The sequence below is a fragment of the Imhoffiella purpurea genome (assembly GCF_000585215.1).
GTDB lineage: Bacteria > Pseudomonadota > Gammaproteobacteria > Chromatiales > Chromatiaceae > Imhoffiella > Imhoffiella purpurea.
Map to the genome: position 1 here is coordinate 57,672 of NZ_AONC01000012.1, position 47,683 is coordinate 105,354.

The following is a 47,683-nucleotide window of genomic DNA, read 5'->3' on the forward strand; positions in this document are numbered from 1 at the left end:
ATGGCATAGGCCACCAGGATCAGCAGCAGCAGGAAGAGTGCCGGCATCAGAAAGGTGACGGCCTTCTCCAGTCCGCCCTGTACGCCGCGTGCCACCACGACCATGGTCATGACCATGAAGATGGTGTGCCAGGCCAAGACCGACTCGGGGGCGCCGACGAAATCCTTGAAGAGCGTGCCGACCTGGTCGGCGCTCGCGCCCGAGAAAAAGCCCGCGGCGGTATGGAAGACGTAGGCGAGCGCCCAACCGCCGATGACGCTGTAATAGGACAGGATAAAAAAGCCGGTGATGACCCCGCCCCATCCGAGCAGCGACCAGGCGGGATGAGCGGCCTCGTCCTTGACGAGCGCGCGCATGGTGTTGATCGGACTTTGCCGCCCGCGCCGGCCGATGAGGACCTCGGCCATCATGATGGGGATACCGATCAGAGCGATGCAGCACAGATAGATGAGGACGAAGGCGCCACCGCCGTTCTCCCCGGTGATATAGGGGAACTTCCAGATATTGCCCAGCCCCACTGCGGAACCGACGGCCGCCAGGATGAAGATGAGGCGGGACGACCATTGGCCGTGGATGGAGCTTCGCTGTTCCGACATAGAGGCTCGTCCGTCGCTGAATCTGTTGCAAACGGCGCTCATTGTCGGCGAAGCCGTTCGTCGCCACAAGCCGGCCGGACACTGAAACGCAAAACGCGACCCGGAGGTCGCGTTCGATCTCGGCGAGACCGGGGACGCGCCCCGGTCGGGTCCGACTAGATCACAGCAGGGGCACCAGGAGCAGCGCCACGATGTTGATGATCTTGATCAGCGGGTTGATGGCGGGGCCAGCGGTGTCCTTGTAGGGGTCGCCGACGGTATCGCCGGTCACGGCCGCCTTGTGGGTCTCGGAGCCCTTGCCGCCGAAGTTGCCTTCCTCGACGTACTTCTTGGCGTTGTCCCAGGCACCGCCGCCGGTGCACATGGAGATGGCCACGAAGAGACCGGTGACGATGGTGCCGATCAGCATGCCGCCCAGTGCGCGGATGCCGGCGCCGTCGCCCATGAGGATGTTCATGCCCATGGCGACCGCGACCGGAACCAGGATCGGCAGCAGCGAGGGGATGACCATCTCCTTGATGGCGGCCTTGGTCAGGAGGTCGACGGCACGGGAGTAGTCCGGCTTGGCGGAGCCGTCCATGATGCCCTTGATCTCCTTGAACTGACGGCGCACCTCCATGACGACCGCGCTGGCGGCGCGGCCGACGGCCTCCATCGCCATGGCGCCGAACAGATAGGGCACCATACCGCCGATGAAGAGACCGATGATGACGGCCGGGTCGGACAGCATGAAGTCCTGCATCTTGCCGGCCGCTTCCAGGTTGTGGGTGTAGTCGGCGAAGAGCACCAGCGCAGCCAGACCGGCGGAGCCGATGGCGTAGCCCTTGGTCACGGCCTTGGTGGTATTGCCCACGGCGTCGAGGGCGTCGGTGGTCTTGCGCACGTCCTCGGGCAGACCGGACATCTCGGCGATGCCGCCGGCGTTGTCGGTGATGGGACCGTAGGCGTCGAGCGCCACGATCATGCCGGCCATGGAGAGCATGGCGGTGGCGGCGATGGCGATACCGTAGAGATCGGCGACCCCGTAGGCGGCCCAGATGGCGACGCAGACCGCAAGGACGGGCAGCGCGGTCGACTTCATGGAGATGGCCAGACCCGCGATGACGTTGGTCGCGTGACCGGTCTGGGATGCCTCGGCGACATATTGAACCGGACGGAACTCGGTCGCGGTGTAGTACTCGGTGATGAACATGAGCGCTGCGGTCAGACCCAGACCGATGAGCGCGCAGAAGAGCATCGAGAAGAAGTGATCGCCCATGAGCAGGCCGGTCACGACCGCGAACATGATGAAGGCGAGACCGCCCGCGACCGCCGTGCCCTTGTAGAGCGCGGTCATGATGCGACCGCCATCGGTGGCCTTGACGAAGTAGGCGCCGACGATGGAGGCGATGATGGAGACTGCGCCCAGCGCGAGCGGGTAGATGACGTAGTCGATGTCGAAGCCGCCGGCGGCCTTGGACAGCAGACCGCCCAGAACCATGGTGGCGATGATGGTGACCGCGTAGGTCTCGAAGAGGTCGGCCGCCATGCCGGCGCAGTCACCGACGTTGTCGCCCACGTTGTCGGCGATGACCGCCGGGTTGCGCGGATCGTCCTCGGGGATGCCGGCCTCGACCTTGCCCACCAGGTCCGCACCGACGTCGGCGCCCTTGGTGAAGATACCGCCACCCAGTCGGGCGAAGATGGAGATCAGCGAGCCGCCGAAGGCGAGACCGATCAGGGCGTGCAGGGCCGGCTCGTCGGCGCCGAGGAAGAGGAAGTAGCCCGCCACCCCGATGATGCCCAGACCGACCACCAGCATGCCGGTGACGGCACCGCCGCGGAAGGCGATGGCCAGTGCGGCCTCGAGGCTCACGGTCGCGGCCTGAGCGGTGCGCACGTTCGAGCGAACCGATACGTTCATGCCGATATAGCCGGCGAGGCCGGAGAGGATGGCGCCGATGGCGAAACCACCGGCCGTGGCCAGGTCGAGCATCAGCCACAGCACGACGAAGAGCGCCGCACCCACCATGGCGATGGTGCTGTACTGGCGGTTGAGGTAGGCCCTGGCACCGGTCTGAATCGCTGCCGCGATTTCCTGCATGCGTTCGGAGCCGGCGGACTGGGAGTTGATCCAGGCCACGACGACGAGGCCGAAGATTACAGCCAGTGCTCCGGCGCTGATCGCGAACCAAAGGACGAAATCTGTTGACATTGAGATCCCCCCGTTACGGGTTTTCGTTGGTTTGAGCCGAGCGAAATGGGCGACCAATCGCAACGTCGGGATACAGCGGTGGACGGACCGATCAGCCGCCAAAACGGCACGGAACTTTACCATAAAGGTCTCGGCCTTTTGGCGCTCCGGCCAGGCATATTCGCCTCTGCAAGTGGATGCCGCCGAATCGAAATCCGCGATCGAAGCGGCGCCCCATCCGCCCCGCCCCGGCATCGGCTCCCAACCCCGCTCTGCAATCCTTGTTAATCATCGACTTGGATCGAATGCCGGATGCGATGAAGGGAGAGAGGATCGTCGCGCCCAAGCACATCATACGATGTTCCCAATGGACGCATTAAATTAATCAATGCTCTTTATTGGGATCGAGACCAAACACGAATTGCACTGACTCCGCACGATCACGCCAGTGTAACGGAATGAAATGACTGAAAAGGGACGATTCGGCGACCGAACGCCCGCACACGTCACAACGAGGATGCCCACATTCGACTCACTCGCTGCACGCTCGGCCAGCGCAGGCCGATCAGAGGGTCAACGAGGAACGGCCGGGCTAGAGCCCGGCCGTTCCATGCCGGCGATGGATCGAGCGTCGCCGGTACAGTCTCGCGCCTTATGCGGCCTTGGCCGTTTCCTCCGAGCCCGATTCATGGGTGATCGACGGCCCGCCATCCGTGCCGCGGATCTCGATGCGGCGCGGCTTCATGGCCTCGGGGACCTCGCGCACCAGCTCGATGTTGAGCAGGCCGTTCTCCAGGCGGGCCTCGGCGACCCGGACATAGTCGGCCAGCTGGAACTTGCGCTCGAAGCCGCGGTTGGCGATGCCGCGATAGAGGAAATTGCCCTCCGCCTCGGCCGTCTTGCGCTGACCGGTCACGGTGAGCAAATTCTCCTTCGCCTCGATATCCAGCTCGGACTCGGTGAAACCCGCCACGGCGAGCGTGATGCGGTAGCTGTTCTCGTCCATGACCTCGACGTTGTAGGGCGGATAGCCGCCCGGCTCGGTCCGGTAGGCGGTCTCAAGCGAATTGGCCAGACGATCGAAGCCGATCATGGAGCGGAACAGGGGTGAGAAGTCGAGCGTTGTCATGACATATCCTCCGATGAGCAATATGTGCCACAAGGCAATATGAACGATGAGATGGCGTTCTTGCGAACCGCCGGTTTCGCAGTCCCCGACCGGGCGACTGCTTACGTTATGTAAAGTAGACCCGGATTAGCACTCTGTCAAGATGAGTGCTAACAAATTCTCGCGAAGCCATCGGCATCCACTTTCTCGCGCCTCTCGCGCTCGGGTAGACTGGGGCATCCTGCGACAGCCTTCGCGACCCGGCCATCGGAGAAGCCCATGGCGCAACCCCTCTATCTCATCACCAAACGTGCCCATGCGATCTGGACTCCCGCGCTCGAGCCGCTGGAGCTCGAAGGCGAGGACGGGGTATCGCTGCCCCTGCTCGGATACGTGAGCGCCGGAAGGCCGGTCGACCTCTCCGAGGACCAGGAGAGCGTCACGGTTCCGCGCAACATGGTGCGCAAGAACAGCTATGCGCTGCGGGTGCGCGGACACTCGATGATGGACGACCAGATCCAGGACGGGGACATCATCATCGTCGAGCAGCGCCAGACGGCCGAGAACGGAGAGACGGTGGTCGCCCTGATCAAGGGCGAGCAGGTCACGCTCAAGCGTTTCTACGTCGAGCCGGACGGCATCCGGCTGCAGCCGGCCAATCCGAACATGGAGCCCATCCATCTGAAGCACGACGAGATCCAGATCCTGGGGATCGTCTCGGGCGTGGTGCGGATGTCCTGACTCCCTGTTTGCCCTGCAGCGCCATTCGCGCCAGCTAGAATCCGTTCTTCGGAGAAGATCGAGAGGACGCAGCCCCATATGTCCGAGACAACATCCATGACCGGTTCGCCGTTCGATCCCATCAACGAAACGTCCTATCGAGTCTGGCGCGAACGCAAGCTGTCGCAGGCCCCGACGAGGCTCGATGCCCTGATCGTCGAGGTCGGCGACCCTCGCCGGTTGAGCCAGGCCGAGCATGCCGCGATCCTAGAGCGCTGCCGAGCGGCCAACATGGCGATCTATGCAGGCACGACGGGAGAGAATCCGGACAAATCCATCCCCCGCGAACTCGGAACCAGGTTCGGTCTGAACCGCCTGGACCACAACCCGGGGGCCGACGAGGACGCCATCACCTCCCTGACGGTCCAGACGGACCGGCGCCATCGGGACTTCATCCCCTACTCCGACCAGCCGATCTCCTGGCACACCGACGGCTACTACAACCGCCCGGACCGCCAGATCCACGGTATGCTGCTGCACTGCGTCCAGCCCGCCGACGCGGGCGGCGCGAACGCCCTGCTCGATCACGAGATCGCCTACATGCTGCTGCGAGACCGGGATCCAGAGCACGTCCGCGCACTCATGCACCCGGAAACCATGGCCATCCCGGCCAGTCATGTCGATGGAAAAGAGACGCGCCCGGACTGCTCGGGCCCCGTGTTCTCGGTGCGCGCGGATGGACGTCTGCACATGCGCTTCACCAACCGCAAGCGCAACATCCGCTGGCGCAACGACCCGGCGACCGGCGCCGCCGTCGCCGCGCTCAGAGAGATCCTGGAGGAAGAGTCGCCCTGGCACTTCAGCGCGCGACTCGAATCGGGCTGGGGACTCATCTGCAACAACGTGCTCCACACCCGCACCGGATTCAGCGACGGCGAGAACCGGCGTCTCATCTATCGCGCGCGCTATTACGACCGGATCGAGGGATGTTGAACCTGAAGGTATCCCCGATGAACGTCGGGGGCACCCCCAGGCAGCAGAGAGAGGGTCGGGTACGCCCCCGCAACCCTATGCCATCACCGCCTTCAGCGCCTCGACCATGGCCGCATTCTCCTCGGGCGAGCCGACCGTCAGACGCAGGCAGTCGGCGAGCAGGGGATGGGCCCCGTCGAGGTTCTTGATCAGGATCTTGCGTTCCTTGAGCCCATCGAAAATGGCGCCCGCCCGCCCGGCCGGGGTGCGGACGAGGATGAAGTTGGCCTCGCTCGGATAGAGCTGCAGCCCCTCGATCCCGCCCAGCGCCTCGAACAGATGGCCGCGCTCGGTGCGGATGCTCTGGGTCTGGGCGTCGAAGACGTCCTTGTGCTCGAGCGCGAAGGTGGCCGAGACCTGAGTGAGGACGTTCACGTTGTAGGGCAGACGCACCTTGTCGATCTCGGCCAGCCAGGGCGTCGGACCGACCAGATAGCCGAGCCGCAGACCCGCCAGCCCCATCTTGGAGACGGTGCGCATGACCAGCAGGTTGTCCCAGTCGCCGAGCAGGCCCATGAAGCTGTAGTCGGTGAAGGGGGCATAGGCCTCGTCGACGATGACCAGACCGGGAGCGGCCTCGATGATGCGGACCATGTCGTCGACGTCGAAGCGGTTGCCCGTCGGGTTGTTCGGATAGGCCAGATAGACCAGCGCCGGCTGCTCGCGCTCGATCGCCTCCAGCATCGCCGGCAGATCCAGCGAGAAGTCCTCGGCCTGGAGCGGCACGCCGACGTACTCCATCCCGGAAAAGAGCCCGACCATGCGGTAGATGACGAAGCCGGGCTCCACCGAGAGCACCTTGCGCCCCGGCTGGGCGACCGTCAGGGCCAGCATCTGGATCAGCTCGTCCGAACCGTTGCCGAGCAGCAGACCCATGTCGGACGGGATGCCCATGGCCTTGCGCAGCGCCGCCTGCAGCGCCTCGCCCTGAGGATCCGGATAGCGGTTCGGCTCGACCCCGCGCAGCGTCTCCAGCCATTCGGAGAGCAGCGACTCGGGCCAGCCATAGGGATTCTCCATGGCGTCCAGCTTGATCAGGCCGGCGGCCGGCGGGACATGATAGGCGCGCAGCGCGAGGATCTCGGGCCGCACCAGTGATTCGATCCGCGATTTCATGACGCATCCTCGCCGCGATATTCGGCCGAGCGGGCGTGGGCGGTGAACCCCTCGCCACGCGCCAGCACGGATGCGGTGCGCGAGAGCACCGCCGAGCCGGCGCTCGAGCACAGGATGAGGCTCGATCGCTTCTGGAAATCGTAGACCCCCAGAGGCGACGAGAAACGGGCGGTCCGCGAGGTCGGCAGCACGTGGTTGGGACCAGCGCAGTAGTCCCCCAGGGCCTCGGCCGTGTAGCGTCCCATGAAGATGGCGCCGGCGTGCCGGATGCGCCCGACGATGGACTCCGGATCCTCGACCGACAGCTCCAGGTGCTCGGGCGCGATCTCGTTGGCGACGGCGATGGCGTCGTCCAGATCGCGGGCGAGGACGAGGGCGCCGCGCGCCTTCAGGGCGGCGTCGATGATCTCCCGGCGCTCCATGGTCGGCAACAGCCTGTCGATGCTGGCGGCGACGCGGTCGAGGAACTCGGCGTCCCAGCTCACCAGGATGGACTGGGCGTCCTCGTCGTGCTCGGCCTGGGAGAAGAGGTCCATGGCGATCCAGTCCGGATCCGTCCCGCCGTCGCAGACGACCAGGATCTCGGAGGGGCCGGCGACCATATCGATGCCGACCTGGCCGAAGACGGCACGCTTGGCGGTGGCGACATAGATGTTGCCGGGGCCCACGATCTTGTCCACGCCCGGAATCGTCTCGGTGCCGTAGGCGAGCGCGGCGACGGCCTGGGCGCCGCCGATGGCGAAGGCGCGGTCGACCCCGGCGATGTGCGCCGCGGCCAGGACCAGCTCGTTGAGCTCGCCGTCCGGGGTCGGCACCGCCATGATCAGCTCGGAGACGCCCGCCACCTTGGCCGGGATGGCGTTCATCAGCACCGAGGAGGGATAGGCCGCCTTGCCGCCCGGCACATAGAGCCCGACGCGGTCGAGCGGCGTGACCTGCTGGCCCAGCAATGTGCCGTCGTCCTCGCGATAGCTCCAGCCGGACATCTTCTGATGCTCGGCATAGGCGCGGATGCGCTCGGCGGCCGTCTCCAGCGCCTGGCGCTGATCGGCGGGGATGGCCGCCCAGGCCCGGGCCAGACGCGAGCGCGGAAGCTCCAGATCGGCCGCGGAGGCCGGCGCCCAGCGGTCGAAGCGCGCGGTGTAGTCCATCAGGGCGGCGTCGCCGCGCGCGCGGACCTCCTTGATGATCTCGGCGACGGTGCCTTGCACCCGGTCGTCGGAGACCGAATCCCAGGCCAGCAGGGCGGAGAGCCGCGCCTGGAAATCGGCGTCCTGGGTGGAGAGACATTTGATATCGGTCACGGTTGTCTCGCTCATGTTTGGTTGGTAGCTGTCAGCTTCCAGCCACCAGCTGATGTATGTCTTTATGGGCGACCCCTTTCCTCATCCAGCCAAGCATCGGCCAAGGGATCGAGATTGGAAAGCGGCTCCAGCCAAGCTGGCAGCTGGTCGCTGGAAGCTGGCCGCTTCAATCATTCGCCGCCGACGGCCTCGCGCAGTAATTCCAGCAGCCCGGTCACCGCCTCGTGCTTCATCTTCCAGGAGGCCTTGTTCACCACCAGGCGCGAGCTGATGTCGGCGATGTGCTCGAGCGGCACCAGACCGTTGGCCTTGAGCGTGTTGCCGCTCTCGACCAGGTCGACGATCTGGTCGGCCAGGCCGACCAGGGGCGCCAGCTCCATGGAGCCGTAGAGCTTGATGATCTCGACCTGCTGTCCCTTGGCGGCGAAATAGCGCTCGGCGCAATGGACGTATTTGGTGGCGATCCGCAGCCGGCGGGAAGACGGCGGCCGGGAATCCGGCAATCCCGCCACCATGAGGCGACAGCGCGCGATCTCGAGATCCAATGGCTCGTAGAGCCCCTCGCCGCCGTGTTCGAGCAGCACGTCCTTGCCCGCCACGCCCAGATCGGCCGCGCCGTACTGAACGTAGGTGGGCACGTCGCTGGCCCGGATGATGACGAACTTGACCCTGGGATTGGTGGTCTCCAGGATCAGCTTGCGGCTGGTCTCCGGATCCTCCAGCGGCTCGACGCCGGCATGCGCCAGGAGCGGCAGCGTCTGTTCGAAGATCCGCCCCTTCGAGAGGGCGATGGTCAGAGAGGCGTTCAGATTCATGCTGCGTTCATCCGGCTCGTCCCGGCGATGCGCTGGATGCTCGCACCCAAGGCCAGGAGCTTGTCTTCGATGTTCTCATACCCGCGATCCAGGTGATAGATGCGGTCGATCAGCGTCTCGCCCCGGGCCACCAGGCCAGCCAGCACCAGACTGGCCGAGGCGCGCAGGTCGGTCGCCATCACCGGGGCCGCGGTCAGGCGCTCGACGCCGTGACAGATGGCGACATTGCCCTCGATACGGATGTCGGCACCCATGCGCTGCAGCTCGGGGACATGCATGTAGCGGTTCTCGAAGATGGTCTCGGCCACCGCGCCAACGCCCTCGGCGATGCTGTTGAGGGCGCAGAACTGGGCCTGCATGTCGGTCGGGAAGGCCGGATGGGGCGCGGTATGGATGTCGACCGACCTGGGGCGCCGGCCGCGCATGTCCAGCTCGATCCAGTCCTCGCCCACCATAACCTCGGCCCCGGCCTCCTGCAGTTTCTGCAGCACCGCATCGAGACAGTCCGGGCGGGTCTCGGTGACCCGCACCCGGCCGCCGGTCATGGCCGCTCCGACCAGGAAGGTTCCGGTCTCGATCCGGTCCGGCATGACCCGATAGCGCGCCCCGGAGAGCCGCTCGACGCCCTGGATCTGGATCAGGTCCGTTCCCGCCCCTTCGATGCGCGCCCCCATGGCGTTGAGGAAGTCGGCCAGGTCGACGACCTCGGGCTCGCGGGCGGCGTTTTCGATCAGGGTCTCGCCATCGGCAAGCGCGGCGGCCATCATGAGGTTCTCGGTCCCGGTGACCGAAACCACCTCCATCACCAGCCGCGCGCCGTGCAGACGCTCGGCACGCGCGCGGATATAGCCGCCCTCGACGCCGATGTCGGCGCCCATGGCGCGCAGGCCCTCGATGTGCAGGTTCACCGGACGGGCGCCGATGGCGCAGCCTCCCGGCAGCGACACGTCCGCCCGCCCGTAGCGCGCCACCAAGGGTCCCAGCACCAGAATCGAGGCGCGCATGGTCTTCACCAGCTCGTAGGGCGCCACGAAACTGGTGAGGGTCCGGGGCTCCACCGTCACCACGCCCGAGCCGTTTGGCGTCAGACGGGCGCCCATCCGACCCAAAAGCTCGAAGGTGGTCGAGATGTCGCGCAGTCGAGGCACGTTTTCGAGCGCGACCGGCCCATCCGCGAGCAGGGTCGCCGCCAGAATCGGGAGCGCGGCATTTTTGGCACCGGAGGCGCGCACCTGGCCATGCAATGGATTGCCGCCGGTGATGAGAAGCTTGTCCATGATCGAATCGATGAAACCGGGAAGGATTGGGTGGAATCAAGGGCAGGCCGATATCGCCGAGACGAATGGCGAACGCATCGTCAGACGGCGATCGGCAGCACATCCTGCAGGTTGGAGAAGGCGGCGATCCGCCGCAGCGAGTCCGGGACGTTGGCGTAGGATAGATGAATGTCGCGGGCTCGCGCCACGTCGAGCCACTCGAGGAGCAGCGCGAGCCCCGCGCTGTTGGCCGAATCCACCTCGGCGAGGTCGATGACCAGGGTATCCGCGTCAGGCCGGCCGGCGTCCCTCAACAGCCGTTTCCCGGCTAGAGCCAAAGAGGTCACCGTCCCGAAGTCCAAGCCCCCTTGCAGTCGCCAGCGACCGGAATCGACCTGCGTCAGGCGCACCTCGGCGCTCACTCCCGCCCATCCCTGTTCATCTCGTCCAGCTTGGCGATCAGGCCGTCGATGCCGCTCTGGCGCACCTCGTTGGCGAAACTGTTGCGGTAGTTTCCGACCAGGCTGGCATTGTTGATGACGACGTCGTAGACCTTCCAGCCGCTGCCGTTGTCGTACATGCGATAGTCGACCGGGATCGGGGTGGAACCGGCCTCTCGCACCTCGGTGGGCACCACGACCATGTTCGGACGGCTACCCGGCTTGACCGACAGATAACGGATCTCCTGACCCGAATAGCTGAGCAGCGAGCGGGCATAGGTGCGCACCAGCACCTGTTTGAAGCCATCGACCAGGGCGCGCTGCTGCTGCGCGCTGGCCTGGCGCCAGTACTGTCCGACCGCGCCCTGAGTGATGCGCTGGAAATCGAAATGCGGGGCCACGACGTTCTCGATCATGCCGTAGATGAGCGAGGGATTGCGGTCGATCTCGGTCTTGCGGGCCTCGAGCGTGCTCAGCATGCGCTCGGAGGTACGCTTCACCAGCGCCGAGGCGTCGTCCTGAGAGGCCAGAAGGGCGCCGCTCCAAGCGAGCGGCAAAAGGAACAGCATCGACAGAAGGAACCGACGTTGAGGAAACATTAGCCGCTTTCACCTGCTTTCTTGAAGAGAAACTGCCCGATCATCTGTTCGAGGAGCAGTGCCGATTGCGTGTTGGCGATCGCGTCGCCATCGCGCAGGAATTCCGGGCTTCCGCCGGGCTCCAGTCCGATGAACTGCTCGCCCAGCAGACCCGAGGTAAAGATGTTGGCGAAGGTGTCGTCCGGGATCGAATCGACGGCCGCGTCGATCCGCATGCCGACCACGGCCTCGTAGGTCGTCTTGTCGAAGCTCACCGACTCGACCCGGCCGATGCGCACCCCCGCCATGGTGACCGGGGCGCGAACCTTGAGACTGCCGATGTTCGAGAAACGAGCCGTCAGCTGATAGCCGTCCTCGCCGGAGATCATACTGAGATTGCTGACCTTCATCGCCAGGAAGAAGAGCGCCACGACGCCCAGTGCCACGAAGGCACCGACCATGGCCTCGATAGTATGCCGCTTGCCCATTGCCATCAGTCTCCAAACATCAAGGCCGTCAGAACGAAATCGAGCCCCAGGACCAGCAGGGCCGCGTGCACCACCGAGCGGGTGGTCGAACGGCTCACGCCCAGCGAGGTGGGCACCGTATCGTAGCCCTGGAAGAGCGCGATCCAGGTAACGGCGATACCGAAGACCAAACTCTTGATGACGCCGTTGAGAATATCCTCCTGGAAGTCGACCTTGGCCTGCATCTGACTCCAGAAGGCCCCCTCGTCGACGCCGAGCAGACCCACGCCGACGAAATAGCCCCCGAGCACCCCGACCGCGCTGAAGATGGCGGCCAGCAGGGGCATGGCGATAACACCGCCATAGAAACGCGGAGCCAGGATGCGACGGACCGGATCGACCGCCATCATCTCGAGACCCGAGAGCTGCTCGGTCGCCTTCATCAGACCGATCTCGGCGGTCAGGGACGATCCGGCGCGCCCCGCCACCAGGAGGGCCGCGACCACGGGGCCGAGCTCGCGCACCAGCGAGGCGGCGACCATGATACCAAGGCTCTCCTCGGCGCCGAACTGCTGAAGCACGTAATAGCCCTGCAGCCCCAGCACCATGCCGACGAAGAGCCCGGAGACCCCGACGATGAGCAGCGAGAGCACGCCCAGGTTGTAGATCTGATCGAACAGCAGACGCGGACGCCGCAGAACCTCGCCGGTGCCGCCGAGAATCGCCAGCAGCAGCAGGTGCGCGCGACCCAGTCGTTCCAGCGCGCCGATCACGCCACGGCCGAGCCGGGCCAGTCCCTCGAATCTCATCGACGCCTCCCAGGTGAACGCAGATCCTCGTCCAGTGGAGACGCCGGATAGTGGAAATGCACGGGCCCGTCGGGCAGGCCGTCCATAAACTGCCGGACCGGCTCGGAATCGTCGCCCTCGATCTGTTCACGCGTTCCCTGGGCGATGATACGCCCCTGGGACAGGATATAGAGATAGTCGGCGATGCTCGCCGTCTCCTGGACGTCGTGCGACACCAGGATGCTGGTCATGCCGGCCGCATCGTTGAGCTGTCGGACCAGACTCACCAGCATGCCCAGGGAAATGGGATCCTGACCGGTGAAGGGCTCGTCGTAGAGGATCATCATGGGGTCGAGCGCGATGGCCCGGGCCAGCGCCACGCGACGCGCCATGCCGCCGGACAGCTGGCTGGGCATCAGGTCGCGCGCGCCCCGCAGCCCCACGGCCTCGAGCTTCAGCAGCACCAGCTTGCGCAGCATGGACTCATTGAGGTCGGTGTGCTCGCGCAGCGGATAGGCGACGTTCTCGAAGACGTCGAGATCGGTGAGCAGCGCACCGCTCTGGAACAGCATCCCCATGCGCCGGCGCAGCCGGTAGAGACCGGCCTTGTCCAGGCGCAGCACATCCTCGCCGTCGACCTCGATCGAGCCGGCGTCGGGGCGCAGCTGACCGGTGATCAGCTTGAGCAGGGTCGTCTTTCCCGTTCCGCTCGGCCCCATCACGGCCGTCACCGAGCCGCGCAGGATGTCCAGGCTCAGGTCGTCGAAGATGACGCGCGGCCCGCGCCTGAAATGCAATCCGCGGATCCGCACCAGCACATCGCGATCAGACTCGACGGACATGACTCTTCCTCGTGGCGAAGACCGTTGGCGCCGATTCGTCGATGCGCTCGGACGATGCACGGACATCGCCCGAGCCCCAAGCCAGCCGCACAGCCATCGCGCCCCACCTATGCATGGTCGTGATTCCGCGTAAGAGGCATCATTGGCCAAAAGCCGTAAATTCTCGCGACCGCGGCCAGTAACGTCAAGTTGCGTGACGACCCCGAGGCGGAATCCACAATGCTTCCCAGATTGCCGGACTCATCCGCACGCCCCGCGCGACACCCGCCGCATACCCGGGACATGCAAGCCGCCCATGGTGTATTTTTGTCACGCCTTCCGCGATCCGTGATGGGCAGGCGCCCCGAGATCCATCGAAACGACCCGAAAACCGACAGGACCCAGGCGAGCATGACTGAACGCAGAGAACTCGGCGCACGCGAGGCCATGCTGGCCGAAGGCCAGGCGGACAAGATCCTGGAGCTCGGGCGCGCCGTGATCGACACCGAGGCCGGCGCGGTCGCCGCGCTCGCCGCGCGCATCGACGCCGCCTTCCTCCAGGCATGCCGCTACATGCTCGTCTGCGAGGGCCGCATCGTGGTGCTCGGCATGGGCAAGTCCGGACACATCGGGGGCAAGATCGCGGCGACCCTCGCCAGCACCGGCAGTCCGGCCTTCTTCGTCCACCCGGGCGAGGCGAGCCACGGGGATCTGGGCATGATCACGCCGCGCGACGTGGTGCTCGCCATCTCCAATTCGGGCGAGACCGAGGAACTGCTGGTCATTCTGCCGCTCATCAAGCGGCTCGCCGTGCCCCTGATCACCATGACCGGCCGACGCGGCTCGACCCTGGCGCGCGAGGCCGACGTGAATCTCGATATCAGCGTCGCCAGCGAGGCCTGTCCGCTCGGTCTCGCCCCGACCTCGAGCACCACGGCCGCGCTCGCGATGGGAGACGCACTGGCGATCGCCCTGCTCGAAAGCCGCGGCTTCACGGCCGAGGATTTCGCCCGCTCGCACCCGGCCGGGTCGCTCGGACGCCGCCTGCTGCTGCACGTCTCGGACATCATGCACCGCGACGCGCGCCTGCCGGCGGTCCCGCTTGGCACCAGTCTCATGGACACGCTCGAGGAGATGTCGCGCGGCGGACTGGGCATGAGCGCCATTCTGGCCCCAGACGGCACCCTGGCCGGCATCTTCACCGACGGCGACTTGCGCCGTGCGCTCGACCGCGGCGTCGACGTGCACCGAACGCGCATCGATTCGGTCATGACCCCCGACTGCGTCACCATCTCCCAGGACGCGCTCGCCGTCGAGGCGGTGCGCCTGATGGAATCCAGATCCATCAACGGTCTGCTGGTGCTCGACCCCGGGAGACGGCCGATCGGGGCCCTCAACATGCACGATCTGCTCCGAGCGGGCGTGGTGTAACAGCCGGCCGGTACCCAACAAGCGCCACGCCGCCTCATGCGCCCAGCATTCATCCGTTCAATCGCCAACGAGGTCAGCCAGCCATGCAGGACATTCGAGAACGCGCATCCCGGATCCGACTGGTCATTTTCGACGTCGACGGAGTGCTGACGGACGGCAGCCTCTATCTCGGCGACGACGGACTCGAATACAAGGCGTTCCACTCGCGCGACGGTCACGGCATGGTGATGCTCCAGGAGACCGGCGTGCGGCTGGCGGTGATCACCGGACGCAGCTCCCAGGTGGTCCAGATGCGCATGGCCAGCCTGGGCATCTCGGAGGTCTACCAGGGCCATCGCGACAAGCGCCCCCCCTACGAAGAACTCAAGCAGCGGCTCGATCTCCAGGACGAGGCCATCGCCTATGTCGGCGACGATCTGGTCGACCTGCCCGTCATGCGCCATGTCGGACTCGCGGTCGCCGTGGCGGACGCCCACCCGAGGGTTCGCGAGCAGGCCCACTGGACCACCGATGCGTCAGGCGGACGCGGTGCGGCCCGCGAGGTCTGCGAGCTGATCCTCGAGGCCCAGGGCAACCTCGAGCGCGTCATGGAGCGCTATCGATGACCGCCTATCGGGGCTATCTCGAGCGGTCTTTCTGGAACGCGAGACAGTTTCTGCTCGCGGCCTGCCTCGCCGCCCTGGGGATCGCGGCCTGGTGGTCGCTCAAACCCACCGGGGACGATGAAGGAACCCCGGCGGCGCGGCCCAGACTGCCGGACTATGTCGTGCAGCAATTCTCCGCGGTCGAGACGGACGACACCGGACGCCCGACGCGTCACCTGACCGCGACCGAGCTGCGGCACTATGCGCAAGAGGACGTCTCCGAGCTCGACCGGCCGCGTCTCGATCTCCTCCAGACCGAAGGGCCGCCCTGGCATGCCGAGTCGGAGCGAGGAACGGTCTTCGCCGGCGGCGACCAGATCCGCCTCGAGGGCCGGGTCCAGATGGACCGCCCGGGCGACGGCGAGAATCGTCCGGCCCATCTGGAGACCGAGCGTCTGGATATCTGGCGCAAACAGGGCCTCGCCGAAACCGACCTGGAGGTGCGCGTCCGCAGCGACGACGACGCACTGACCGCCAATGGCATGCGTCTCTGGTACAACGAACCGACCCGAACCACCTTCCACGGACGCGCGCGCATCCGGCTCGCGCCCGAGCAGGATCCTCAGCCATGACCCATTCCCATGCCCATCGGCCCCGTTCGGCCGGCCAGATGGCCGCCTGGCTCCTGATCGCGCTCGCCGGCCTAACCACCACCCAGGCATGGGCCCTGGAGGAGGACGCCAGCAAGCCGATGCTCATCGAAGCGGACGACGTCGAGGTCCGAGAGAGCGACAACACCAGCGTCTACGTCGGCAACGTCCAGGTCGACCAAGGCAGCATGCGGCTACTGGCCGATCACGTGACCGTCTATCATCGCGAGGATCGGCAGCCCAGACTCATCATCGCCCTGGGCGAGCCGGCCCGCTACAAGCAGCTGCTCGACGGCGATCAGGGCGAGGTCGAGGCGTTCGCCAAGCGCATGGAGTACGACGCCGACAAGGACGAGCTGATCCTGATCGGCGACGGGCTGCTGATCCAGGGCACCGACCGTCTGGCCAGCGACCGCATCATCTACGATCGCGCCCATGCCCAGTTCCGGGCCGGAGGCTCGGGACGGGTCAAAATCACCATCACCCCGGAGAAGCAATGACAAGGCCCGCGACCAGGAGCTCAGCTTGACCGCCCTGCGCGCCGAACACCTGAGGAAGAGCTACCGTCGGCGGCAGGTTCTGCAGGACGTCACGGTCGAGGTCGAGCCGGGCGAGGTGGTGGGACTGCTGGGCCCCAATGGGGCCGGCAAGACGACCTGCTTCTATCTCATCGTCGGTCTCATCGCCGCCGATCAGGGACGCATCTCGCTGAACGAACGCGACATCACCCGACTGCCGATGCATGCCCGCGCGCGCGCCGGACTCAGCTATCTGGCGCAGGAGCCCTCGGTGTTCCGAAAGCTCTCGGCACGCGAGAACATCCTCGCCATCCTCGAAACCCGGCGCGATCTCATACGCGCCGAGCGCCAGGAACGCTGCGAACGGCTGCTCGAAGAGCTGGGCATCGCCCATGTCGCCGACTCGCTCGCCCTGAGCCTCTCGGGCGGCGAGCGGCGGCGGCTCGAAATCGCCCGGGCGCTCGCGGTCGACCCGGCGGTCATGCTGCTCGACGAGCCCTTCGCCGGCGTCGATCCCATCGCCGTGGGCGACATCAAGGCGATCGTCTCCCATCTTCGCGAGCGGCGCATCGGCGTCCTCATCACGGACCACAATGTCCGCGAGACGCTGGATATCTGCGATCGAGGCTACATCATCAGTACGGGAACGGTGATCGCCACCGGGCGCCCCAGCGAGCTGCTCGCGGACCAGCAGGTTCGCGACGTCTATCTCGGCGCCGATTTCTCGATGTAGACGGCGACCCGTCGAAGCATCTATAACCAAGAGGAGAGTGCGGCGCGCGATACGAGATCCAGGCCCGGCACGGCTCGACCTCCAGCCCACCGAAATGGGCTAGAATCATTACAGGCACCTTTATTGCTTTAGCCCCGAGCGGATCACACCAAGACGCCTACGCGATCGATGAAGCAATCCATACAGCTTCGCCTCAGCCAACACCTCACCATGACGCCCCAGCTGCAGCAGGCGATCAAGCTGCTGCAGCTGTCGACGCTCGAACTCCAGAAGGAGATCCAGGAGGCGCTCGAAACCAACCTCATGCTCGAAGAGGGGGACGAGAGCGAACGCTCGCCGGCCGCCGAATCCCAGGATGCGCGCATCGACCACAGTCAGGACGCGGAGCCTCAGCGCGGCGAGCAGGATCTCGCCATCGACCGCGAGATCCGCGCCGAATCGAACGAGATGCCCGAGGACCTGCCGGTCGACACCCAGTGGACCGACGTCTACGACAGCTATCTGCCGCCGACCGTGCACGGGACCGACGATGGCTCGGATTTCGACCCCTTCGCCCAGCAGAGCCGCCCCCAGACCCTACAGGACCACCTCGCCTGGCAGCTGAACCTGAGCCGCCTCAACGACCGCGATGACGCGATCGCCCAGGCGGTCATCGATTCGATCGATCGCGACGGCTATCTGCGCGCAGACGTCGAGGATCTGGTCGCCGCCATCGACGATCCGGGCGTCAGCCTCGAGGAGATCGAGACCCTGGTCCACCGCGTCCAATCGCTCGACCCTCCGGGCATCGGCGCGCGCAATCTCCAGGAATGCCTGATCATCCAGCTGCGTCAGCTGCCGCAGCGGACCGGCGCCCGCGACCTGGCGATCCGGGTCTGCGCCGAGGGCTTCGATCACCTGCCTCGGGGCGACATCGCCGCGCTCGCCCGTCAACTGAAGGAACCCGAGGAGCGGATCGCGGAGGCGCTCGCCCTGATCCGCCGGCTCAATCCCAGACCGGGGAACTTGATCGAAGAGGCGCCGCCGGAGTACGTTGTCCCCGACATCTTCGTGCGCAAACGGGAGGGCCGCTGGCACGTGGAGCTGAATCCGGAGTCGACGCCGAAACTGCGGGTGAACGCGGACTACGCGAGTCTGATCCGGCGCGCCGATCAGAGCGCGGACGGCGCCACGCTCAAGAGTCATCTGCAGGAGGCGCGATGGTTCATCAAGAGCCTCACGAGCCGCAACGACACGGTACTGCGCGTGGGATCCAAGATCGTGGAGATGCAGCAGGACTTCTTCGAGCACGGCGACGAGGGGATGCGCCCCATGGTCCTGCGCGACATCGCCGAAGCGCTCGAGCTGCACGAATCCACCGTCTCCCGGGTCACCACCCAGAAATTCATGCATACACCCCGAGGCACATTCGAGTTCAAGTACTTCTTTTCGTCACACGTGAGCACCGCTTCTGGCGGCGAGTGTTCGTCCACGGCAATCCGCGCCCTGATCCGCAAGCTGATCTCGGGGGAATCCGCCAGAAAGCCCCTGAGCGACAGCAAAATCGCGCAGGAACTCGCGGACCAGGGAATCAAGGTCGCGCGCCGAACAGTCGCCAAATATCGCGAGGCAATGGGGATCCCACCCTCGAACGAGCGCAAACGCCTGGCATGACAGGCCGTTTGAACCTTAAGGAGTCATATGATGCAGATCAACCTGACGGGTCACCACATCGACGTCACCGATGCGCTGAAGAGTTATGTCGACAGCAAATTCGAACGTCTAGCGCGACACTTCGACCACGTCATCAACGCCCACGTCGTCCTCAGCGTCGAAAAGCTCGCCCAAAAGGCTGAAGCGACTCTCCATGTCAATGGGGGCAAGGTCTTCGCCGACTCCGTCCATGAGGACATGTATGCGGCCATCGACGGACTCATCGACAAGCTCGATCGTCAAATCATCCGCCACAAGGAAAAGAAAAGCGACCACCGGGCCGCCGCCCCCAAAATCGCCGAGCCGGAATGAAGGATCTGCACACGGAGACCTGACGGACGCGTCGATCGACTGAGACGCGCGACACCTCGAACGGACCGGGGAGGGCCGTTCGAGGTGTTTTTCATTGAGACGATGGCGAATGAGCACATATGATGCACGCGTCATCCTACCTACCCGTCATCGGGACGATCCGAGGAAACCACGACTCATGACCAAGATCATTTGTCCGCGGCGCCAGAGCCGGAATTGGCCGTCGCCGAGCGACCTGGTCGCCCTGAAGCACGCCGATCGCCATGAAGCGCGCCGGTGATTGACAGGAGTTGGCCCATGTTCAGCCCCGACCTGATCAGCGAATCCCGCATCGGATGCGGGCTTGAGATCTCCAGCAAGAAGCGTCTGCTCGAAACCCTGGCCGAACTCCTGGCGAGCGATCATCCGCGCCTGCAGACGGAGACCGTCTTCGAGCGTCTGCTCGAGCGCGAGCGTCTCGGCAGCACGGGCCTCGGCCACGGGATCGCGTTGCCCCATGCGCGCCTGAAGGATGTCTCCGACGTGCTCGGCGCCTTCGTACAGACCAAGACGGGCGTCGATTACGACGCCACCGACGGCGAGCCGGTCGACCTGGCCTTCGCCCTGCTCGTTCCGGAGGCCGCGAACGAGGAGCATCTGCACCTGCTCGCCCATCTGGCCAGTCTGTTCAGCGACCCCCAGATCCGAGCCCAATTGCGCGAAGCCGACTCCCCCGCCCGGCTCCTGAGCATCCTGAGCGCCGGATAGACCGCTCGGCGAGGCGTCTGCCATGATCGACAGCCTGCAATTACTGATCGCTCAGACGGCACCCCAGCTCAAGCTCCGCTGGCTCACCAAGGAACCGGCCGCACCTCGGCCCTTGCGCGGCGAGAGTCCCAAGCACGCACAGCAATCCTTGATCGGCTCGCTGAACTGCATCCATCCCAACCGGCTGCAGGTCATCGGCCGTCCCGAGCAGATCTACCTGACCGGACTGGGCAGCACGGCCTACGCCGAGACCATCGACAAGCTCTTCGCCGACCATCCGGCCGCGGTCATCTTCTCCGACGACATCGAGCCGGACGCAACCCTGCTCGAGGCCGCCGAGCGCACCCAGACCCCGCTCCTGGCCTCGTCGCTCGACGATCAGGACCTGATCAACCATCTGCGCTATTTCCTGACCCATGCGCTCGCCGAGCGCAAGACGATCCACGGGGTCTTCATCGAGGTGCTCGGCATGGGGGTCCTGCTGGTGGGGGATCCCGCGATCGGCAAGAGCGAGCTGGCGCTCGAGCTCATCAGCCGCGGCCACCGCATCATCGCGGACGACGCCCCCAGATTCGCCCGCATCGCGCCCGAGACCATCGAGGGAACCTGTCCGGAGACGCTCCGGGACTTCCTGGAGGTTCGGGGGCTGGGCATTCTCAACATCCGCGCCATGTTCGGCGAGGGCGCCGTGGTGCGGAGCAAGACCCTGCACCTCGTCATCGACCTGCAGCCACTGGATCATCGCCAGCTCGAATGCATCGACCGGCTCAGCGGCAGCCTGACCGCGATGAGCATCCTCGGCGTCGCCGTCCCCAAGATCGTCATGCCGGTCGCGCCGGGGCGCAACCTGGCCATCCTGGTCGAGGCCGCGGTACGCCACCAGATACTGCGGATCCGGGGCTATGATGCAGGGGTGGATTTCATCGACCGTCAGGCACGCGCGATCAGCGTCGACCGTCCGGACCCACCGACGTTCAAACGCTGAAAAGGCCAGGACAAGAGGCAGCGCCCCGGCCGAAGCCGTATCTCAACCGAACCCGATCGCAACGCATATTCGCTCGCTACGCATAATCCGATGAAACTCGTCATTCTCAGCGGTCTGTCCGGCTCCGGGAAGAGCGTCGCCCTCCACACGCTCGAAGACCTGGGCTACTACTGCATCGACAATCTGCCGCTCTTTCTGCTCAATGACCTGGCGCTCGAGCTCAACAAGAGGCTCGACACCGCCTTCGCCCACACAGCGGTCGGCATCGATGCCCGAACCAACGCCGAGGAGCTCAGACAGCTTCCCGAACTGGCAGCGACGGCCCTGTCGCGCGGTATCGACTGCCGGGTCCTCTTCCTCGAGACGCAGACCGAGACCCTCATCAAGCGCTTCAGCGAAACGCGGCGCAAGCATCCTCTGACGCGGGGAGACCGCCCCCTGGGAGAGGCCATCCAGCTGGAACGCGAGCTGCTCATGCCGATCCGCGACTGTGCCGAGCTCTGCATCGACACCACCCAGACCAACGTCCACGAGCTGCGCGACCGGGTGCGCGGCTGGGCGGTCGGGAACGCCTCGCCCAAGGCATCGATCCTGCTCCAATCCTTCGGCTTCAAGCACGGCGTGCCACAGGACGTCGATTTCATCTTCGATGTCCGTTGCCTGCCCAATCCGCACTGGCAGCCGGAGCTCAAAGCGCTGACCGGACTGGATCCGATGGTCGAGCGCTTCCTCGAATCCAGCGCCGAGACCCGGGCGATGCGCGACGACATCCTCGGCTTCTTCGAGCGCTGGATCCCCCATTTCGAGACCGACGGCCGCAGCTACCTCACCATCGCCATCGGCTGCACCGGAGGTCAGCATCGTTCGGTCTACATGACCGAGCAGCTGCGCCGCCGCTTCGAGGCGCTCGGCCACGACGTCATGGTCAGGCACCGGGAACTCGCGTGAGCGTCGGACTCCTCATCATCACCCACAGACCGCTCGCCGGGGACCTGCTGCGGATCGCCGGCGAGATCCTCGGCGGCTCTCCCCCCGGAGTCGAGGCGTTCGAGGTCGTCAACGACACGCCATGCGAGCAGCTCGTCGCGGAAGGGCTGAGACGCATCGACCGGCTCGAGCAGGGCGACGGCGTACTGGTGCTCACCGATCTGTTCGGCTCGACCCCGGCCAATGTCGCCACCAGCCTGCAGAATCTGCGCGCGAATGTGCGCGTGCTCACTGGCGTGAATCTGCCCATGCTGCTAAGAACATTGAATTACGCCGCCCTCGACCTGGAGACGGTGGCGGAAAAGGCGCTCCAGGGCGGACGCGACGGCGTCCGGCTGTGCGAGCACGAACCGCAATAAGACCGCTCAAGCACCAAGCAAGGATCCCTGCCGGATGATTCGCAAAGAGTTCGAGATCTGCAACAAGCTGGGACTGCATGCGCGCGCCGCCGCCAAGCTGGTGCAGTGCGCCGCACGTTTCGGAAGTCATATCGAGATCGAGCGCCGCGGCCAGAGCGTCAACGGCAAGAGCATCATGGGCGTGATGATGCTCGCCGCCAGCCAGGGGACCCGGGTCATGGTCCAGGCCGATGGCGATGACGAGAACGAGGCCATCATGGCCATCGAGGCGCTGATCCGGGACCGCTTCGGAGAAGGCGAGTGACGACCGCATTTCAGGGCATCGGCATCGCCTCGGCCTGCTCGGTCGCCCTCGGGCCGGCTTTCATCGACACGCGCGGCCATCATCGGGCCACCCACGAGAGCATCGCCGACGACCAGGTCGCCGCCGAGATCGCCCGGCTCGATATGGCCATCGACTCGGCGCGCAAGGCGCTGCAGATGGTTCGCCGACAGATTCAAGGCGACAGCGCGATCCACGACTCACCCGTCGAGCTGGCCGAATTTCTCGACGCCCATCTCCTGATGCTGAACGACTCGACCCTGGTCGGCGCGGTCCGGCATATCGTCGCGCATCAGCACTGCAGCGCCGACTGGGCGCTGCAGATCCATTCCGACACCCTGATGCAGGTGTTCGACGAGATGGACGACCCCTATCTGCGAACCCGCCGCGACGACATCCAGCACGTGGTGCGCCAGATCCAGGGATTCCTGCGGCAGGACGCTCCGACGACCGATCTCGTCGAGCACGACCTGAACGGCTGCGTGGTGGTCGCCAGGGACCTCACGCCCGCGGATGCCATCCTGCTCCATCATCGCGGCGCCGTCGCCTTCGTCACCGAATACGGCGGCCCCATGTCGCACACCGCGATCCTGGCTCGCAGCCTGGGCATCCCGGCGATCATGGGGGTTCACGAGGCCACACGCTACCTGCGACCGCAGGAACTGCTGGTGGTCGACGGCGAGACCGGTACCCTGCTCGCCAATGCGGACGAGGGTACGCTCGACCATTTCCGCCAGCGTCTGCGCGCCATCGACCGACGCCAGCGCCAGCTGCGTTCCCTGGTCGACCTGCCCTCTCGGACCCGCGACGGCATCCAGATCCGCATCATGGCCAACCTCGAACTCCCCGAGGACGTCCAGATCGCCCGGGCCAAGGGCGCGATCGGCGTCGGCCTCTATCGCACCGAATTCCTCTTCATGAACCGCGACGACCTCCCGGAGGAGTCGGAGCACCTGACCACCTACGCCGAGATCATGGAGGGGCTGGAGGGCATCCCGCTCACCATCCGCACACTCGATCTGGGAGCGGACAAACGCTGCGACTCCGCCGCCGACTCGGGTGCCAGCGCCAGCAATCCGGCGCTGGGACTGAGGGCGATCCGACTCTGTCTCAAGGAGCCCGAGCTGTTCCGCCCGCAGCTGCGCGCCATCCTGCGCGCCTCGGCGCTGGGTCCCGTCCGCCTCATGCTGCCCCTGATCACCAACGTGCGTGAAGTGGAGTCGGTCCTGGAGCTGATCGCCCGGCTCAAATGCGAGCTCGACACGGAGGGACTCGGGTACGACCCCGACATGCCCGTCGGCGCCATGATCGAGATTCCGGGCGCCGCCCTGACGGCCAGATCCATCGCCCGCCACGTCGACTTTCTCTCGATCGGCACCAACGACCTGATCCAGTACACCCTCGCCATCGACCGTCTCGACGATGCGGTCAACTATCTCTACGATCCCTGCCATCCGGCCATCCTGCGCCTGATCCTCATGGCCATCGAGGCCGGCGCGGCGGAGGGCATCCCGGTCAGCATGTGCGGCGAGATGGCCGGCGACCCCCGCTTCACGCGACTCCTGATCGGGATGGGGCTGCGTGAATTCAGCATGCAGCCAGGCGCCATCCTCGATATCAAGGAAATCGTGCTGCAGGCCGATACGGGCGATCTCCGCGAACGTACCGGGCGGCTCATGGCGCATCTCGAGGACGCGGACCCGAACCGGCTGCTCGATGCGCTGAACCTCGCCTGACCTCTCTGGGATCGCCGGCCGGCTCTGGTAGCATAGGGTCTCAGAGGCATCCCGACCGACCACCCCGCGAGCGACCGACAAGGCACCTATGAGCGTCTCCGTTCCCAGCAATCCCGACGGCACCCGCTTCGACGATCTGCACCAGATCCTTCAGCAGGGCGGCATGCGTCGGGCCGCGCGCATGCTCAACGCGCTGCAGCCGGCCGAGATCGCGCATCTGCTCGAATCGCTCCCGCCCAAGGAGCGCGAGCTGGCCTGGAACCTGGTCGAGGCCGAGTACGACGGCGAGGTCCTGACCTATCTCCACGACGACGTCCGCGAGCACCTGATCCAGCTGATGGACACGGGCGAGCTGGTCGCCGCCGTGGGCAGCCTCGACACCGACGACCTGGCCGACATCTTCCAGGACCTGCCGGTCGCCATCACCCAGGAGGTTGTCAACTCGCTCGACCAGCAGCGCCGCGACCGGCTCGAAAAGGCCCTGTCCTTCCCCGAGGACAGCGCCGGCGGTCTCATGAACACCGACACTGTGACGGTGCGCCCCGAGATGACGCTCGACGTGGTGATGCGCTATCTGCGCCGGCTCAAGGACGGACTGCCGGACATCACCGACAACCTCATCGTGGTCAACCGCAAGGGGAACTATCTCGGAGTCCTCTATCTGACCGACCTGGTCACCCACGACCCCGAGGATTCGGTCGCCGAGGCCATGACGCTCGACATACAGGCCATTCCGGCGACCTGGAGCGCGCGCGAGGTGGCAACCCGGTTCGAGCAGCACGACCTGGTCACGGCGCCGGTCATCGACGAGGACGGCGGCCTGCTCGGACGCATCACGGTCGACGACGTCATGGACGTCATCCGCGAGGAGGCCGAGCACCAGTTCATGGGCCAGGCCGGTCTGTCCGAGACCGAGGACATGTTCGCCCCGGTACTGCTCAGCGCACGCCGCCGGGCGCTCTGGCTCGGGGTCAACCTGCTCACCGCCTTCCTCGCCGCCTGGGTCATCGGACGCTTCGAGGCGACCATCCAGCAGGTGGTGGCACTCGCCGTGCTCATGCCGGTGGTGGCCAGCATGGGCGGCATCGCCGGCACCCAGACGCTCACGCTCGCCATCCGCGGTATCGCGGTCGGCCAGCTCTCGATCAAAAACGCCCGCTGGCTGCTGTGGAAGGAGATGGCGGTCGCCGGCATCAACAGCGTCATCTGGGCCCTGGTGGTCGCACTCATCGCCCGGCTCTGGTTCCACGACACCAATATCGCGCTCGTGATCGGCGCCGCCATCAGCATCAACCTGCTCGCCGCCGCCTTCTCCGGGGCCATGCTCCCGCTGCTGCTCGAACGCTTCGGGATCGACCCCGCACTGGCCGGCGGCGTCATCCTCACCACGGTCACCGACGTGGTCGGTTTCCTCTCATTCCTCGGCCTGGCGACCATATTCCTGCTTTGAAGAGCTACCCGTCGCATGTTGGGCCTCCTTTCGTCGGCCCAACCTCGCCCTACCGTAGGGCGCAATAGCGACAGCGTATTGCGCCGCATGCCGGGCGCGATGAGACATCGATCGATCGCTTCCGCCGCCCCCATACGGCGCAATACGGCCGCCCCCAGATCAAACGCCGGCGGTCCATGGAGCCCCTTGTCATCGAAAAGGCGTCGCAGCCAACGAACGCAGGCGGCCTATTGCGCCCTACCCGCTGGCGGCTGAAATCATCGCCGCCAGGTCGAGAGGATCTCCATGCAGATGTCGTTCATCTCGCGGGCGCGCTCCGGGCTGTCGGACTCGGTATAGGCCCGCAGCTCGGGGGCGTTGCCCGAGGGACGCAGATGGGCGATCTCGCCGCTGTCGAAGGTAATGCGAAGACCGTCGGTGACGTCGATCCCGGCGACCGTGCCGAAATGCGCGCCGAACAGCCCCTCGATGGCCGCCTTGTCCTGGGGAAAGTCGCCGCCGACCAGTGCGGCGATTCGGGCCTGGCTGATGTGGGTCGGGAAATCCTTGAGCCGATCGCTGTAGGTGAAACGCTGCGGCAGATCGCTCGCCAGGGCCGAGAGCGGCTTGCTCCGCTCCACCGACGCCAGCAGGATGGTCACGGCGACCAGCACGGCGTCGCGCGTCGGCAGGGCCGCCAGACGGCGTCCGTCGGACTCGATATGGCTGGCGAGCAGGAATCCGCCGTTCGCCTCGTAGCCGACCACGGGTGCCAGCCCCTGCCCCAAGAGCTCCTGCATTCCTTCGATCACGAAGGGCGAACCGATCCGGGTCCGACGGACCGACTGGAAGCAGCCGCATTTCTCGACCGCCGTGTTGCTGCTCACCGGCGTCACCACGCCGCTGGCACCCAGCTGACGGGCACAGAGCACGCCAGCGATGTCGCCACGCAACCAGACGCCTTGCTCGTCACCGACCAGCGGCCGGTCGCCGTCGCCATCCGCCGAGACCAGGGCATCGAAACGCCCGTCCGCAGCCCATCGGAGCGCCAGCTCGACGTCCTCGGGCCGGATGGCTTCGGTATCGACCGGAATGAAACGCTCCGAGCGCCCGAGACGCACGATCTCCGCACCGAGCCCCGCGAGCACCTCGGCATAGGGCTCGCGCGCGACGCTCGAATGCTCGTAGATCCCGATCCTCAGACCGGCCAGACAGGCGGAGGGGAAGAAGTCGAGATAGCGCGCGACATAATCGCGATAGGCCGACGCGTCGAGTTCGGGAAGCCGCGCGGCATCCGCGTCGACGAAGGCGCCCGAGGCATCGAAGAGGCCATCGGGACACTCGACCTCCTGCTCGCGGATGCCCTCTTCGTCCTGCTTGAGGATCTCGCCCGTCGGCAGATTGAACTTGATACCGTTGCGGTCGTCCGGAATATGGCTTCCGGTGACCATCAGGCTCGGGATACCGAGGGCGAGCCCCCTGGCGGCAAGCGCCGGACTGGGGATGTGACCGTAGTTGCATGGCCGGCAGCCGAGATCCTGAACCGCGCGGGCACAGGCCGCCATGATTCTGGACGTGCTTGGACGCAGATCGCCCGCGATACCGACCGACTGGCCCGAGACCAGGATTCCGACCTCCTGGAGATAGCGCAGAAAACCGACCGTATAGGCATAACAGACCCGGTCGGTCATATCGGAGGCAAGACCACGGGCACCGCTAGTGCCGAACTTGACCCCGCTTGCTGCCATCAGATCGCCAATGTGCATGTCGCTCCTTCAGGCAGGCCGTACCCGCCGCCAATCGGTGTTTGAAGCAGGAATTCTAGCCCAGGTGGCCCGAATCGCTCATCCGCGCTGGTATGACGGTTCCGTACCAGGGTAGTCCAACCCATGGGCGACCTGCCGATCGCGGTGTACACTCGTCGAGTCAGGCACCACCCGCAGTGCTTGCGCCCAAACCGAACGAGGAGCAACGATGATCGAGCGATCCGCTTTCGCCACCTTCGCCTCAGCCACCGCATTCGCGCTGATTCTGAACCAGTTCTTGGCCCCGGGTCCGGCCCGGGCCGAGGACAGGCCGCAAAATAGGTCAGAGATCCAGAGTACGGACGGCCCCGCCCAATCGTCTCCGGCCGATGCCGCGCGTATCCAGGCGGCCGAACGTCGCGCCGCCGCCGACGCGCAACGCCGCCAGCGCTATGAGGACCTCAGGTCCCGGGCCGCCGAGGTCGGGATCGAATTGCCCGAGACGCCGCCATGGGAGGACAACGATGCCCGAATGTCAGAGCGCGGGCGATCGGCCGCCGAGCGCGAACGCCGACAGGCCGAGCGCGAGGCCCGTTGGCACCAAATGCAGCAGGAAGCGAGCGAGCGCGGAGTGCCCATGCCGGATGCATCGCCCTGGGAGGAGGCATCCAAGCACCGACAGGCGATGGCCGAACGTTACGAAGCCTATCGCAAGACCATCGAAGCCATGACCGACGAACAGCGCGAGGCCGCCCAGGCCATGTTCGGCGGCCGCTCGGACCAGAATCGCGTGCCTCGCGCCTATCCCGCCTATCCGCCTCGGAGACACTATGGGATTCCCTATTGGGAGGCCCCCTGTCACGACGACGGCACGGGGTATCCCTCGTCGGCCTATCAGTATCCCGGCCCTAGCTACGACCAGGGACCTCCGCCTCCGCCCGTCCGATCGGGCCACTGACCGGGCGCGTCGAGATCAAGCCGCTTGGCGAGGAGGGAAGGCCCATCCCTGGGGCGAACGCTGAAGCCGATCGATGCCTTCAGCCTCATCGGCGTCAGCTTTGCCCCACCTCCAGCCAGCGATCCAGCACCGCCTGGACCGACTCGACGCCCTGGCGTTCCGGGGCCGAAAAGAGCTGGACGCTCACTCGGCCGGCCCGATCGGCGACGGCGCGCTCCACCGCGAGCTGAGCCGAACGCGCGGCCCCCTTCTTGAGCTTGTCCGCCTTGGTCAGCAGCAGCAGCAGGGACATCTCGCCCTTCAGTCCCCAGGCCAGCATCTGACGATCGTAGTCGGTGAGGGGATGCCGGACGTCCATGACGATGACCAGCCCGGCCAGCGAGTGCCGGTATTCCAGATAGTGCGACAGATGTCTCTGCCACTCGAGCTTGACCGACTCCGAGACCTTGGCATAGCCGTAGCCGGGCAGATCGACCAGACGGCGCTGCTCGTCCAGTTCGAAGAAGATCAGTTGCTGGGTGCGCCCGGGCGTCTTGCTGGTCCGGGCGAGCGCCTTCTGGTGACAGATGGCGTTGATGGCGCTCGATTTCCCGGCGTTGGAGCGTCCCGCGAAGGCCACCTCGCGGCCGACGTCCTCCGGGGCCTGATCGAGCCGGTTGGCGGCGGACAGGAAGTGGGCACGCTGATAGAAGGGGTTCATCGTCGGAGCGCATCCTCGGTGAAAGACGGGAGAGATGAAGGCCGCGCCCTATGAGAAGGCGGGAGCGATGGGATGGCTGGATCAGGAGTCGGACGAGGATGTCTCGCGATCACGGACCCAATGGCCCGAGCGACCGCCGGATTTCTCGACGAGCCGGATGTCGGTCATGCTCATGCCACGATCCACGGCCTTGCACATATCGTAGATCGTCAGCAGGGAGACCTGGACCGCGCACAGCGCCTCCATCTCCACGCCGGTCTGGCCGCGGGTCTCGACGCTGGCGCGACAGCGCACGGCGTTCTCGCCAGGCCGACACTCCAGGTCGATGGCGACCTTCGTCAGACTCAGCGGATGGCAAAGCGGAACCAGATCGGCGGTCCGCTTGGCACCCATGATCCCGGCAACGCGCGCGATGCCGAGCACGTCGCCCTTGCCATGTCCACCCTGTTCGATCAGCGACAGGGTCTCCGGCTCCATCCGGATCCAGCCCTCGGCCACGGCCCGACGCCGGGTCGCGGCCTTGTCGCCCACATCGACCATGTGGGCGTCGCCCGACCGGGTGAAATGGGTCAGCGCCATCAGAAGGCCGGCTTCTCCGGTGCGTCCTCGAACATCTTGACGCTGGCCATGATCTCCTGGCACGCCTCTTCACGGCCGCCCCAGCCGCCGACGCGCACCCATTTGCCCTCGTCGAGATCCTTGTAGTGCTCGAAGAAGTGGGCGATCTGGTCGAGCAGATGCTGCGGCATGTCGCGGAAGCTCTCGACGTTGCGGTAGCCCTTGTAGAGCGTGTCGATCGGGATCGCGAGGATCTTGGCGTCGTCGCCGGATTCGTCGGTCATGGTGAGCACGCCGACCGGGCGGCACTTGATGACCGACCCCGGGATCAGCGAATAGGGGGTCACGACCAGGACGTCCACCGGGTCGCCGTCCGCGGACAGGGTATGAGGCACGTAACCGTAGTTGCATGGATAGTACATGGCGGAGGACATGAAGCGGTCGACGAACATTGCACCCGTGTCCTTGTCCATCTCGTACTTAACCGGATCGGAATGCGCCGGAATCTCGATGATGACGTTGAGGATATGGGGTACGTTGTCGCCCCGGGAAACCTTGGAAAGATCCATGAAGAGCCTCTATAGAGCCGCAAACGCTGCGGAATTTCTGAAGAAATCGAGGAAGAGTGGCGTCGCCGCGGGATCCATGGAACCAACGCAAAAAGGCCCTGAAGGGCCCGCTGCGACGTTTAGCCGGTAATTGTAATGCAAGAAGGCCTTGAAAATCCCAATGCTTGGGATTCTCAAGGAATTGTGTCCATCCCGTGGCGACGGGATGACGAGAGACGCGATCAGAGCTCGAATGCCTCCAGCTTGCGTGCCACGGGGGCGTTCTTCAGGGTCACGTATTTGGGCAGGCCGCGCTCGAACGGAGGATAGTCCTCGCCCTGGATCAGCGGGATCAGATATTCCTTGCACATTGGGGTGATGCCGAAGCCGTCCTCGGTGATGAAATCGCGCGGCATGAACTTCTCGACGTTGGCGACCTCGGACAGGGGCGCCTCGCCGACCTCCCAGGCATAGGGATCGTTGCCGAGACGCTTGACGGTCGGCATCACGGCATTGTGGCCGGCCAGCGCGAACTCGACCCCGGCGCGACCCATGGCATAGGCCTGCTCGACGTCGGTCTTGGAGGCCAGGTGGCGCGCGGCGCGCTGCAGATAGTCCGCGACCGCCCAATGGAACTTGTAGCCGGTGGCATCCTTGATCATGTTGGCCACGACCGGCGCGGCACCGCCGAGCTGGGCATGACCGAAGGCGTCACGGGTGCCCTGCTCGGCGAGGAAACGGCCGTCGGGGTATTTGGCACCCTCGGAGACGACGATGGTGCAGAAATCGAAGCGCTCGACCTTCTCCTTGACCGCGGCCAGGAAGCGCTCCTGATCGAACTGGATCTCGGGGAAGAGGATGAGGACCGGGATGTCGTGATCCTCGATCAAACCGCCGGCGGCAGCGATCCAACCGGCATGACGCCCCATCACCTCGAGCACGAAGATCTTGGTCGAGGTCTTGGACATGGAGCGCACGTCGAAGGACGCCTCCAGCGCCGAGGTCGCGATGTACTTGGCGACCGAGCCGAAGCCCGGGCAGTTGTCTGTGATCGGCAGGTCGTTGTCGACGGTCTTGGGGATGTGGATGGCCTGGACCGGATAGCCCAGCGTCTCCGACAGCTGCGAGACCTTGTAGCAGGTATCGGCCGAGTCGCCGCCGCCATTGTAGAAGAAGTAGCCGATGTCGTGGGCCTTGAAGACCTCGATCAGACGCTCGTACTCGCGCTTGTTGGCCTCCAGGCTCTTGAGCTTGTAGCGGCAGGAGCCGAAGCCGCCGGACGGGGTGTAGCGCAGGGCGGCGATCGCCTCGTCGGACTCCTGGCTGGTGTCGATCAGATCCTCGGTCAGAGCGCCGATGATGCCGTTGCGCCCGGCATAGACGTTGGCGATCTTGTCCGTGTGACGACGCGCGGTCTCGATGACACCGCAGGCCGAGGCGTTGATGACGGCGGTGACTCCACCGGATTGGGCATAGAAGGCGTTCTTCGCAGACATGTTCGTCCCCTTGTGTTCTTGGATGACAGCGGAAGGATCGAGCGGCACCGACGCGCTCAAACGTGCAGAGCGTCCACATCGGCCATCGGATCGGCGGACGCTCGTGGATCTCGCGACCGATCCGGCTCAAATGGCGGCAAGACTAACCAAAAGCGCCGGCCGGTCCAAATCGAAATCACCGCTGCATGGATGCATGCAGTGGATCAGCGCCCGGTCGAGGGGCGCGCCAGCGGCGGAAGGCCGTCGCCGAGCCCCAGCGCGCGATCCATGAAGAGACGCTTGAGCGGCAGGAGACGATCCGTGATGCGCAGCCCCAGGCCGCGCAGACCGGCGAGCGGCTCGCGATCCTGACCGAAGAGACGCTTGAATCCGTCCATGGCATAGAGCATGGCGAGATTGTCTCCGCGCCTGGCGCGCTCGTAATGTCGCAGGGTCCAGAGACCCGCTGGCGAGCGCCCGGAGGACCTGGCGAGGGTCAATGCCTCGGCCAGTTCGGCCGCGTCCAGGAAGCCGAGATTGACGCCCTGACCGGCCAGGGGATGGATGGCATGGGCCGCGTCGCCGATGAGCGCGAGACCCGGCTGTACGTACTGCTTGGCATGCTGGAGACGCAGCGGCACCGCCGCCCGGGGTCCGTCCAGCGCCAGTCGTCCCAGCCGCGACTCGAAGGAATCGGTCAGCTCGGCGGAAAAGGCATCCTCGTCCATCGCCAGGAGCTGGGCGGCGCGCGCGTCGTCCGCGGACCAGACGATGGAGCAGCGCCCGTCGGCGAGCGGCAGCAGGGCGAGCGGACCGGTCGGCAGGAAGCGCTGCCAGGCGGTCTCCTGGTGCCAGCGCTCGGTGCGGACGTTGGCGACGATCGCTTTCTGGCCGTATTCCCAACCCTCGGTCGCGATCCCGGCGAGTTCGCGGACCAGCGAGTCGCGCCCGTCGGCACCGACCAGCAAGGGCGTCTGGAGCGCGCGACCGTCGGTGAGCAGCAGGCTCCAGCCGTCCCGGGTCCGCTCCATGTCGGAAATGGCCGCGGGACACATGAGCCGGATGTCCTCGGCCGCCTCCAGCTCCTCCCAGAGCGCGAGCTGGATCGCCCGGTTCTCGACGATGTGCCCGAGATCGGACTCGCCTACGTCCAGGCTGTCGAAATGGATCTGGCCGCCGCCAACGGCGTCCCAGACATGCATCTGACGGTAGGGGCTGGCCCCCAGCACGAGGATGCGGTCCCAGGCATCGAGCCGCTGCAGCATCCGCTGGCTCGCCCGGCTCAGGGCCGAGACCCGCAGGTCGATCTCGCCGGCCGGCCACTGGCGCTGCGGCTCGCGCGGCTCGATCAGGGCGATCGCATAGCCTTGGCCGGACAGTGCCCGGGCGAAGGCCGCGCCCACCATGCCGCCGCCGACGACGATCAGATCGAAATCCAGATCCATCTCACTCATGCCGACCTCCACCAAGCGAAAGACCGCTGGCCAGCCGCGGCTGACGGCCACCCAATCCCATGAAGCGCCTGGCCAGCCGATGGCGTGCGCAGGGCAAAAGATCCACGCCCAGCATGCCGGCGGCACGCGCCATGATCAGCGGCGTCCAATCGGGGGTGAAGAGACGGACCAGGGCATCCGTCAGCCCGGCGGTCGCCTTCTGGTCGCGGGTCCGCCAGCGGCTGTAGCCGGCGAGCGTCTCGGGCGCGCCCGGATCGCGCCCATCGACCGCGCAATCCGCCAGCACATCGGCCAATCCGGCAACATCGCGCAGCCCCAAATTGAATCCCTGGCCGGCGACCGGATGAAGGGTGTGGGCCGAATTGCCGATCAGGACCACACGGTCCTGGACCGAATCGCGGGTGAGCAGGAACTTGAGCGGATAGACCCGACGCGCCGACACCTGACCGAGACGCCCGAGCCGAAAGCCGAAGCGCGCCTGCAGGCGCCCCAAGAAGTCATCGTCGTCCAGGGATAGAAGCTCCTGGGTCTCGGATTCGCGACAGGTCCAAACCACCGAGTAACGATCCGCCGTCATGGGCAGCATGGCCAGGGGGCCGCTGTCCGTGAAGCGCTCGAAGGCGACGCCGCGTTGAGGCCGGTCGGGGGTGACGGTGGCGATGACGGCATCCTGTCCGTAGTCATGCTCGGACACCTTCAGATCCAGCCCCTCGCGAATCCCCGAGTGGCCGCCGTCGGCGGCGACCAGAAGCCGGGTGCGCAGATCGACCATCTCACCGTCGGCGCGCAGACTCAGATCGACGCCGTCGCCGCAGACGCGGTGGGCCAGAAGCTGCGCCGGACGGAAGATCTCGAGATTGTTGGCGTATTCGAGCCCGATCTGGATCGCCGAGCCGATTGACCGGGCCGGGATGACGTAGCCCAGCGCCTCGACGCCCTCCTCGGCATGATCGAGACGGGTGAAGGCGCAATGCCCGCGGTCGGAGACGTGGACGCGCAGGATCGGCTCCGCCTCCGGGACCATCTCGGACCAGACGCCGATCGCGCGAAAGATGCGCTGGCTGCCGAGCGACAGGGCGATGACCCGCTCGTCGTAGCTCGGCTGGACATGCGACTGGGGCGAGACCGCCTCGATCAAGGCGACCTTGAGCCCTGTATCGGCCAGGGCGCAGGCCAGACTGCCTCCGACCAGACCACCGCCGACAATGGTGACGTCGTATTGGTACATCGCGTTCAGACCCGGGTTGGTTCGATCGTTGTTCGAGCTGTCGACCTCAAGCCATCGGCCTCCAGCGCATGCATCTGCCGTCGGTTCCCGCCCGCCGCGCTCGGCCGCTCGAGGATGGAGCGAGCGGCGCGAGCACTGCAAGCGGCACCTGTGAGGCACCGAATCGGTACCACGGTTCCCTGAGCCAAGGCCAGGCGCCGGGGGCGCCGAACCGGAATCAGCGTCGCATCAATGCCTCGATGCGGTCCGGATCCTTAGGCACGTCGCACGTCAGCACCTCGCTCCCTTTCTCGGTGATGAGCACATCGTCCTCGATGCGGATGCCGATTCCGCGATAGGGCTCAGGGACCGAATCGTCGTTCGGCATATAGAGCCCGGGCTCGACGGTCAAGACCATGCCCGGCTCCAATCTACGCCAATCGCCATCGACCTTATAGGTGCCCACGTCGTGAACGTCCATCCCCAGCCAATGACCGGTTCGGTGCATGTAATAGGGCTTGTAGGCCTCCTCTTCGACCAGTTTGCCCACCTTGCCCGAGAGGATGCCCAGACGCACCAGCCCCTTGGTGAGGACGCGAACGGCGGCATCGTGCGGCGCATTCCAGCCGGCGCCCGGACGCGCCTCGTCGATCGCGGCGAGCTGGGCCGCGAGCACCAGCTCGTAGAGTTCGCGCTGGGGCGGGGAGAAGCGCCCATTGACCGGAAAGGTCCGGGTGATGTCGGAGGCGTAGCCGTCGAGCTCGCAGCCGGCGTCGATCAGCACCAGATCGCCGTCGCGCAACGGATCGGCATTCTCGACATAGTGCAGGATGCAGCCATTGGCCCCGCCGCCCACGATGGAGGGATAGGCGAGATGGCGGGCGCCCTGCTCGGCACAGGCATGCTGGAACTCGGTCTCCAGCTCGCGCTCGCCCATGCCTGGGGCGCAGAGCCGCATCAGACGGCAATGCGCCTGAGCCGAGATCCGCGCGGCGCGGCGCATGGTCTTCTGCTCGGCGACGCTCTTGCGCAGACGCTGCTCGTGGAGCAGGGAATCGACGGCAACGAAGGTATCGGGTGCGATCGCGCCGAGCCGGATCTTGGAGCGCACCTTGTTCACCCACCCCATGACCCGCCGATCCAGATCCGGATCGATGCCGATGGGATAATAGAGCCGCTTGCGTCCCTCGATCAGCTCGGGCATGCGTTCGTCCAGATCGATCAGCGGATGCGCCTCATCGGCACCGCATCGGGCGATGGCGCCCTCGACGCCGAGCCGCCGGCCGTCCCACTGCTCGCGCTCCGGATCGCTCGGCCGGCAGAAGAGCACGAACTCGCCGTCCTTGCGCCTGGGAACCAGGGCGAGGAAGGCATCGGGCTCCGGAAAGCCGGTGAGATAGAGGAAATCGCTGTCCTGGCGAAAGGGATAGTGGACGTCACGGTTGCGCACCGCCTCTCGGGCAGCAGGCAGGATGGCGATCCCATCGCGCCCGATCGCCTTGGCCAGGGCCCGTCTGCGGCGCTTGAATTCGGCCGAGGTCATGAGCCGGCCGCTCCGGGCGCCGGGGGATTGCGCTCCTCCTGGATGAGCATGGCGGCGACCCGGACGAACTCGGTGATCTCCATCAGCGCCTCCTCGTTCTCCTCGCTCTCTTCGAGGCCGGCCAGATCCATGCGGGTCAGATCGGCGAAATCGCGGATGACCTCCCGTCCCTGCTCGGAGAGGTCGGATTCCTTCACGCCCAGCGTGCCGACCGCGAACAGAAAACCGCGAACCCAGTCGTAGACGCCGGTGGCACGTTCCAACAGCGCCGCCTCCTCGTCCGGCAGCAGGAGCCTCAATCCCTCGCTGCGGTCCCGAGCCGAGTCCGCGGCCTGCGCGCCATATTCCTCGAGATGCTGGCGTACCTCGGACGATTCGGCCGGATCCGCGTCCCGATCGGAGAACAGATGCTCGAGCCAAGCCGCCACCGGATCCTTGGATCCGCCACAGACCAGCCCGCACAAGATGCCGTGCGCCTCGCTCGGCGATGGAACCAGATGGGTGGCCTCGAGCAGATGGCCGACCTCGTGATATTCGTTGTCCGTGACCTCCCCCCGGCGCCGAGACGCGCCCAATCGCAACTCTGGACTTGGGATCATAGCATGCGCCTCTGTGCGATTGACCGCTCACGGCACCCCTTCTATAGTGCGCAGAATTTCAACGGAGTCGTGGACTTTGGCCAACTTCGACCTCGACCGACTGGAGCAACAGGTGCATGCATTGATCCAGCTGAACCGACGGCTCCGGGATGAAAATGCATCGTTGCGCGCACGTCAGGAGAGTCTGGTCGCCGAACGCAGCGAGCTGATCGAAAAAACCGAGCAGGCACGGAGCCGTGTTGAGGCAATGCTGTCCCGGTTGCGCGCGATGGAGGAAAACCTGTGATTGAAGAGCCCTTGCAAGTCAGTATCAAGATTCTCGAAAAGGAGTATCGCATCGCCTGCGAATACCATGAGCAGGACGACTTGCGGGCGTCGGCCCGTCTGCTCGATCACCGCATGCGCGAGATCCGTCAGTCCGGACGCGTGATCGGTACCGACCGGATCGCGGTCATGGCCGCGCTGAACATCGCTCACGACCTCATCCAGCTCCAGCGCTCGCGTTCGGGTTACGGCGACGATACCGGCAGACGGCTCAGACAGCTGCAGGAGCAGGTCGCTGCGGCCATGGCCGGCGATCCGCCCGCCGCCGAGCATCCCGCGTTCGAGGCGGCCGACCCGGATCACGAATCGCAACCACACTCCGAGCCCCCGCTGGACGCATCGGACGAAAGGGTATAGCCTAGTTCACAAGACACCCCCTATGGTGTTCGAGAGCGGCCTGGGTATTTTCTTGAGCCTAATCGCTACCCCGGGGATATGACGGAAACGGCTGTTGCGCATGTCCGCCACGAGCGGAAAGCCTGAAGCGGCACCGACTGTCCCCACTTGAACCATAAGGTTCAAGAACAAAGGCCTGCAACGGCACTGATGGGGGGTGTCCCTACCTCTTCATCGCATGCAGTCGTCCTCACCACCAAGGCGCGAGATCAGGCGCGCAAGACGCGCACTGCCCCCGCAGTCGCAGAGACTTCATGCCGAGGCCGTCGCCAAAAGGCTCGGTCGCCGGTTCGAGTTCCTTCACGCACGCCGCATCGCCTTCTATTGGCCCGCGGACGGAGAGCTCGATCCCCGTCCCTTGATGGCCCGAGCCCTCGCGCTCGGCAAAGAATGCCATCTCCCCGTGTTGAGCACCTCGCCAGTCCGCGCGTCGCAGCCGCCGCTCCGGTTCGCTCGCTACCGACCGCAAGCGCGTCTGCGCCCCAATCGATACGGCATTCCAGAGCCTGTCGCGGCTGGATCGCAGCTGCTGACCGCCAGGCATTTGGACCTGCTGATCCTGCCGCTGGTCGCATTCGACGCGACCTGCAACCGCATCGGAATGGGCGGAGGCTATTACGACCGCAGCCTCGCGTTTCTCAGATTTCGAAACCGCTGGCGACGCCCGAGACTGATCGGCGTGGCTCACGAATGCCAGCGTCTGGAGCAAATCGAACCGGCACCATGGGATGTCCGGCTCGATGCCGTCGCGACCGAGTCCCGCCTGTACGGCACCAGAGAACCCCGAGGAATCGGCCCCACGGGCTCTCTGCTATGATTCGCCCCCCAATAAGGATCCAACCGGAGGACAACAAGAGATGAACCAGGACGACCTCAAACGTCAGGCCGCCGAGGCCGCGCTCGATCATGTCGAAGGCGGCGTGATCGGCGTCGGAACGGGCTCGACCGTCAATCACTTCATCGACGCGCTCGCCACCGTCAAGAGTCGCATCGAGGGCGCGGTTTCGAGCTCCGAGGCGTCGACGGCGCGCCTGCGCCAGCACGGAATCGAGGTGCTCGATCTCAATGCGACCGGCGAGCTGTCGCTCTATGTGGACGGGGCGGACGAATCCAACGGTCGTCTCGAACTGATCAAGGGCGGCGGCGGGGCCTTGACGCGCGAAAAGATCGTCGCGGCCGCCAGCAGGCAGTTCGTCTGTATCGCCGACGAATCCAAGCTGGTCGATCGGCTCGGCGCATTCCCATTGCCCGTCGAGGTCATTCCAATGGCGCGCAGCTATGTCGCACGGGAATTGGTCCAGCTCGGCGGAACCCCCGTCTGGCGGGATGGCTTCGTGACCGACAACGGCAACCTCATCCTCGACGTCCACAACCTTCAGATCGAAGCCCCGGCCGAACTGGAGACCCGAATCAACGCCATCGCCGGAGTCGTGACGGTCGGAATCTTCGCCTTGAGACCGGCGGATGTGTTGATCCTCGGCTCGGCACAGGGCCCCAGGACACTGACCCGTCCCTGATCCCGGAGCGCCATCCAGCCATTGGATCTTCGCGAGGGAATGGAGACGCAAACGAAAACGGGGCCCGAAGGCCCCGTTTTCCATTCTAAAGCGATGGGATATCGCGATTAGAAGCTGTGGATCATACCGACGGAGAAGCCGTCCCAATCCGAATCCGGCGCATCGTCGTCGTACTGGGTGTAGAGGACGTAGGCCTTGGTGCGCTTGCTCAGGCTGTGGTCGAAGGCGATCGCCCAGGTGTAGTAATCACCCTCGATGGAATCCTTGAATTCGCTGAGGTTGTCGGCGTCGTCGAAGCGGCCGTCACGATTGCCGCTGCCGTACATGGCCTTGACCATGTTGTTGCCGAAGGAATAGCCGGCCTGGATCTGCCAGAGCTTCAGCTTCTCGGGCTCGGTGCTCGGAGAGAGCTGGCCGGCCGGAAGATCGGACTGCTCTTCATAGATACCGGTCAGGGTAAAGCCGTTCCAGTCCATCAGGCCGAGACCGACACGCCACTTGGTGTAGTCGTCGCCGACATGAGCGGGGTCCAGGCTGCCCAGTTCGCTGGCGACGGTGTCCATGAACAGCTCGCTGCCCAGGGACTCGTAGGCCAAGGACGCATAGAAGGGGCCGTTGCTGTAGATACCGGCGACGGAGTAGGCCTCGGCCAGGCTGTCGGAGTTGTAGTTGGTGCCGTAACCAGCCGTGGAACCGCCGCCGGCGACCATGGCCGCGGCCAGCTGGAAGCCGCTGAGGCTGGGGCTGATGTAGGCGACAGCATTGTCGGCACGGATATCGTCGAAGCCGACGGTGCCGTTGTAGTCGGCCATGGTGTCGGAGAAGAGATCCAGCTTGCCGGTGGAGATCTTCATCGGGGTGTCGTGACGACCGACCAGGAAGGTACCCCAGCCGCCGGCCAGACCCACGTAGCTGTTACGCATGGAAACGGTGTCGTTGCCCCCGGAGGCGATGTTGCCGGAGGTGCTTTCCTCAGTCATCTTGATGCCGAACTCGACCTGGTAAATGGCCTTGAGCCCGTTGCCCAGATCCTCGGAACCCTTGACGCCGATGCGGTTGGCGCGACCCTCGCCAGGAACGGCGCCCTTGCCATTGAGGCCCCAGCCCTTGAAGTCGGTGGCGTCGACATCGGCGTAGTCGATGGACATATGCAGCTTACCGTAGAGGATGGCCTCTGCCATCGCTGCGGTCGGAGCAACCATTGCGGCGGCGACCGCCAGGGTAAGAAGTTTCTTGTTCATGCTGTTCTCCGCTGTTGTGAATTTGTCAGATTGACTGCAGAAACCGAGCGCAATCATGCTTTGCGCTGTGAACTATAGAGGACGACATGGCGTTTTGCAACAGATTGGGCGAAAAAAGACACATCGAGCCGATGTGTATCATTTTCGCACTCAACAAGCCATCAGGTATCTGCATTCGCAGGATAACAGCCTGAAAAATGACCGATCGACCGAATCCAGTCAAGCTGACAAATACCCTAACCCCGCCCCGGACAGCCCTCGAAAAATCCTCCGTACCGCACCCTTAGCCGAAACACCCCGACACCTGACGCAAGACGAAACGACAGGAATCCGCGCCGCCCATCGAAGCGGACCCGAAACGCCCCGAGAAGCCCCGCCGACGACATCCTGTTGCGAGCAGCACACATCACTTGAATCGGCCACCCGGGTTCGGCCAAACGACAGCCCGCCGTCCCAGGCCGAATAAAATCTTTACAATCATCGACATAATGAGACGCCGAGCCAGGACTCAAAATGCGGCGGAATATCCGCACCGTCGGAATCCCGCCCTCCAACCATACCGACGCCAGAGCCGTCCCAAGACCGAAGCCCCCTGCAACATCCTCCAGCCGAGACTATCTTGATCGAATATGGATGCGACACCTCGCCCATCATGCGAATCTCCCGAGCCGGATCTGATGCTGGACGAGCAACTCACCGCATTCACCATCGCACCGGTCTGGGAACGCGCCCTGGCTCTCCTCCAGGCTCATCCGAAACGCGAGATCCTGATCGATGCCTCGCGACTGAAACGCATCGACGACACGGGAATCGCATTCTTATATGAGCTGAGACAAGAAACGCGCGCGCCTGGAACCGGGGTCATCATCCGAAACCTGTCTCCGGAATTGTCCGCGCTCGTCCCCGACTATCCAGCGAGCGAGCTGGGGACTCGCCCCGAATCGCCGCCATCCCGTCCCGCCATCGAGCAGCTGGGATACGTGACGCGCCGGAAGATGCGCCAGATCGGGAACTGGCTGGACTTCATCGCCGACTGCGCCAGGACGCTCGGTCCGCTCTCCAGACGCGGAAACCCGATCCGATGGCGCGAGACCCTGGACATCGCGGCCGAGGCCGGGGCCAACGCAGTCCCCATCGTTCTGCTGATCGGCTTTCTCATGGGCGTCATCATCGCCTTCGAGATCGCTCTGGTGGCGCGCGAATTCGGCGCCGTCATCTTCGTCATCGACGGTGTCGGCATCGCGATGCTGCGCGAGCTCGGCCCGCTCATGACGGCGATCCTGTTCGCCGGGCGCTCGGGCGCGGCCTTCGCCGCCCAGATCGGCACCCAGAAGGTGAACGAGGAGCTCGACGCCATCCGGACCTTCGGCCTGGATCCAATCCATTTCCTGGTATTGCCGCGACTCCTGGCCGCCGCGCTGGTGGTCCCGCTGCTGACCGTCTTCGCCGACGTGGTCGGGCTGTTCGGCGGCGCGCTGGTGCTGATCCGTTTCGACATCGGGCTATACCAATTCTACTATCGGCTCCTGAGCGTCGTGGAGCTCGAGGACCTCTTCGTCGGACTCCTCAAGGCGGCCACATTCGGTCTCGCCATCGCCGCGATCGGCTGTCGGCGGGGGCTGACCACCGGGGCCGGGGCCACGGCGGTCGGGCTCTCCGCGACCGGCGCCGTGGTGACGAGCATCGTCTGTATCGTAGTGCTGGACGGCCTCTTCACCATCCTGTTCGACGCATGAACGGAGACCGGATGCCGCTCCCCGAATCATGCCCGACGGCTACCAACCCGAGCGGCACTCGCGGCCCGATCGTCAGCGTGCGCGGGCTCGCGATCGGATACGGGAGCCAACCCATCCTGGAAGACCTCTGGTTCGACGTGGAGCGCGGAGAGATCCTGGTGATCCTGGGTGAATCGGGTTGCGGCAAATCGACCCTGATGAAGGGCATGACCGGTCTGCAGCGGCCATTGAGCGGAGACGTTCTGATCGACGGGGAAAGCATCGTCATGGCCGATCCGGCCACCAAGGCACGGCTGCAGCGCGGGCTGGGCATCACCTATCAGAGCGGTGCCCTGTTCGGATCCCTGAGCGTCCTGGAGAACGTCCGCTTCCCGCTCGACGAGTTCACACGCATCGGCTTGCGGCAGCGCAATCTGATCGCCCGCATGCTGCTGCATCTGGTCGAACTCGGGCACGCCGAGACCATGATGCCCGCGGAACTGTCCGGCGGCATGATCAAGAGGGCGGGAATCGCGCGCGCCATGGCGCTGGGAGCCGACATCCTCATGCTGGACGAACCCTCGGCGGGACTCGACCCCATCACGGCGGCCAACCTGGACCGCACCATCCTCGATCTGCGTCGGCGACTGGGATTCACTTTCGTGGTCGTCACCCACGAGCTGCAGAGCATCTTCACCATCGCCGACCGGGCGATCATGCTCGATGCCGAAAGTCGAGGCATCATCGCCATGGGATCGCCCGCCGACCTGCGCGATCGCAGCCAGGACCCGCGGGTGCGGCAGTTCTTCAACCACCGCCCCGATACCCCGCCCGCATGACCCTGGAGACACGCATGGACGAGAGCCGCACCTACCGCCGACTCGGCCTCTTCGTGATCCTTGCTCTCGCGTTGCTGCTCGGGCTGATCTTTCAGCTCGGCGTCCGCGACATGCTGCGGCCGAATCTGGTCATCGAGACCTATTTCGACCAATCCGTCGCCGGACTGGAGGTGGGATCGGCAGTCAATTTCCGCGGCGTGGCCGTGGGACAGGTGAGCGAGATCCAGCTGTCCTCCGTGACTTACGAGCGCGAGAAGCCGCTGGACGAACGCCGGGCCTATATCCTCGTCAGGGCACGAATCACCGGACCCGAGGCCCTCATCGGCCAATGGAGCCAGGAGATTCCCAGCTATGTCGCCCGAGGACTGCGCGCCCAAACCCAGCTCGCGGGCGTCACCGGTCAGCTCTATCTGGTCCTCGACTATTTCGATCCCGTACGCTACCCCGCGCTGCCCTTCGACTGGGAACCCCTCAACCCCTATATCCCCTCGGCACGCAGTCTTCCGGGCGAATTCATCGCCGATGCCCAGAAGCTCCTCGCGGCGCTCAACGAGGCCGGAATCAGCGAACTGGGGGGCAATCTCAATCTTCTGGTCGCGCAATTGAGCCAGGATCTCGGCCAATTGCAGATCCAGGAGTTGACGGACGCACTGCAGGGTCTGATCGCCGACGCCCGGGGTCTGGTCCGAAGACTGGATCGCATGCTCGACACGACCCCCATCGATGAGGCGGTCCAGAATGTCTCCAAAACCGCCGAGCGGCTGGAGAGGCTCCTCGCCGACCCGAACATCGGACGCACGCTCGAGGACACCGCGGCGCTCTCGGCCCGGCTGCGCAAGATCGCCGACCAGGCCCCGCTCGGACGCATGCTGGACACCCTGGACCGGACGGCCGAACGACTCGAGGCCGTCGTCGGTGACAATCAATACGACGTCCGCGTCATGATCGAGGATCTCAGAGCCGCGGCGGACAATCTCCGCGACCTGTCCGAGACACTGAAACGGGACCCGAGCTCGATCATCATCGGGCGCCCTGCCCGGCCCATCGACATCCCCTGGAGAGACAGCCAATGACCCCACGGAGCCGACACCAACGGCTGGGCTCGCCCGGTCTGATTCCGACGCTCGGCCTGCTTGCGGCGCTCGGCGGATGCGCGCTCGGCACTCCACGCCCCGAGCCCACCACCTACGCCATCGAAATCCCAACCCCATCGGTCCGGCCCGCCCGTGACGCAGGACGCCTCGCGCTCGGAAGGGTGAGAGTCGCCCCCGAGTTCTCAGGCCGGGAGTTGGTCGTGCGACTGGACTCGGTCCGCTACGCAACGGACCCCGAGCATGTCTGGATCGCCGATCCAAAAGACCTCATCGGATCCGCCATCGCCAGCTGGCTCGAAGAGGCGGGTCCATTCGAATCCGTCGGTCGACCAGGTGAGACGAACGGCGCCTCCCGAATCCTCGACGTCCTGGTCACCCGGTTCCATGGCGACCTGCGGCCGGATCGCCCGCCAGCGGCGGTGGCCGCCGCCCAATTCCGGCTCCTGGACCCCGGGTATCCGACACCGAAGGTCGTCATGGAACGCACCATCGCCAGACGCGTCCCGCTCGCCGACCCAACCCCCACCCTTATGATCGAGGCCATGGGTCAGGCATTCGCCGACATTCTGGAAGAGCTGCTGGAGCGACTGCCCCGACCGGACGCAAACTCCCACTCCGGAATCCCTTGGCCCCGGGGACGAGCGAGAGGCGCGGGCATGGATTACACGACTTGAAATCGACCGGGCGACGGACCATAGTGGCCGCGCAACCGCTGCACAAGGCCACCAGAATGAAGGCGTTATCGAAAGCAACGAGACCGGAAGACGCACCATTGGCCATGCGCCCCGTTCGAGCACTCCCGACGAGATGTCCATCCCGCCGCTCCAAGTCCACCCTGGGGTCGCTCTTCCTCGTGCCCCTCCTCGTAGCGACCGCCGACCTGACGGCCAATGCGGATCTGGCCGAGGGGCTCTCCCGCTGCGCCGCCATCGAACGCTCGAGCGCCAGGCTGGCCTGCTTCGATGCGCTCGCCTCCCATGAGACTCCGAAAGCCGTCACCGGACCTCGGCCGCCCCCCATCCCCGAAACCCAGGCCCCTCGCGAGATCGAGAGCGCGCCCATGACCGCCTCCACGACACCAGCGGCCTCGGCCGCACGGAGCCTGGCCGAGGATCTCGACCGGCGCCGATCGCTCGGCGTCAGACTCTATCGGCCCAACTATCTGCTTCCGGTGACCTACAACGACAATCCGAACCGCAACATCCCGGATGAGGAGCGGCTCGACATCCCCTTCCTCGGGGACGCGCTCGACAATGTCGAAATGAAGTTTCAGATCAGCTTCGAGGTTCCGCTCTGGACCGACATCCTCGAGCGCGACCTGGATGTCTATTTCGCCTATACCCAGCTCGCCTTCTTCCAGGCCTACAATCAGGAATATTCTTCGCCATTCCGCGAGACCAATTACGAGCCCGAACTGGGCCTGAACTGGCAGCCGGACCTTTCGCTGCTGGGCTGGCGGCTGCACTCGACGCGCCTCATGCTCGACCACCAGTCCAACGGACGCTCGGATCCCCTGTCGCGCAGCTGGAACCGCCTGATCGGACAGGCCGAGGCCGACCGCGGTCCATACCATCTGGCCCTGCGGATCTGGTCGCCCCTGGAGCCCAATCCCTCGGACAACCCGGACATCTACGAATATCTCGGCTACGGCGAGCTCCATGCCGGCTACGACCTGGGCAAGCAGCATGTCAGCCTGATGTTCCGCAATCCGACGCATCCCAGCGTTCAGATCGACTGGACCTACAGCCTGGGCGGCGCGGTGAAACTCTACCTGCAGTACTTCAACGGCTATGGAGAGAGCCTGCTCGACTTCGACCACTCGGTGAATCGGATCGGCCTCGGCTTCCTGCTGAACGAATGGCCGTGAGATCCGCTGGCGACCCCGGAACGACTCGGACGCGATTCGCCGCTCCCACCCTCCAGACCTGGATCGGCCCGCGAGCCGACACCTGGATTCCGACGCGCGTCACACTCATGCGACCAGCGGCTGGAGAGACGCGGCCGGAACCCCGAGCGCTCAATTCCGACCGCCCTGCCCCCGCCCACCCTGACCGCCACCATTGCCGCCACGTTCCATGGACTGGCCGAGGATTTCATCGACCTCACCCTGCTCCATGGCCTGAGCGGCGTAGACGAGTCCAAGCCGCTCGATCTCGCCGACGAAGGCCCGCAGATGGTTGCGCGATCCGCGCTGCAGGTTGGAATAGAGCATTTCGAGATCCGGATTGCCGATCGTGTCCTGCAACGCCTGTCTCAGGTCGAGGATATCCGTCTCCTCGATCAGCGCCGCGGCCAGCAGGGCCTCCTGGTAGCCGACCGCCCCCTGGTCCACCAGGGTGTCGTAGAGCGACTGCAAGATCCCATCATTGAAGACCCCGATCCGATCCGAGGCCGGATCTTCGAGACCGTAGCGGTCCAGGGCATCCCCGACCGCATCCATATGTCTCTGCTCGGAGTCCGCGACGTTGCCGAAGAGTACCGCGTCCCACTGCTCTTGCATCATGATGTAGACGTCGCGAGCCAGCTTTTCCTCCTCGCGCATATAGAGCAGATGCGGCAACTCGAACTCGTCCAGTTCGCCCAGAACCTGTTGTCCACCGCCTTGCCCGCCATTGAAGCCGGCCGCCAGTAGCGGAGCCGCGGTGAACACAGCGCTCAGGGCGATGACGGCAAGATGGGATCGACGCGTACGCATGATGGTCTCCTCGTGTGTGAAACAGATGACGTGCACACACCCTAACGCACAGGAAATGCCAACAGACGAGTCTTTTTACATCAATGATTTACGCGATTGATGCGATGGAGCGCGTCGACGATCGACGTGCGGGTCGACAGAATTGTCGAGGCTCGGCAGACATGATTCCCGATCTCTGCGGCAGACCCAGAACGCCTCCAGCCTCGACACCAGACCAGCCAACCGGCTGGCTTAACTCGAATTAATCCGATCGCCACCGGTCGTTAAGGTGCCCCGTCCGATACTGTCCACGTCGGAAAGAAGACTCGCGCTGGAACCGGATCCTCAGGATCCATCAGGCAGATGCCCTCGGACACAAGTTGCCATCATGCAAGAGGAGACTTCGATGAAACGCACCTATCAGCTCACGACCGCCGCCCTGATCGCATTGGCCTTCGTCGGCGTCACGCGACACGCCGCGCAGGCGGACAATACTGAGGCGCCATCCACCGATGCGAGCACCATCAGCACGCTCGTGACCGGCGGACCCTCGGCAAAACAGCAGACCGAACTCTCCGAGCACGGCCTGGCCGCCGCTCAGGACATCCGTCTGGCACGACTGGCGATCAACGACGGCTATGTCGACAGCGCCAAAAAGCTGCTCGCCGAAAGCCGCACGCTGCTCGATCAGGTCAGAAAGGAGGACCGGCCGGTGACGGTGACGACCGACGTCAAGACTGGCGACAAGAAGGTCGAACACACGCGTAACAAGGAGCGTCTGGACCTGATCCCCATCTTCTCCGAGTTGGAGGTCATGGAGGGATTCGAGGTCCCGGACGATGGTGCCACGGCCAACGAGACACCGGCGACGGCAGAGACCAGCGCCGACGCCAAACAGGCAGCATCGAGCAGCCAACCGTCGCCGGAACGGAACGGCGCCCAGACCCAGGCCCGAGACAAGGCCATCTCCGAGGCGAAGGCCCAGTTGCGTCAAGGGGATCGGCAGGCGGCCGCCAAGGCGCTCGAGCTGGCCGACCTGACTTTGATCACTCGGGTCGTCAGCCTGCCGCTGGAGGAAACCAGTCAAGGCGTGGACAAGGCGATCGAAATGCTCGATCAGGGCAAGCTGCACGAGGCGAACATGGCGCTGAAGCGTATCCAGGATAGTCTGGTCATGACCACGGCGGCCGTCGCCGAACCAGTCGCCCAGACCGTATCGTCCAACGCGGCCGCCACTCAGGCCAATGCCCAAACCGCCCAGACGGATTCCGCAAAGACCAAGACCAACTGACCAAGGTCGTCCTCGGCCGGTCGGCCGCCGGAGGAAGCCGACCGGCCGCGAAGGGGAGACGGGGCGACCGCGCCCCTCCCCCTTCGACATCGGGTCCTCACCCGCC

The 47,683-nt window shown here is 65.3% G+C and carries 50 protein-coding genes and 1 other RNA gene (1 of these 51 running past the window's edge); 28 read left to right on the forward strand and 23 right to left on the reverse strand.

Features of this window, described 5'->3' with window-relative positions; all coding sequences use genetic code 11:
* From D779_RS04360 to D779_RS04370, 3 genes are all read right to left on the reverse strand, one after another.
* On the reverse strand, nucleotides 1-596 hold the beginning of the coding sequence (locus D779_RS04360; RefSeq protein ID WP_043749984.1) for a sodium-dependent transporter. Its footprint begins 820 nt before the window's first position; only the first 596 of its 1,416 coding nucleotides appear in the window; it begins with the start codon at nucleotides 594-596; its stop codon lies off the left edge, out of view.
* 160 nt (nucleotides 597-756) lie between these two features.
* Nucleotides 757-2,790, reverse strand: a complete 2,034-nt coding sequence (locus D779_RS04365; RefSeq protein ID WP_043749985.1) for a sodium-translocating pyrophosphatase — start codon at nucleotides 2,788-2,790, stop codon at nucleotides 757-759.
* A 631-nt stretch (nucleotides 2,791-3,421) separates the two neighbouring features.
* A complete protein-coding gene (locus tag D779_RS04370; protein ID WP_043750124.1) occupies nucleotides 3,422-3,898 on the reverse strand; it encodes an Hsp20 family protein in 477 nt (158 codons plus the stop codon).
* A gap of 258 nt (nucleotides 3,899-4,156) precedes the next feature.
* Between D779_RS04370 and lexA the strand changes: the two genes are divergently transcribed.
* On the forward strand, nucleotides 4,157-4,618 hold the full coding sequence (gene lexA, locus D779_RS04375) for a transcriptional repressor LexA (RefSeq protein WP_043749987.1): 462 nt from the start codon (nucleotides 4,157-4,159) through the stop codon (nucleotides 4,616-4,618).
* A gap of 96 nt (nucleotides 4,619-4,714) precedes the next feature.
* Nucleotides 4,715-5,590, forward strand: a complete 876-nt coding sequence (locus tag D779_RS04380) for a TauD/TfdA family dioxygenase (protein WP_043750128.1) — start codon at nucleotides 4,715-4,717, stop codon at nucleotides 5,588-5,590.
* A 75-nt stretch (nucleotides 5,591-5,665) separates the two neighbouring features.
* Here the strand turns inward: D779_RS04380 and hisC are convergent, their stop codons facing one another.
* The 9 genes from hisC to D779_RS04425 form a co-directional block, all read right to left on the reverse strand.
* Nucleotides 5,666-6,745: a histidinol-phosphate transaminase gene (hisC, locus tag D779_RS04385; RefSeq protein WP_043749989.1), complete on the reverse strand. Its 1,080-nt coding sequence runs from the start codon at nucleotides 6,743-6,745 to the stop codon at nucleotides 5,666-5,668.
* Complete coding sequence (hisD, locus tag D779_RS04390; RefSeq protein WP_081763325.1) at nucleotides 6,742-8,049, reverse strand: histidinol dehydrogenase; 1,308 nt, start codon at nucleotides 8,047-8,049, stop codon at nucleotides 6,742-6,744. Before hisD ends, hisC begins: the two co-directional genes overlap by 4 nt.
* 170 nt (nucleotides 8,050-8,219) lie before the next feature.
* Nucleotides 8,220-8,864 carry an ATP phosphoribosyltransferase gene (gene hisG / locus D779_RS04395; protein WP_043749993.1) on the reverse strand — a complete coding sequence of 215 codons (645 nt, stop codon included), beginning with the start codon at nucleotides 8,862-8,864 and terminating at the stop codon, nucleotides 8,220-8,222.
* Nucleotides 8,861-10,141, reverse strand: a complete 1,281-nt coding sequence (murA, locus tag D779_RS04400) for a UDP-N-acetylglucosamine 1-carboxyvinyltransferase (protein WP_043749996.1) — start codon at nucleotides 10,139-10,141, stop codon at nucleotides 8,861-8,863. Before murA ends, hisG begins: the two co-directional genes overlap by 4 nt.
* A gap of 80 nt (nucleotides 10,142-10,221) precedes the next feature.
* Nucleotides 10,222-10,542, reverse strand: a complete 321-nt coding sequence (locus tag D779_RS04405) for an STAS domain-containing protein (RefSeq protein ID WP_052347824.1) — start codon at nucleotides 10,540-10,542, stop codon at nucleotides 10,222-10,224.
* A complete protein-coding gene (locus D779_RS04410) occupies nucleotides 10,539-11,129 on the reverse strand; it encodes an MlaC/ttg2D family ABC transporter substrate-binding protein (RefSeq protein WP_232424062.1) in 591 nt (196 codons plus the stop codon). Before D779_RS04410 ends, D779_RS04405 begins: the two co-directional genes overlap by 4 nt.
* A gap of 29 nt (nucleotides 11,130-11,158) precedes the next feature.
* Nucleotides 11,159-11,626 (reverse strand): outer membrane lipid asymmetry maintenance protein MlaD, encoded by a 468-nt coding sequence (gene mlaD / locus D779_RS04415; RefSeq protein ID WP_043750002.1) that lies wholly within the window; start codon nucleotides 11,624-11,626, stop codon nucleotides 11,159-11,161.
* A 5-nt stretch (nucleotides 11,627-11,631) separates the two neighbouring features.
* A complete protein-coding gene (gene mlaE / locus D779_RS04420) occupies nucleotides 11,632-12,414 on the reverse strand; it encodes a lipid asymmetry maintenance ABC transporter permease subunit MlaE (RefSeq protein ID WP_043750004.1) in 783 nt (260 codons plus the stop codon).
* Complete coding sequence (locus D779_RS04425; protein WP_043750007.1) at nucleotides 12,411-13,235, reverse strand: ABC transporter ATP-binding protein; 825 nt, start codon at nucleotides 13,233-13,235, stop codon at nucleotides 12,411-12,413. The genes mlaE and D779_RS04425 overlap by 4 nt, the downstream gene beginning before the upstream one ends.
* A 390-nt stretch (nucleotides 13,236-13,625) precedes the next feature.
* On the opposite strand from D779_RS04425, the gene D779_RS04430 reads away from it, so the two are divergent.
* The 14 genes from D779_RS04430 to mgtE all read left to right on the forward strand — a co-directional run bounded on the left by D779_RS04430 (nucleotide 13,626) and on the right by mgtE (nucleotide 25,720).
* Nucleotides 13,626-14,645 carry a KpsF/GutQ family sugar-phosphate isomerase gene (locus D779_RS04430; protein ID WP_043750134.1) on the forward strand — a complete coding sequence of 340 codons (1,020 nt, stop codon included), beginning with the start codon at nucleotides 13,626-13,628 and terminating at the stop codon, nucleotides 14,643-14,645.
* An 83-nt stretch (nucleotides 14,646-14,728) separates the two neighbouring features.
* Nucleotides 14,729-15,250, forward strand: coding sequence for a 3-deoxy-manno-octulosonate-8-phosphatase KdsC (gene kdsC / locus D779_RS04435; RefSeq protein WP_043750009.1), 522 nt, complete (start codon nucleotides 14,729-14,731; stop codon nucleotides 15,248-15,250).
* Nucleotides 15,247-15,861 carry an LPS export ABC transporter periplasmic protein LptC gene (gene lptC, locus D779_RS04440; RefSeq protein WP_043750012.1) on the forward strand — a complete coding sequence of 205 codons (615 nt, stop codon included), beginning with the start codon at nucleotides 15,247-15,249 and terminating at the stop codon, nucleotides 15,859-15,861. Before kdsC ends, lptC begins: the two co-directional genes overlap by 4 nt.
* Nucleotides 15,858-16,379 (forward strand): lipopolysaccharide transport periplasmic protein LptA, encoded by a 522-nt coding sequence (lptA, locus tag D779_RS04445; protein ID WP_052347825.1) that lies wholly within the window; start codon nucleotides 15,858-15,860, stop codon nucleotides 16,377-16,379. Before lptC ends, lptA begins: the two co-directional genes overlap by 4 nt.
* Nucleotides 16,380-16,404: 25 nt before the next feature.
* Entirely contained in the window at nucleotides 16,405-17,130 is a 726-nt protein-coding gene (lptB, locus tag D779_RS04450) for an LPS export ABC transporter ATP-binding protein (RefSeq protein ID WP_043750015.1), read from the forward strand.
* 168 nt (nucleotides 17,131-17,298) lie between these two features.
* Nucleotides 17,299-18,783 carry an RNA polymerase factor sigma-54 gene (locus tag D779_RS04455; protein WP_043750018.1) on the forward strand — a complete coding sequence of 495 codons (1,485 nt, stop codon included), beginning with the start codon at nucleotides 17,299-17,301 and terminating at the stop codon, nucleotides 18,781-18,783.
* A gap of 30 nt (nucleotides 18,784-18,813) precedes the next feature.
* Nucleotides 18,814-19,134 carry a ribosome hibernation-promoting factor, HPF/YfiA family gene (gene hpf / locus D779_RS04460; protein ID WP_043750140.1) on the forward strand — a complete coding sequence of 107 codons (321 nt, stop codon included), beginning with the start codon at nucleotides 18,814-18,816 and terminating at the stop codon, nucleotides 19,132-19,134.
* Nucleotides 19,135-19,431: 297 nt separating this feature from the next.
* Nucleotides 19,432-19,881: a PTS sugar transporter subunit IIA gene (locus D779_RS04465; RefSeq protein WP_043750021.1), complete on the forward strand. Its 450-nt coding sequence runs from the start codon at nucleotides 19,432-19,434 to the stop codon at nucleotides 19,879-19,881.
* A gap of 22 nt (nucleotides 19,882-19,903) precedes the next feature.
* Nucleotides 19,904-20,866 (forward strand): HPr(Ser) kinase/phosphatase, encoded by a 963-nt coding sequence (gene hprK, locus D779_RS04470; protein WP_043750025.1) that lies wholly within the window; start codon nucleotides 19,904-19,906, stop codon nucleotides 20,864-20,866.
* Nucleotides 20,867-20,956: 90 nt separating this feature from the next.
* Nucleotides 20,957-21,814 (forward strand): RNase adapter RapZ, encoded by an 858-nt coding sequence (rapZ, locus tag D779_RS04475; protein ID WP_043750026.1) that lies wholly within the window; start codon nucleotides 20,957-20,959, stop codon nucleotides 21,812-21,814.
* The gene (locus D779_RS04480) at nucleotides 21,811-22,212 is read left to right on the forward strand and encodes a PTS sugar transporter subunit IIA (RefSeq protein ID WP_043750029.1); all 402 of its coding nucleotides are present in this window, start codon (nucleotides 21,811-21,813) and stop codon (nucleotides 22,210-22,212) included. The genes rapZ and D779_RS04480 overlap by 4 nt, the downstream gene beginning before the upstream one ends.
* Nucleotides 22,213-22,246: 34 nt before the next feature.
* Complete coding sequence (locus tag D779_RS04485; RefSeq protein WP_043750032.1) at nucleotides 22,247-22,516, forward strand: HPr family phosphocarrier protein; 270 nt, start codon at nucleotides 22,247-22,249, stop codon at nucleotides 22,514-22,516.
* Nucleotides 22,513-24,270 (forward strand): phosphoenolpyruvate--protein phosphotransferase, encoded by a 1,758-nt coding sequence (ptsP, locus tag D779_RS04490; protein WP_043750036.1) that lies wholly within the window; start codon nucleotides 22,513-22,515, stop codon nucleotides 24,268-24,270. The genes D779_RS04485 and ptsP overlap by 4 nt, the downstream gene beginning before the upstream one ends.
* An 88-nt stretch (nucleotides 24,271-24,358) precedes the next feature.
* The gene (gene mgtE / locus D779_RS04495; RefSeq protein ID WP_043750039.1) at nucleotides 24,359-25,720 is read left to right on the forward strand and encodes a magnesium transporter; all 1,362 of its coding nucleotides are present in this window, start codon (nucleotides 24,359-24,361) and stop codon (nucleotides 25,718-25,720) included.
* Between the two features lie 257 nt (nucleotides 25,721-25,977).
* Here the strand turns inward: mgtE and D779_RS04500 are convergent, their stop codons facing one another.
* Nucleotides 25,978-27,465: a phosphomannomutase gene (locus tag D779_RS04500; RefSeq protein WP_043750042.1), complete on the reverse strand. Its 1,488-nt coding sequence runs from the start codon at nucleotides 27,463-27,465 to the stop codon at nucleotides 25,978-25,980.
* Nucleotides 27,466-27,673: 208 nt separating this feature from the next.
* Between D779_RS04500 and D779_RS04505 the strand changes: the two genes are divergently transcribed.
* Nucleotides 27,674-28,402: a hypothetical protein gene (locus D779_RS04505; protein WP_043750045.1), complete on the forward strand. Its 729-nt coding sequence runs from the start codon at nucleotides 27,674-27,676 to the stop codon at nucleotides 28,400-28,402.
* A gap of 94 nt (nucleotides 28,403-28,496) precedes the next feature.
* Here the strand turns inward: D779_RS04505 and yihA are convergent, their stop codons facing one another.
* From yihA to D779_RS04545, 8 genes are all read right to left on the reverse strand, one after another.
* Nucleotides 28,497-29,102 (reverse strand): ribosome biogenesis GTP-binding protein YihA/YsxC, encoded by a 606-nt coding sequence (gene yihA / locus D779_RS04510; RefSeq protein ID WP_043750047.1) that lies wholly within the window; start codon nucleotides 29,100-29,102, stop codon nucleotides 28,497-28,499.
* Nucleotides 29,103-29,183: 81 nt separating this feature from the next.
* Complete coding sequence (moaC, locus tag D779_RS04515) at nucleotides 29,184-29,681, reverse strand: cyclic pyranopterin monophosphate synthase MoaC (protein WP_043750050.1); 498 nt, start codon at nucleotides 29,679-29,681, stop codon at nucleotides 29,184-29,186.
* Nucleotides 29,681-30,229: an inorganic diphosphatase gene (ppa, locus tag D779_RS04520; protein WP_043750054.1), complete on the reverse strand. Its 549-nt coding sequence runs from the start codon at nucleotides 30,227-30,229 to the stop codon at nucleotides 29,681-29,683. Before ppa ends, moaC begins: the two co-directional genes overlap by 1 nt.
* Before the next feature lie 221 nt (nucleotides 30,230-30,450).
* Nucleotides 30,451-31,704 (reverse strand): 6-phosphofructokinase, encoded by a 1,254-nt coding sequence (locus D779_RS04525; RefSeq protein ID WP_043750057.1) that lies wholly within the window; start codon nucleotides 31,702-31,704, stop codon nucleotides 30,451-30,453.
* 203 nt (nucleotides 31,705-31,907) lie between these two features.
* Nucleotides 31,908-33,137 (reverse strand): UbiH/UbiF/VisC/COQ6 family ubiquinone biosynthesis hydroxylase, encoded by a 1,230-nt coding sequence (locus tag D779_RS04530; RefSeq protein ID WP_043750143.1) that lies wholly within the window; start codon nucleotides 33,135-33,137, stop codon nucleotides 31,908-31,910.
* Nucleotides 33,130-34,365 (reverse strand): 2-octaprenyl-6-methoxyphenyl hydroxylase, encoded by a 1,236-nt coding sequence (gene ubiH / locus D779_RS04535; protein WP_043750060.1) that lies wholly within the window; start codon nucleotides 34,363-34,365, stop codon nucleotides 33,130-33,132. Before ubiH ends, D779_RS04530 begins: the two co-directional genes overlap by 8 nt.
* A 217-nt stretch (nucleotides 34,366-34,582) precedes the next feature.
* Complete coding sequence (gene pepP, locus D779_RS04540; RefSeq protein WP_043750065.1) at nucleotides 34,583-35,887, reverse strand: Xaa-Pro aminopeptidase; 1,305 nt, start codon at nucleotides 35,885-35,887, stop codon at nucleotides 34,583-34,585.
* Nucleotides 35,884-36,486, reverse strand: coding sequence for a UPF0149 family protein (locus tag D779_RS04545; protein ID WP_232424063.1), 603 nt, complete (start codon nucleotides 36,484-36,486; stop codon nucleotides 35,884-35,886). The genes pepP and D779_RS04545 overlap by 4 nt, the downstream gene beginning before the upstream one ends.
* Nucleotides 36,487-36,562: 76 nt before the next feature.
* Here D779_RS04545 and D779_RS04550 point away from each other — a divergent pair, with 76 nt between their 5' ends.
* From D779_RS04550 to rpiA, 5 genes are all read left to right on the forward strand, one after another.
* Nucleotides 36,563-36,772 carry a TIGR02449 family protein gene (locus D779_RS04550; RefSeq protein ID WP_043750068.1) on the forward strand — a complete coding sequence of 70 codons (210 nt, stop codon included), beginning with the start codon at nucleotides 36,563-36,565 and terminating at the stop codon, nucleotides 36,770-36,772.
* A gap of 11 nt (nucleotides 36,773-36,783) precedes the next feature.
* On the forward strand, nucleotides 36,784-37,167 hold the full coding sequence (locus D779_RS04555) for a cell division protein ZapA (RefSeq protein ID WP_232424064.1): 384 nt from the start codon (nucleotides 36,784-36,786) through the stop codon (nucleotides 37,165-37,167).
* Between the two features lie 14 nt (nucleotides 37,168-37,181).
* Nucleotides 37,182-37,367: non-coding RNA, 6S RNA (gene ssrS / locus D779_RS21520), on the forward strand.
* Between the two features lie 17 nt (nucleotides 37,368-37,384).
* On the forward strand, nucleotides 37,385-38,023 hold the full coding sequence (locus D779_RS04560; protein WP_052347826.1) for a 5-formyltetrahydrofolate cyclo-ligase: 639 nt from the start codon (nucleotides 37,385-37,387) through the stop codon (nucleotides 38,021-38,023).
* 40 nt (nucleotides 38,024-38,063) lie between these two features.
* Nucleotides 38,064-38,723 (forward strand): ribose-5-phosphate isomerase RpiA, encoded by a 660-nt coding sequence (gene rpiA / locus D779_RS04565; protein ID WP_043750073.1) that lies wholly within the window; start codon nucleotides 38,064-38,066, stop codon nucleotides 38,721-38,723.
* Between the two features lie 107 nt (nucleotides 38,724-38,830).
* On the opposite strand, the gene D779_RS04570 is transcribed toward rpiA, so the two are convergent.
* Nucleotides 38,831-39,964 (reverse strand): porin, encoded by a 1,134-nt coding sequence (locus D779_RS04570; RefSeq protein ID WP_043750076.1) that lies wholly within the window; start codon nucleotides 39,962-39,964, stop codon nucleotides 38,831-38,833.
* Nucleotides 39,965-40,641: 677 nt separating this feature from the next.
* Between D779_RS04570 and D779_RS04575 the strand changes: the two genes are divergently transcribed.
* From D779_RS04575 to D779_RS04595, 5 genes are all read left to right on the forward strand, one after another.
* Complete coding sequence (locus tag D779_RS04575) at nucleotides 40,642-41,700, forward strand: ABC transporter permease (RefSeq protein WP_043750152.1); 1,059 nt, start codon at nucleotides 40,642-40,644, stop codon at nucleotides 41,698-41,700.
* Between the two features lie 11 nt (nucleotides 41,701-41,711).
* Nucleotides 41,712-42,518 carry an ABC transporter ATP-binding protein gene (locus D779_RS04580; RefSeq protein WP_043750155.1) on the forward strand — a complete coding sequence of 269 codons (807 nt, stop codon included), beginning with the start codon at nucleotides 41,712-41,714 and terminating at the stop codon, nucleotides 42,516-42,518.
* Nucleotides 42,515-43,591 (forward strand): MlaD family protein, encoded by a 1,077-nt coding sequence (locus D779_RS04585; RefSeq protein ID WP_043750078.1) that lies wholly within the window; start codon nucleotides 42,515-42,517, stop codon nucleotides 43,589-43,591. Before D779_RS04580 ends, D779_RS04585 begins: the two co-directional genes overlap by 4 nt.
* On the forward strand, nucleotides 43,588-44,286 hold the full coding sequence (locus D779_RS04590) for an ABC-type transport auxiliary lipoprotein family protein (protein WP_043750081.1): 699 nt from the start codon (nucleotides 43,588-43,590) through the stop codon (nucleotides 44,284-44,286). Before D779_RS04585 ends, D779_RS04590 begins: the two co-directional genes overlap by 4 nt.
* A gap of 179 nt (nucleotides 44,287-44,465) precedes the next feature.
* Nucleotides 44,466-45,479: a phospholipase A gene (locus D779_RS04595; RefSeq protein ID WP_157726314.1), complete on the forward strand. Its 1,014-nt coding sequence runs from the start codon at nucleotides 44,466-44,468 to the stop codon at nucleotides 45,477-45,479.
* A 150-nt stretch (nucleotides 45,480-45,629) separates the two neighbouring features.
* Here D779_RS04595 and D779_RS04600 read toward each other — a convergent pair whose 3' ends face one another.
* Nucleotides 45,630-46,307: a DUF2202 domain-containing protein gene (locus tag D779_RS04600; protein ID WP_043750160.1), complete on the reverse strand. Its 678-nt coding sequence runs from the start codon at nucleotides 46,305-46,307 to the stop codon at nucleotides 45,630-45,632.
* A 385-nt stretch (nucleotides 46,308-46,692) separates the two neighbouring features.
* Here D779_RS04600 and D779_RS04605 point away from each other — a divergent pair, with 385 nt between their 5' ends.
* Nucleotides 46,693-47,577 carry a YfdX family protein gene (locus tag D779_RS04605; RefSeq protein WP_198295661.1) on the forward strand — a complete coding sequence of 295 codons (885 nt, stop codon included), beginning with the start codon at nucleotides 46,693-46,695 and terminating at the stop codon, nucleotides 47,575-47,577.
* Nucleotides 47,578-47,683 lie beyond the last annotated feature (106 nt).

Bases quoted from the DNA above. Each gene is read 5' to 3' on its own strand.
- D779_RS04365 (WP_043749985.1), bottom strand. From the start codon at position 2,790: ATGTCAACAGATTTCGTCCTTTGGTTCGCGATCAGCGCCGGAGCACTG.
- D779_RS04370 (WP_043750124.1), bottom strand. From the start codon at position 3,898: ATGACAACGCTCGACTTCTCACCCCTGTTCCGCTCCATGATCGGCTTC.
- lexA (WP_043749987.1), top strand. From the start codon at position 4,157: ATGGCGCAACCCCTCTATCTCATCACCAAACGTGCCCATGCGATCTGG.
- D779_RS04380 (WP_043750128.1), top strand. From the start codon at position 4,715: ATGACCGGTTCGCCGTTCGATCCCATCAACGAAACGTCCTATCGAGTC.
- hisC (WP_043749989.1), bottom strand. From the start codon at position 6,745: ATGAAATCGCGGATCGAATCACTGGTGCGGCCCGAGATCCTCGCGCTG.
- hisG (WP_043749993.1), bottom strand. From the start codon at position 8,864: ATGAATCTGAACGCCTCTCTGACCATCGCCCTCTCGAAGGGGCGGATC.
- murA (WP_043749996.1), bottom strand. From the start codon at position 10,141: ATGGACAAGCTTCTCATCACCGGCGGCAATCCATTGCATGGCCAGGTG.
- D779_RS04410 (WP_232424062.1), bottom strand. From the start codon at position 11,129: ATGCTGTTCCTTTTGCCGCTCGCTTGGAGCGGCGCCCTTCTGGCCTCT.
- mlaD (WP_043750002.1), bottom strand. From the start codon at position 11,626: ATGGGCAAGCGGCATACTATCGAGGCCATGGTCGGTGCCTTCGTGGCA.
- mlaE (WP_043750004.1), bottom strand. From the start codon at position 12,414: ATGAGATTCGAGGGACTGGCCCGGCTCGGCCGTGGCGTGATCGGCGCG.
- D779_RS04425 (WP_043750007.1), bottom strand. From the start codon at position 13,235: ATGTCCGTCGAGTCTGATCGCGATGTGCTGGTGCGGATCCGCGGATTG.
- D779_RS04430 (WP_043750134.1), top strand. From the start codon at position 13,626: ATGACTGAACGCAGAGAACTCGGCGCACGCGAGGCCATGCTGGCCGAA.
- kdsC (WP_043750009.1), top strand. From the start codon at position 14,729: ATGCAGGACATTCGAGAACGCGCATCCCGGATCCGACTGGTCATTTTC.
- lptC (WP_043750012.1), top strand. From the start codon at position 15,247: ATGACCGCCTATCGGGGCTATCTCGAGCGGTCTTTCTGGAACGCGAGA.
- lptA (WP_052347825.1), top strand. From the start codon at position 15,858: ATGACCCATTCCCATGCCCATCGGCCCCGTTCGGCCGGCCAGATGGCC.
- D779_RS04455 (WP_043750018.1), top strand. From the start codon at position 17,299: ATGAAGCAATCCATACAGCTTCGCCTCAGCCAACACCTCACCATGACG.
- hpf (WP_043750140.1), top strand. From the start codon at position 18,814: ATGCAGATCAACCTGACGGGTCACCACATCGACGTCACCGATGCGCTG.
- D779_RS04465 (WP_043750021.1), top strand. From the start codon at position 19,432: ATGTTCAGCCCCGACCTGATCAGCGAATCCCGCATCGGATGCGGGCTT.
- hprK (WP_043750025.1), top strand. From the start codon at position 19,904: ATGATCGACAGCCTGCAATTACTGATCGCTCAGACGGCACCCCAGCTC.
- rapZ (WP_043750026.1), top strand. From the start codon at position 20,957: ATGAAACTCGTCATTCTCAGCGGTCTGTCCGGCTCCGGGAAGAGCGTC.
- D779_RS04485 (WP_043750032.1), top strand. From the start codon at position 22,247: ATGATTCGCAAAGAGTTCGAGATCTGCAACAAGCTGGGACTGCATGCG.
- mgtE (WP_043750039.1), top strand. From the start codon at position 24,359: ATGAGCGTCTCCGTTCCCAGCAATCCCGACGGCACCCGCTTCGACGAT.
- D779_RS04500 (WP_043750042.1), bottom strand. From the start codon at position 27,465: ATGCACATTGGCGATCTGATGGCAGCAAGCGGGGTCAAGTTCGGCACT.
- D779_RS04505 (WP_043750045.1), top strand. From the start codon at position 27,674: ATGATCGAGCGATCCGCTTTCGCCACCTTCGCCTCAGCCACCGCATTC.
- yihA (WP_043750047.1), bottom strand. From the start codon at position 29,102: ATGAACCCCTTCTATCAGCGTGCCCACTTCCTGTCCGCCGCCAACCGG.
- moaC (WP_043750050.1), bottom strand. From the start codon at position 29,681: ATGGCGCTGACCCATTTCACCCGGTCGGGCGACGCCCACATGGTCGAT.
- ppa (WP_043750054.1), bottom strand. From the start codon at position 30,229: ATGGATCTTTCCAAGGTTTCCCGGGGCGACAACGTACCCCATATCCTC.
- D779_RS04525 (WP_043750057.1), bottom strand. From the start codon at position 31,704: ATGTCTGCGAAGAACGCCTTCTATGCCCAATCCGGTGGAGTCACCGCC.
- D779_RS04530 (WP_043750143.1), bottom strand. From the start codon at position 33,137: ATGAGTGAGATGGATCTGGATTTCGATCTGATCGTCGTCGGCGGCGGC.
- ubiH (WP_043750060.1), bottom strand. From the start codon at position 34,365: ATGTACCAATACGACGTCACCATTGTCGGCGGTGGTCTGGTCGGAGGC.
- pepP (WP_043750065.1), bottom strand. From the start codon at position 35,887: ATGACCTCGGCCGAATTCAAGCGCCGCAGACGGGCCCTGGCCAAGGCG.
- D779_RS04545 (WP_232424063.1), bottom strand. From the start codon at position 36,486: ATGATCCCAAGTCCAGAGTTGCGATTGGGCGCGTCTCGGCGCCGGGGG.
- D779_RS04560 (WP_052347826.1), top strand. From the start codon at position 37,385: ATGCAGTCGTCCTCACCACCAAGGCGCGAGATCAGGCGCGCAAGACGC.
- rpiA (WP_043750073.1), top strand. From the start codon at position 38,064: ATGAACCAGGACGACCTCAAACGTCAGGCCGCCGAGGCCGCGCTCGAT.
- D779_RS04570 (WP_043750076.1), bottom strand. From the start codon at position 39,964: ATGAACAAGAAACTTCTTACCCTGGCGGTCGCCGCCGCAATGGTTGCT.
- D779_RS04575 (WP_043750152.1), top strand. From the start codon at position 40,642: ATGCTGGACGAGCAACTCACCGCATTCACCATCGCACCGGTCTGGGAA.
- D779_RS04580 (WP_043750155.1), top strand. From the start codon at position 41,712: ATGCCGCTCCCCGAATCATGCCCGACGGCTACCAACCCGAGCGGCACT.
- D779_RS04585 (WP_043750078.1), top strand. From the start codon at position 42,515: ATGACCCTGGAGACACGCATGGACGAGAGCCGCACCTACCGCCGACTC.
- D779_RS04590 (WP_043750081.1), top strand. From the start codon at position 43,588: ATGACCCCACGGAGCCGACACCAACGGCTGGGCTCGCCCGGTCTGATT.
- D779_RS04600 (WP_043750160.1), bottom strand. From the start codon at position 46,307: ATGCGTACGCGTCGATCCCATCTTGCCGTCATCGCCCTGAGCGCTGTG.
- D779_RS04605 (WP_198295661.1), top strand. From the start codon at position 46,693: ATGAAACGCACCTATCAGCTCACGACCGCCGCCCTGATCGCATTGGCC.